Consider the following 54388-nt stretch of genomic DNA (forward strand, 5'->3'; position numbering starts at 1 on the left):
TTCTCACCGATAACTTTCGGATCGATCGAGCCGGTCAGATAGTTGACGCTGCCCGCACTCAGTTCAAAACCTAAAGTACCTCCGACGGTTACTAAATCGACCTTTGTTTTCTTGCCGACCGGCAGTTCCCAATTCTCCGAATAGACCTGCAGCCAAGGCTCGATGTAATCGTGGCTGGTCAGCACATAGACGAAGTTTAACCCCCGCTGCGACCAAGCCCGCGTGCCGAACTGGCAGTGCGGCTTCGCCCCGTCCTCGGTATCTTCGCTTACAGGGAGGTGTTGCGTTACGCCCCAGACGTCGCCCGCAAAATACGATATCTCCTCGGCTCTAAGCGAGGCTGGGGCTGCGAGTATTGCCAGACCCATTACAAATCGGATTGCCGCCTTATGCATTGCTTTGCGCCGCCTTCGCCTTGCGAGCGTTACGCCAACTGAAGAACGAGCCTGCTGCAAGAATAAGCGCGACCACCGCCCATACCGCCATGTCGTTGAAGTTACCGCTGCTGGCCGCTGCGAAACCGAGCAGGCCGGCGAGCGCCAGAATGACCATCGCGACGGCAGGCAGTCCGAACGCGAATGCGCCTCCGAAGAAGTAAAGCAGGCCGACCAGAATACCGACTGAGCCCGCGTCGCTCGTCGCCTTATCTCCCAGCATATGAGATGCGGTGCCGACTGTGCACGACTGCAGCAGCACCAGCAGCCCCAAGAAGATTGAAATAATTCCGATTGCGATTTTCATGTGCCCCGTCTCCGTCGCTCGGCATTCAGTTCAGTTGGTAGAGAGCGGGTGCCGAGCAAACGGCCAGCTCCTTCTTTTTGCTCGGACGACAACTGTCCGTTGTGTGAAATATGGGACTATCAGTCCGTCGATTGTCAAGCATGCGTTGTGGCCTTTTGCACGGCTATGGATGCTCGCGAACTCATCGGCTGGAACCTCCGAAAGCTGCGCGTCGAGCGCGGCCTGTCGCAGGAACGGCTTGCGCTTGAGGCAGCGATCGACCGCTCCTATGTCGGCCGTATCGAACGGGGCGAAGAGAATGTGACGGTTTCCGTATTGGAGGCGTTGTCGCGGGCCTTGAATGTGAAGGTAGGCGTTTTCTTTCAAGAAGCTGGGCCTGACGAACCCCGCCCCGCGCCCATGCGGGCAGGAAGAAAGCCGGGCAAGGCCTGACAAAAAAAGAAGCCGCGAACGAGGCGCGGCTTGCAATCGGCGACATGTCGTTGAACGGAAGGTTCAATACTCGTCCTCCCTCATGATCGTCAGGACGCGTGTGGTTACCGTGGCATCGGCGGGGGCAGTCGACTGGTAATGGAGATCGTTGTCGTAGTAGTCGATCTTAAAGAAGTAGCCCTGACCATTCAGGATCACCCGACCAAAGTCATGCTCGCCGTAGGGGTCGTTTGCAGGGTCAAACTGGTCGAACTGCTGGACCGCATGCAGCAGCTCGGCTCGCAGGCCTTCTTCGAGGGCTTGCACGCTGTTGGTGAGCATAACGCGCCCGCCGCTGTAGGTCCGCCGCAGCCTGTCGTTGAGATCGCGAATGCGGCAGTCTTTCGTTGACGATGGGTTTGCCCCGTCGGCCCCGCTTTGGTTCCCAATATCGCTTGTACGAAGCATTGGCAGTGTGATGATGGAAATCATGATCGCCTTACGCCCTGACATATTGGGGATGCAGCAGGGCGATATCGGTGACGACACGGGTGAAGCTCGGCAACTCCGGCCAGTCTTGCCAGCGAAGGCGAAAACGGTCGTCGGTTGCCTCGACGATGACGGCTTCAAACCAACCCTCCTCGGCCGACTCACGGGCCAGCACGAGGTCGCCAACCAAAAGCTTCGACCAGTCCTCCGGCTGCCGGGCCGGCACTTCGCCCTTGCTCACCTTGGCATAATCCTCGCCAGCGGCGTTGGCTGCGGCGGCTTCAACGCGAGCGGTGGCGGCGGTCAGGTAGTCGTCATCAAGATACGTCGCGAGCTGATCGTAGACCGATCGCTTGACGAAAGGCACGAACGCCTTGCCACTGTCGAACAGCTTTCCACGCGGCAGGCTCTTCGCGATCACTGCAAGCCCTTCATTGCTGACGCCGATCAGCGCCATGTCCATCAGGTCGGCGGCAACCGCAGCGGCATCACCATCGCCTTCCGCGAACCACGACGCATGCGGTTTGCCCTGATCGTCCAAACCAACCATGATCCACTTAGCGTCGGGGCCCTGCGCAGCAGCGGCATCGGCTATGCAATTGTTGTCAGTTGTTGGTGAAGGGCTAGTGCCCAGAATCGAAACGCGTGGCAGCGTGATCGTCGAACGCGGCGTTGAAGGCGAGGTCGAAGGCATTTGCATAGGGTAGCTCCTGAAACGCAAAAGAGCGCCGAATTGGCGCTCATGTTGATCAGTTTCACGTCTGCTGAATAGGTTCATTTGACCGCATCGCCGACGATGAAAACGAAGGCATTATACAAGAAATATCAATCTTGTCAATTAGTTAGCTTTTCCGTCTTCCCAAATCTGGGTGTTGGTTGCGGTCGTGGTGACGAAAGTGACAGGCTGGTAAATTAAGGTATTTACCCCACCTATCGTTCATACCCATCGGTTGGGCTTATCCAGCACTTTCGTCACCACCACCACCACCACCACCAATGGCTAGAGGGGGCGGATGCTAAGGTTGAGAAACGTCATCCCCCTGTTTCGTTTCACGGCCTTGTAGCCAAGTGAGGTGATGTTCCGCTCGAAGCTTGAACGTTGCTGCGCCATGGTAATTCCCTGCTGTTGACACCACGTTCCGTAGCGGACGTAGAGATCTGCCACGAGGCAACTGCCTGACCCTTTAAGGCACTCTTCGTCTACGAAAGCCGGAACCGGGTTCGCCTCTTGCAAAAACCGCTCGGAGGCTGCCTTTACCGCATCAGGAATTTTGAACTTCCATCCACGCTGTACAACCCGATGATAGCCTCGTAGCGCGTGATTTAGGATGCCCGGAAGTTCTTGAGCCCTGATACGGTCAAACAGCGTGCTGTCGATTTCCTTCGGTTTGAACTGACGGGTGAAGGGTATGACATGAAGCCGTCGTTGTAGTCCCTGACTAAGGTCGGTAATCGAGGGAGGATTGTTGCAGAGCATCAACGGCACCGCCCGATTTTCGAACGAGTAGTGACCGCTGAATTTTCGCTCGGCAGTTAGGACCTTCTTCTCGCTGATACGCTTTAAATCGCCGTCTGGAAGACGAGTGCCGGTCTGAACGTCGTCATCGAGGAACAGCAGGCGCCCAAACAAGCTGTTCACTGAAAACTGGTTTCTTGTCAGATCCCGTACACGCATCGCCGCAACTGCATGGTGTCCCAGAAGATCGGCCAACAAGCCAGCCAAGGCGGATTTGCCGTTGCTCCCGACACCTTTCCAGATCAAAATCAGCGCAACAGGCCGTTCTGACTGTAGTATGTAGCCGATCAGCTCGTGCATGTAGGAAATGATCTCGGCGTGCTCTCCGGGGAAAATCTCCTTCATAGCCCGATCGAAGAGCGGACAAGTAGCGTTTGGATCGTATTCGATATCCAGAAAATGACGGAGATAAGATTCGGCATTGTGAGCGCTTAGTTTCGTCGCTCCATATGAAGCAAGCCATAGTTCGCCATTGCGAAGATTCAATGCGGCTGCCGGAGGGGCGGTAAATCGCAAAGGGTCGCCATCGCGCATGACCTTGGCTTTTAGGATATCGACTACCTGATTAATCACAGTAGTTGTAGCCATCCCAGGACGCTGAGGGTTTTGCTGGACCACCTTCAACGTCTTCTGCTTAAGGCTGTCGACGTTTTCAATGATCCACTTTTTCCCGTCATAGCTCCAAAACAGGCCATCATCCAAACGCATGAGGTGTTTGCCACCGTCGAAATACGCTTGCAGGACCGCGTCAGCGTATGCCTCGCCTGGATCAGCATCTCGGTCCACGGGCGAATAAGTCAGGGCACTGTTGACGGTTTTCCCGACCTCATCGTCGTCCAATGGGCTTGAGAAGGCCTTATTAAAGATGTGAGCCAAGGCCAAAAGATCATCTCCGACGATGCCCTTGCGCACCAACCCGCCCAGATGGCTGATCAAGGCGTTGTTGCGGCCCCCCTCTTTGACAAGCGGGGAGGTGGAAGCTGAGTTCTCCTTAAGCTGGACCACTGACGCGAGACGTTCACGAAGCCATGAGGAGTCTGCTACGGATACCTTGTCAGGACTGTAACCATCACGATACTTATACCGCGTCCCGTTTTCATGCACACTTCCGGGGCCGACTACGTAGCCGCCATCGCCGCGGACATCGAGACCTTTACCGAGTTTGCCCACGGAGTTGCGGAGCAAGTTGTTTCCCCCAAAATAATAGTGTTTGCCACGCCCCGTTTCCACGGTAACGGTCGGCAAAAACCCTTCATGCGCTTTCTTCAGCGCCTTCAACGAGACGCGCCCTTCCTTTCCGTCGACGTCGAGGACGATGATTCCCGAAGCGGAACCTGTTGCTATGCCGTAGTTTGCGTCAGGATGTTCGCGGAAGAACTTCTTCAGCTCCTTCTTTTTCTTAATATATTTCCGAGAGCTATAGCCACTGAAGGGCACCTTTGAACGCGGTTGAAGTGGCACGATAGCCGCACCCTTCGAACGCCAATGTTCAGCCCCCCTATATGCTGCGTTCAGTGCGATGTCGGGTATGTTGGGCGTTGATGTAGCAGCGCTTTTCTTTTCCATTGGGTTCCTGCCTGTCACTCGCGCATGAAGAGGCGATCGAAGGCGAGCTCCGCATGAAACGAGCGAGTTGTTGGTTGGGGGAAAGCCGCGGGCATTCAACCCGCGGCGATTACGCGCATTCTTATTTTACGGTGTGTTTTTCAATCAAATCTCGGATGGATTCGACGGGCCACATGACCTTGCCCCGTTGAAATAATCCATTTTGAAGTAAGCTCTGGCCCATTGAGAGGACCAGGGAATGAAGCGCAACCGTTTCACAGACGAACAGATCATCGTCATTTTGAAGGAGCACGAGGCTGGCACGCCCGTCTCGGAGCTTTGCCGCAAGCACGGCGTCAGCGATGCCAGCATCTATAAATGGAAGGCCAAATTCGGCGGCATGGACGTATCCGAAGCCAAGCGGCTGAAGACGCTGGAAGACGAGAACACGAAGCTGAAACGGCTCCTGGCAGATGCGATGCTCGACAATGCGGCCTTGAAAGACCTTTTGGGAAAGAAGTGGTGACGCCCGCAGCAAGGCGGAAAGCTGTCGCTCATCTGATGGATCACCACCAGATGAGCGAACGGCGGGCGTGTAAAGCCATCGGCTTTTGCCGGATGATGATCCGTTACGAAACCAGGCGCAGCGATGACCATGACCTTCGCGAGCGGATGAAGGCGCTGGCGCATGAACGCCGCCGCTTTGGATATCGACGCCTTCATGTGCTGCTCAGGCGTGAGGGTCACCTTGTGAACCACAAGCGGCTCTTCCGGCTCTATCGGGAAGAGAAGCTGACGGTGCGCAAGCGCGGCGGTCGGAAACGAGCGATAGGCACACGAGCACCGATGCTGATCCCGCTTGCCGCCAATGATCGCTGGTCACTGGACTTCGTGTCGGATCAACTCACCGATGGCCGCAGGTTCCGGATTCTGACGGTCGTCGACGATTGCACCAGGGAATGCCTGGCTCTCGTCGCCGACACGTCGCTCTCCGGCCTGCGGGTCGCCCGTGAGCTGGATCGGATCATCGAGGGACGAGGCAAGCCGAAGATGATCGTCAGCGACAATGGCAGTGAGTTCACCAGTAACGCGATCCTGCAATGGACGGATCGGAGCAAGGTGGATTGGCACTACATCGCGCCGGGCAAGCCGATCCAGAACGCCTTCATCGAAAGCTTCAATGGGCGGCTGCGCGACGAGCTCTTGAATGAGACGCTCTTCTCGTCACTGGCCCATGCTCGATCGGCGCTTTCAAACTGGCGCAGCGATTACAACGATCATCGACCACACTCTGGACTCGGCTGGATGACACCTGCCGAGTTCGCTCAGACAATCAACCCGCGACGTGATGCGGTGCTGCGCAGCCGGAATGGCTCCGCACCGCAACCCGCCGCTACCGCCCCCAATACAGCAACCCAAAACCGCTGGAGCAAACTCAAAACTGGATAAAACTTGGGGGCAAGGTCACACACGCTCGTTCTTGGGCCTAATTTTTGAGGAGGCGGAAACCGCCCCTCTCGGATGCCTTTCCACCAGCTAGATTTGCTGATGGGTATAGGTCCAGTTGGCCCAATGATGGATTTCAGGCGAACGAAGCCTGTTTCCGGGAGTTTATTGCTCAACTTGCACCTCACTTTCGGAGCTAACGGGAGCATGCTGCACTCCTTTGATCTGCAACGCACGCCGTTCCTTGTCCGAAATCAAGAGTTAGGTAGCTGGCTAATTACTTTTCCGGCAGAGCTTGGATAATGCTCGCGAGCTTACTCAGAGGTAGTTCGGGGTCTATGGCTTGAAAGAATATCTGTAGAAGTCGCGGACCTGTGGCTATAAATTCGCGAGCTTTCCCCGTACCAAGATTTACTTTGGACCGCTCAAATGCGATGCCCAAGATGCGCTCATAAGAACCTATGAAATCAATTACCCCGCCTCGAATGTAAAGTGCAGACATGGCGCCCGGTTGTACGCGCTTGCCCGCTACGGCCGTGCACTCACATCTTAGTTCCTTCAATAACTCTAGCAAGGTCTCGCGCCGATCGGTTGCGATTGAACTATTTCTCGACGCAAGATTTACGCGGCAAAGTTCCTCAATCTGTGGAATGAGTGCATCCACGTGGTTGATAATCTGTTTCGCGGACTTCTTCTGACCAGATGCAGCAAAAGTCCGCGCTCTTATTTTGCCGGCAAGATATTCATTGCTCACCGCGCGGAGTTCATTCCTGATCGCGTCGATTGCGGCATCAGAGAGAACGTGCGCGAAAGCTTTCGTGGCAGTAAGGTGCCTTTCTACGATCGGCCATGCACTGTCGAAGATTGCGTTCGTCGCCTCGTCACCAAAGCCGAGCCCCCCATAAGGCGGAATTGGAAATGGATCGAGGTAGATAGTCACTCTTCTCGGACTCCGTCGTGTGTTTCCCTGCAAAGGCAAAACTTCTCCCAGCTAGTCATCATTTCTCTTCGCTTTTCGAGCAGGTCGCCCCGACGATAAGCTGCTTCCACTTTGTTTTCGATAGTATGTGCCAGCGCCATTTCAGCAATTTCCCGGGCGAAATTTGTTTCCTCCGCAGACCAATCGCGGAATGACGAGCGGAAACCGTGCGCCGTTACTGGAACCTCCATCCGCTTCAGGATTTCCAGGAAAACCATGTTGGATAGAGGCTTCTCCTCGGACCTTCCCGGGAAAATGAATTGGCTATTGCCGGATATCGTAGCTGCTTCTTCGAGGATTTCAGCAAGCCGATCGGTTATCGGCACTCTGTGTTCTCGCTTTGCCTTCATTCGGTCAGCGGGGATGATCCACAGCTTACCTTTTGCGTCGATCTCCATTTTCTTGGCCAGTAGAGCTTCGCTGGTCCGTGTCGCCGTCAGGATCAGGAATTCAAAGGCGAGCTTGGCGATCAAACTGCTGTTAGTCACACGCAGGGCTTTGATAAAAGCCGGAACGTCGGCAAATGGCATGGCTGCGTGATGGCGGCTGCGCTCCACCTGCTTCGGTAGGCCGCGTGTCACCCCCTCGACCGGGTTGTCGCCGGTTCTATAGCCAGATGCTTTGGCCCAATCGAAGACAGTGGTAAGCCGCTGTCTGACACGTCGAGCCGTTTCTGGTTTGGCCAACCAGATGGGCGACAGCACCCGCAAGATGTCGGGCGTGTCGATGCGGTCGAGCCTCAAGTCGCCAATGAGGGGCACGGCGTATTGGGTGAGAGTGTTAATCCATTGATCCGCGTGCTTGGCGTTCTTCCAAGCCACCTTGTGTTCCTCGTGGACCGTTTCAGCTGCGACCCTGAAGCTTGGCATGACGCGCCGTGCTTCCCTTTTTGCGGCAAGCGGGTCGCCGCCTGCTCGGGCCAGTTTGCGGTATTCCAGCGCTTTCTCTCTCGCCTCGGCAAGCGACACCAAGGAAGTCCCGCCCAAGCCGATGTCTGTGCGCTTGCCGTTTACGAGGATGCGCAGTAGCCACCTTTTTGCCCCGGACTGATCGACAACGAGGTACAACCCGTTGCCGTCGCCGTACTTCCCCGGAGCGGTCAGTTGTTTGATCTTGAGCGCCGACAGCACTTTCTCGCGATGTTGGCCTTTAGCCTTCGGCATAACTATTACCCCACAATTCAGCCAACATCATAAGCTGCATTGCAATGGACATCAATGGACGTCATTGAGTAAATCAAAAAACTATGTCATTGAATTTACATAGTTAAATCAACGTAGCTGCACGATCTTGTCCTTTAACTAGGCGGCCTCTCTGTCCGCCATTTCCCCCTTGTTCTGCTTCCATTACCAATGCGCATTAAGCGCTACCCTTGTCCTGTCTACTGGCGGGTATTGATTTGAAGCGCCGTGACAAAGTCGTTTGGTGCGCAAAGTCGCGTCCCTTCCTCCTCCTGCTGAACAGCGCACTTGTTATTGAGATAAGTCCGTGCTTATGTGTTTGGCATGATCGAGAACGAGATATTCCGAGCCCTGGCTGACCCCACGCGCCGCGCCATCTTCGAGAAGCTTGCTGATGGAAGCATGAATGCCAGCGCTTTGCGGGAAGGTATGGACATAAGCCAGCCGGCCATGTCCCAGCACATTTCGGTGTTGCGGAGTGCCGGGTTGGTGAAGGAGCAGCGGCAAGGTCGGTTCGTAAACTACGAAGTCGACCCGGACGGGCTGGCCCAAATTGCGCAGTGGCTCGCGAAATACCGTGCCTACTGGCCGGCACGCATCGAAGCTCTGAAGATCTTGCTGAAGGATATGGACCAATGAACCGCGAAATCAGCGCCCCGGACGATAACAGCCTTGAGCTGGAATACGAACTCGACGAGGCGCCGCAGAAGGTCTGGCGCGCAATCAGCATCCCGGCGTTTCGCGAGAACTGGCTACCGAAAGAGGCATTGGCCGACCCCGATGGCGCCGTCGTCGTGCCTGGAGAAGAGGTCTGCTACAGGCTGCGCGAAACCGAAGCTCCGTTTCTCGAAAGTACGGTCACATTCCGGATCGCCCCGATTGGTTCGGGCGGCACCCGGCTGCGGATCGTCCACGAACTGCCGAATGTTCGCGGCGGTCGCGTGACCAGGACGGCCGCGAACAGCAACGATACTCTCATGCTCGCCGCCTAGACCGGCGAGCTTCCCCTCAATCTCTGGATAAATGGAGTTCGCCGATGCGCGAAGCGATGCAACTCGTCCCTATGGTCGTCGAGCAGTCGAACGGTGGAGAGCGGTCGTTCGACATCTATTCCCGCCTGCTGCGCGAGCGAATCATCTTTCTCAACGGTGAGGTGAACGACACGGTCTCTGCGCTGGTCTGCGCCCAGATGCTTCTTCTCGAAGCGGAAAACCCGAAGAAGCCCATCCATCTCTATATCAATTCGCCGGGTGGCGTGGTGACCAGCGGTTTCGCCATGTACGACACCATGCGCTACATCCGGGCACCGGTGCATACACTGTGCATGGGGACCGCACGGTCGATGGGTTCGTTTCTGCTGATGGCCGGCACGCCGGGCCAACGGGCCGCCTTGCCCAATGCCAGCATCCTCGTGCACCAGCCATCGGGCGGTTTTCAGGGCCAGGCGTCCGACATGCAGATCCATGCCGAGGAGATCCTTCGCACCAAGCAGCGCATGACGCGCCTCTATGCGGAACATTGCGGACGGACCTACGAGGAGTTCGAACGCGCTATGGACCGGGACCGTTTCATGACCGCAGAAGAAGCATTGGAATGGGGCCTGATCGACACCATCCTGAAGGTTCGCGACGACGGCGAGCCGGCGGCCTCCAGCGGCTTTGCCCTCTAACGGTCTGTCACTGTTCGGCGGGCTACCGGCCGATAACGGATGGTCCGCTGCCGAGCCCCTCGAAGGCGCCCCCCTGCCAAGGGAGTATCCCCGACGTCCGCCTGGCGCTAAGAAATCTTCGCCCGCGCGATCCGTTTCGCCTCTCCGCTTCGTCTTTGGTGCATCCGCAACGAAGGAGAAGCACCATGACCACTGCACCCGTCACTCTCGTCAACGTTCTGAAGGTCGAACCCGGCAAGCAGGAGCAGTTGATCGCGCTGTTGAAGCGCAACATCGACACCGTCATCCGCACGCTCGGCGGCTGGCGGACGAGCCGGCTGATTGCTGCCAGGGATGGCACCAGCGTCATCATCTATTCGGAATGGGAGACGCCCGCGGCCGTCGAAGCGATGCGCGCCGATGTCAGGATGAAGGCCTATTTCCCACAGATCCTCGAACTGGCGAGCCTCGAATCGGTCATCGGTGAGGTGGTCCTCAGCGATCACAGCTGATGTCGAACGGCTGTGCGTTGCCGGAGCCGGTTTCGATCGGTCAGGCAGCGGACATTTTCTTCAGTCCACGCTATCGTCCGAACCGGCCCCTGGAGATATCCCGATGGAACTCGATGTCATGAATACGGAAGACTTCGAGGATCGCTTGAGGGATCTCCGGCCGCGGCTGCACCGCTATTGCGCGCGCATGACCGGCTCGGCCGTGGATGGTGAGGACGTGCTGCAGGACACGCTGATCAAGGCCGTGCAGGCGCGGGCGGATGGCGTGGTGGTGGACAATCTCGAAGGCTGGCTGCTGCGCATCGCCCACAACACCAGTCTGGATTTTCTGCGCCGGCGGTCCAGGCACAAGATCGTCCCCCTGCTCGATGACATGGAAGATGCGCCGCTGCCCGAGGCGGACATCGTTGCGATCGGCTTTCAAACTTTCCTGCAACTGCCGGAACTTCAACGCTGCGCGGTGATCCTGAAGGATGTGCTTGGTCATTCGATCGAGGAAATCGCCGCTATCGCCGAGTGTACGCCGGCGGCGGCCAAATCGGCGCTGCAGCGCGCCAGGGTGGCGCTCAGGTTCCTGACCGAACGCCCGGAGGATATGCGGCTGCCGCTGATGTCCGACGCGAACCGGCACAAATTGGCAAGTTTCGTGCGCTTCTTTCAGGGCGGCGACTTCGATGCCATCCGCGCCATGCTGGCCGACGATGTAAAACTTGAGCTGGTCAACAGGCTGAAGCTGGAGGGTCGCGAGGGCATCAGCCGCTATTTCACCGGCTATGCGCAGGAGACAAAGTGGCGTTTCGCGCTCGGCGCAATCGAAGGGCGGCCGGCCATGCTGGTTTTCGACAGTGCCGGCCCCATGGAAAAACCGGCGCATTTCGTCGTTCTCGATTGGCGTCGGGACGAGATCGCCGCGATCCGCGATTTTCTCTTCGCCCCCTATGTGCTTGAAACCGTTGATTGGGTTCGCCTGGCTTGAACTGCGAGAGAGCGGCTCTTTGCCGATCGAGGGTCCGTTCTCCGTCAAATGTTGACGGTTCCGCGCTATTCTTGGACTTTCGCTGGTATCGGCAGCCGTTGGGTTTCGGCAGGTTTCCCTGGCCGGTGTGGCACCGGCTTCGAGCATCGCGGGGGACCGGTTGCGTTCTGGGGAGAGGCAGCATGAGTTTGGCGAGCGACGCGCGCTTCTGGGACCGGACGTCGCGGCGATACGCCAAGGGAACGATCGCGGACCCGGCCGCCTATGAACACACGCTCGACCGCACCCGCGCCTTGCTTCTGCCCGATGACCGCGTGCTCGAACTCGGTTGCGGCACGGGAACGACGGCGTTTCGGCTGGCGGGCGATGTGCGCGACTACCTTGCAACCGATTTTTCGACCGAGATGATCGCCATTGCCCGGGAGAGGTACGCCGTCGACCTGGTTCCGAACCTCGCCTTTCGCAGCGCGACGGCCGAAACGCTTGCGGCCGAACGTGGGCAGTTCGATGCGGTGCTGGGCTTCAACTACCTGCATCTCGTGCGCGATCTGCCCGCCACGCTCGACAACATCCATACCCTGCTTGCCTCCAGGGGAGTGTTCATCTCCAAGACGCCCTGCGTCGGCGACATGAACCCGCTCGTCCAGCTCCTGCTCTTGCCGGCGATGCGGGCCGTCGGACTGGCGCCCTATGCGGCAACTTTCAGCGCAGCAGAACTCAGCCGGCACATCGTCGCCGCCGGCTTCGAGCTTCTGTCGGCGGAAAATCACGCATCGGCGAGCAACGACAACCGCCCCTACATCGTCGCCCGGAAGCGCTGAGGTGTTAGACCAGAGCAGCCGCGCTGCCCTGGTCTCGACGCGTTCCAGACACGCGCTGCCGCGAGGGCTGAGTGGTCTTGCCGAGCCGCCGGTTGTTGACGTTCAACGCCTGCGCGACAGGATCGATACCAGCGCCAGGCCGCCGATCACGGAGACGTGCTCCAGCGCGACGGTCATGTCGCGGAAGGTCTCTTCGCCTTCCTTCAGCCAGAAAGGATGGGCGATCGGGATCGTCAGCACCGTGAAGACGGCGAGCGCCCCGGCGGCAAGCCAGACCCAACGGTTGAGGATGATCAGCAGAGAGGCGCCGATCTGCAGGATTAACGTCATCGAATTGAACAGCCATCCCGGCGTCAGGCCGAAGCCTTCCATGATCGCGACGTTGGCGTTGAAGTCGAAGAGCTTGGCAAGGCCGCTCGACCAGAAGACGAGCGTTAGCAGCACGCGGGCGAGAATGCCGAAGGCGCGCGAATCGAGAATGCTTGCGATAGGGCCTGACATGGATCATCCCTGCCTTGCGGTGAGAAAGGCGACCCTGCGCGCGCTCGCGATCGCCGTTGTCTGTGCGATGGCGGCCAGGCCAGCGAGCCAGCAGGCGGCGCTCGATGCTGCGCCGCCGCCGGGCTCGGCGATGCCCGCAGATGCCGTTCCAGTCCCGGGATTGTCAGTCCTTATCTGGTTTTCCAATGCCACGTCGGCCCCCATTTCCGATTGAACCGACGGGGTTTGTAGAAGCTCAACCAGGCTTGAGGTCAAGAAAACGGCCATGTGACAAATTGGCTGGCGCTGGCGGCGGTCGGGCGACGAATAGTTAGCTCTTGCGCTAAGTATTGACGTGTGATACTTAGCCTTATGGAACAGTATTCAGACCGATTGGACGTGATCTTTCAGGCGCTCGCCGATCCCACCCGCCGTGCGGTGCTTGCGCGGCTCGGCGGCGGTCCGGCGAGCATCAGCGATCTCGCCAGACCCTTCGACATGGCCCTGCCGTCCTTCATGAAGCACATCCACTACCTTGAAGGCAGTGGGCTCATCCGCACGCACAAGGAGGGCAGGGTCCGCACCTGCGCCATCGAGAAGGCGCAGTTCGCCGCGGTAGAGAGCTGGCTTTCGGCGCAGCGCGCGCTCTGGGAAGGCCGCGCCGACCGGCTGGAAAAATTCGTCACTGAACACGAGGAGGAATGACCATGATCCGCTCTCCCGATCCTGAACTCGACCTGACGATGGCGCGCATCATCAAGGCGCCGCGCGCGACGGTCTGGCGCGCCTGGAGCGATCCCTCTCGGCTTGAGCAATGGTGGGTTCCTGAGCCGGCAAGATGCAAGGTGATCGACATGGATCTCAGGCCCGGCGGCAGTTTCGTGACGCGGATCAGCGAAGGCGGCGGCGCATTCCTGCCGCATATCGACGCCTGTTTCCTCGCGGTCGACGAACTCTCGCGCATCGTCTTCACCGACACGCTCGTTGCCGGTTGGCGGCCGGCGGAAAACGCCTTCATGACGGCGATCATCACCCTCAGCGACCATCCAGCCGGCACCGAATACGCTGCCCATGTAATGCATCGGAGCGGCGCGGGCCGGAAGATGCACGAGGAGATGGGTTTTCACGACGGCTGGGGAACGGTTGCCGGGCAACTGGCCCGGTTCGTCGAGCAAACTCACTGAGGAGACGATCCCATGCGCAATATCGTGCTGCAGATGATGACGACACTGAATGGCCGCCTCGACGATCCGCTTGCCTGGATGGGGACGGTGGTCGACGAACAATACCGGGCGATCGACCGTCTCTACGCCGGCTACGACACGGTTCTGGTCGGCCGCACCACCTATGAGGAGATGGTCGGCTACTGGCCGGGCGCGCTGAAGGACGAGGCGGGCGGCGAGACCAATCGGGTGATGGCAGGGCGTATGCACGACTATCGCAAGATCGTGTTCTCCCGCACCGAAGATCAGGCGATCAGCCGCTGGCACAATGCCGAGCGGGCGGTGGTTCCTGATGATGCGGCGCTCTCGCGCTACCTGACCGACCTGAAGGCTGAGCCCGGCCGGGATATCCATCTGTCCGGCGGCGCGAGCCTGGCGCAGACGGTGATCGGCCTCGGCCTCGTCGATCGCTACCACTTCTTCGTCTACCCGGTCGTATCGCCGGGCGAACCATGGTTCGCCCGGCTTCGCGACAAGAACGAGCTGCAGCTGATCGGCAGCGAGCACTACGACAACGGCGTCGTTGGGCTCCACTACGCGACGGTACGCGACGCAAAGTCGGCGCGACCGAAAAGCTTCTCGGAGCTCATTGCCTAAGAGCAATTCCAGGAAAAGTGCGAAGCGGTTTTCCGTCCGGAATTGCGCCAGCCAAGCGAGGGATTCCCAGGAAAAGTGCGAAGCGGTTTTCCGTCCGGAATTGCGCGGCTTTTGGGATCACTCCCCGGCTTGCAGGGTGGTGAACAGCCGGTCGTAGGTCGGCGCCAGAAGGCGTAGGCTTGCGGCCGCCTCGGCATCCCTGCGCAGGACCAGCGGATACTGCAGCGCGCCGATCAGCCGTGCCTGTTCGCCGGCGATGGCGGCGGATTTGGCAAGGCCTGCCCGCGCCAGGCAGGACGCCGCATCGCCGGCGCGGCGGGCACCGACACGAACGGCGAAGTGCACGAGGTGAGCCCGCAGGTTCTTGTCGCAATGGTCTTCGATCAGAGCGGCGAGCGCTTCGGCTGCGTCGGCATTGCCAAGGCTGCCCGTCGGCACCAGCCGGTCCGTGGTCATCGAGAGCCAGTGGATCGCGGCCGGCACCGAGGCGCGGATTGCCTCGACCTCGCTCACGTCGGCGACACGAGAGAATCCCCATCGCATGGTGTAGGGGTCGCCGTAGCTCAGCGTCTCGGCGCCCCAGGCCGTCATGAAATCGTGGAGCGGCAGGGAGGCGTAGGGATATCCTTGCGGGTCGTGCATCAGCACGCGCGTCTCGTCGATCGCGAGGACCACGACGTAGTGATCGGCCTCGATCGGTCCCGTCATGCCGGGCTGGTGCCTCAGATGCCCCATCTCCACCGGGCCGACCCAGACGGGACCATCCTTCAGTGCCGAGCGCAGGCGGGAAAGCGCGTCCTCGGGCTCGCCGCCGCTGCTGACCTGCGACGTCCAGCCGAGCGCCTTCAGCGCGCCGTCGAACCCGGCCTCCGGATCCCAGCCGTAGGGGTCGAAGAACGGCAGGGTACCGCCGACGATCTGCATGCCGAAGGGGCTACCGGTGGCAAGCTCAATGGTCGAGGTCGAGGGCGCGGCTTCGCCGAACATCATTGCAAATGAGTTGGCGTAGCAATAGGGGCCGGAGCCCACATAGGAAAAGTGCTGCATCGGTTGGTCCTTGAGTGATTGGAGCGTGCGGGGATTGGGTTAGCGCACGATGGGGTAGGCGACATCGAAGCGGGTACCGCCGCTGCCGGGATAGATTTCGTAAGGGCTGCCGAAGCAGCTGAGATCGTCGCTTTGCTCGAACCAGGCTTCGATCGCGTCATAGACGCGGAGCACGGCCGGAAAGGTTTCGAACGGTTCGGCCACGGCCAGGAACGCTTCGCGTCCCGCCGGCTGAAGGCGGATGCGCAGATCACCAGTGGGTTCGAGGCTGCCGTCATAGCCGATCGCCACCTCGACGAGACCCTTGCCGTCGTGATTGACCGGCTCGTGGAAATGCAGCGTCATCTGCCCATCGTCGCTCTTGCCCGATTGCGCAAGATAGCCGCGGATCTCCGCTTCGGCGCTTTCGGTGAAGGCCTCGAGCGCATCCACCGTCACATGGTGCTGGCGATAGACGATTTTCGAAGGCGCGACGTCGCGCACGGCAACGGCCCTGACCAGCGGATCGTCGCCGCCGCTCGATTGCCGGATGATTGCCTCCACCAGCTCGCGCTGATCCTCGAGTCGTTTGCTCTGCACCTCCAGCCAGGCGCGCAGCTCCGTGAGGCGAACGTCGGGCTGAAGATCTATCAGCCGTGCGATCCGGGCGATCGGCAGGCCCAGCTGCCGCAGCCGGGCAATCAGCCTGGCGCGGCTTGCCTGCGTGGCGGCGTAATAGCGGTAACCGGTCGCGGGATCGACACGGGCAGGCACCAGCAGGCCCTGCTCGGCATAGAGCCTGAGTGCTTTCGGCGACAATCGTGTGGCGGCGCCGAAGCGGCCTGCGAGGAAGTAGGAATCGGTCATGAAGGTAGTCTGGGGCCAGCCCCAGGGGCGAGGTCAAGGGGCATGCTGCCGCCTTTCCTGTCGAAGACCTCCCGGAGCAGGCGACCGCTCCGGGAGGGGCAAGGCTATCGATTTTCGCGCCGGTTGAGAGACGCCAGCGCCAGCAGCGTGATCGTCGCCATGCCGAGGCAATAGCCGACGAGCGGCCAGGCCGTATCACCGCCAAGCAGGAGAACGGCGCCGGTGCCAATAAGGCTGACGATCAGGCTCTGGATCGAGAAGTAGAGCGCGACCGCCGTCCCGGCGATGGCATCGAAGGCCTTGAGCGCTCCGTTGGCGGTGACCGAGGCGCTCATGACGATGCCGAAGGCGATCACCCACATTGGCAGCACGAAGCTCTGGAACGACGGCACCGCCGAGGCTTCGCCCGCGCCAAGCAGCAGCCCGCCGAGGATGATCAAGGCCATGCCGCGGGCCAGGCAACCGGAGGTCCCGTAGCGGGTGACGAAGCCCCTGGCGAAGCGCGTGGCGATGATCATCACGACGGCGGCGGTGGCGAATGCCAGGCTGAAGCCCAGCTGCGAATAGCCGGCGCGATCGATAAGCAGGCGTGGCGCCGTGGAGAAGAACACGAAAAACGCGCCCATCGCCGTGCTGAAGCCAAGCGTATAGGTCCAGAAGGCGCTACTTGCGAGCATGGGTCTGAAGCTCGGCTTTGACGGTGCTGCGGCGTCGGGCCGGGTTTCCGACCACTGCGGCAAGGCCTGGCCGAGTGCTGCAAGGCCAAGCATGGCAAGCGTCAGGAAGATCGCCCGCCATCCGAAAGCGCCTGATATCAGCGCGCCGGCGATCGGCCCGAGCGCCGGCACGAAGGAGAGCATGGCGCTGAAGAGGCCATAGATGGTCACACCCTCCGGACGTGCGCCATAAACGTCGCGCACGGTCGCGAAGGTCGCGACCAGTGCGGCCGAGGCGCCGGCCGCCTGGACAAGCCGCAAGGCGACGAAGACCGGTGCCGAGGTGGTTGCGGCCAGTCCCAGCGAGGCCAGCGCAAACAGCGTCGCGCCACCGAGAAGAACGGGACGGCGGCCGACGCGGTCGGACAGCGGGCCGAACAGCAGCTGACCCAGCCCCAAAAGCAGCATGTAGAGGCTGAGCGTGAGCTGGACGACTGCGGGCGACGTGCCGAGGATCGCCGGCATGTCGGGCACGACGGGCAGGTAAATGTCCATGGCGAGCGACGCCAGGATATCGAAGGGCGCCATCAGCAAAAGGGCTGCCGGCAGCGAATAGGACCAGGTGAGGGAATTACGATCGGGCATGATGAAACATCCGCGCAAATGAAAACCATTCGGCGGCGATCTGCCACTTCATCAAATCTTCTGAATGTGAGCCGACAGACGCCGCAACAACTTATTCAACCGTTGTTGCGGCTTACCTGGTTGCTGACGGGTCGGTCCTCATCTGCGGCTCCTATGGCGGCTCTCCAGCGATACCGCCAAGCCAGCCGAAATCTCATGCCGGCATGTCCTATCATCGGGATTTCCGGACGGCAACTCCTGGCTCAGCTATCAGCCTCGGCCGCGCCCGGCATCACCGCCAGCCGGTTCTCGACGCTGGTGACGCCGATCACCGATGCTGCGGCATCGCCGGCGCAGGCGATATCGGATGCCTGCGCCACATGACCGGAAAGCACCACGATCCCGCCGAGCGCCATCACCGAGATCTCGCGCGTATCGATCATCGCCGCATACTGGATGTAGCGCAGCACCTTGTCGGCGAGCGCATCGTCGATGAGATGCGGATCGTCGTCTTTGTGCGCGTAAATGGACTTCTCTGTCGGCATGGCTCGTTCCTCATGCTGTTTCGGAACGCCTGCGGCCGGGGAATGTTCCCCTCCCTGTGCCCGCTGCTCGCGCGCTTGCGGCGCGGGTGCGAACAACGTTATTGCTGGCAGGACCATTCCAGGAGCGGAAAGAGGAAAGCATCTGCGGTCTTCCGCCCGTCTCCCGCTCTACCTCATGAGAACAGACCCCGAAGAACTTGGATCGATCCGCTCCAAGGTCATCGCGATCCAGGGCCCGCGCATGTCCGACATCTTCCAGAACGTCCTGCCCATCTTCATCCTGATCCTTGCCGGCTGGTTGCTGGTGCGCCTGGGTTACCTGAAACCGGCCGTCGGCGAAGCCTTGGGCGATTTTGTCTTTCGCGTCGCCGTGCCCATCCTGCTGTTTCGCACGATTGCGGAAGCGGATTTCAAGGACGGTTCGCCCTGGCCGCTCTGGGTCGCCTATTTCTCGGGCGTCGCGGTGACCTGGACGTTGGGACACGTGGCGGCGACGCTCGTCTTCGGGCGGGATGCGCGCATGGGCGTTCTCGCTGGCGTCTCCTCCGCCTTCGCCAACACGGTCTTCATCGGCCTGCCGCTGGTGTCGCGAATCGTCGGCGAGGAGGGCATCGTTGCGATCTCGATCCTGCTTTCGGTGCATCTGCCAGTCATGATGATAGCGGGCACGCTCTTGATGGAGCGTGCGGAGCGGCGCGCCGGCGGCAAGCCGGGGCAAAGCCCGCTGCAGCTCTTGGCCGGTGTCGCCCGCAATCTGGTGCGCAACCCGCTGGTGATCGGCCTTGCCTGCGGCGCCGCCTTCCACCTTATCGGCCAGCCGCTTGGCGGTCCGGTCAAGACCGTCGTCGATCAACTGGCGTCGATGGCGGCACCCGCAGCGCTGATCTCGATCGGCATGGCGCTGGATAAATACGGCCTTGCCGGCAATCTCGGGCTCGCTTCGATGACGAGCGTCTTGAAGCTCGCCGTCATGCCCGCGGTCGTCTATGCGAGCTGCCACTTGCTCGGCCTCAACGACAACTGGACGACGGCGCTGGTGCTGACGTCGGCCGTGCCGACGGGTGTCAATGCCTGGCTGATCGCCAACCATTTCAATGTCGGCCATGGGCTGGCGTCCTCGACGATCACGCTGACGACCGCGCTCGGCGTCATCAGCGTTTCGGTCTGGGCCTATCTGCTGATGTGATTACCACTCTCTCCGGCAAACTGTTTCGCCGCAGAGGCTTGGATCCGCCTGAACGTTCCGTGCGCAACATCTCCGCCTATCCCCGAATACGAAAAGGCCCGGCGCGAGCCGGGCCTTTTGCATGGGATCGTTTCCGACCGCTGAACTTATTGAGCCGGTGCCGGCTGACCTTCGGCAGGCTTGGCTTCGGTTGCCGGCGCTTCGGCCGGCTTTGCACCTTCGGCGCCAGCAGCCGGTGCCGCTTCGCCGGCAGCCGGTGCGGCTTCGGCAGAACCGGCAGATGCGTCCGGCAGTGCTGCCGGAGCGTCGGCCTGCTCTCGCAGCCAGGCGATCAGGTTGGCGCGCTCGTCGGGCTTCTTGACGCCGGCAAAGCCCATGGCGGTGCCCGGAACGTGCTTCTTCGGTGCTTCGATGAAGTAGCTGAGGTGGTCGTAGTCCCAGACGACCTTGCCGCCTTCGGCAAACGTCTTCATGCCGGCCGAGTAGCTGAAGCCCTCATGCGAAGCGATCGGACGGTTGACGAGGCCCCAGAGGTTCGGACCGACTTTGTTTGCGCCGCCCTTGTCGGCGGTGTGACAGCTTGCGCATTTCTTGAACACGGCTTCACCGGCAGAAGCGTCGGCCTTGAGCAGCAGCGGCTTGATGTCGACTTCGACTTCCGCGGCACCACCGGCACCTGCTTCAGACGTGCCTTCTTCCGCAACGATCGTAAAGCCTTCCTTCTCGGGAGCTTCGGAATGGAAAATGCCTTCCGATGCAATGGACACGGACATCAGAACGAAGACCGTTCCCAGAAAGGCGCCCACGCCCATGTTCACATATGAATTCATCTGCAAACGCTCCCTTTGCCACCGGCGCAAACAAAAACCCGGCCTATCTTGAAATCGCGCGGAACCTATGTCTTTTGGCTCTGCGTTGCAACAGTGATTATCGGCCCCTAACTGAGACTTATTGACACTTTCGGCGGGGTTTTTGAAGGCCAGATCATGAATCGCGAAAATTCAGTTAAAGTCATCGTGCTCATTCCGGCGCGCATGGCCTCGACACGCCTACCCGGAAAGCCGCTCGCCGATATTTGCGGCCTGCCGATGATCGTTCAGGTCGCGACCCGAGCGCAGGAAGCGGACGTCGGCCGCGTCGTCGTTGCCGTTGACGACCAGCAGGTCTTTGACGTCGTGCGCGAGGCCGGCTTCGAAGCGATAATGACCCGCATCGACCACCAGTCCGGCTCCGACCGGATCTACGAAGCGCTGCAGAAGGCCGATCCGAACGGCGAAGCCGAGATCGTCATCAACGTCCAGGGTGACCTTCCGACGGTCGAACCGGCATCGATCCGCGCGGCGCTGAACCCGCTCGAAAATGCTGCCACCGATATCGCCACGCTGACGGTGGCGATCACCGAGGAGAGCGAGAAGACCAACCCGAACATCGTCAAGGTCGTCGGTTCGCCGCTTTCCGACACGCGCCTGCGTGCGCTCTATTTTACCCGCGCGACCGCGCCTCATGGCGAAGGCCCGCTCTATCATCACATCGGGCTCTATGCCTATCGACGGCAGGCGCTGGAACGCTTCGTCTCGCTTCAGCCCTCCGTGCTCGAACGCCGCGAATCGCTGGAGCAGCTGCGTGCGCTCGAAGCCGGCATGCGCATTGATGTCGAGATCGTCGATTCGGTCCCGCTTGGTGTGGACACGCCGGTGGAGCTGGAAAAGGCCCGCCGCATCCTGTCTGCCCGTACCCGCTGATATCAGAACCTGAGAAGGACGCTACCGTGACCGCCAAGACCAACAGGATTTCCTTCCAGGGCGACTATGGCGCCAATTCCGACATGGCCTGCCGCGACATGTTCCCATCGATGGAGCCGCTGCCCTGCCAGACCTTCGAGGATGCCTTCGTCGCGGTCGAGAACGGCGACGCCGATCTGGCGATGATCCCGATCGAGAACACGATCGCCGGCCGGGTCGCCGACATCCATCACCTCCTGCCGGAATCGCGGCTGCACATCGTCGGCGAATATTTCATGCCGATCCGTTTTCAGCTGATGGTGCTTCCGGGTGTCACGCGTGACGAGATCCGCACCGTGCACAGCCACATCCATGCGCTCGGCCAGTGCCGCAAGATCGTGCGCTCCAACGGCTGGAAGCCGGTCGTCGCCGGCGATACGGCGGGCGCGGCAAAGCTCGTCTCCGAAAAGGGCGACCGCTCGATGGCAGCGCTCGCGCCGCGGCTTGCCGCCGATCTCTATGGCCTCGAAATCATCGCCGAGAACGTCGAGGATACCGAGAGCAACGTCACCCGTTTCGTCGTGCTGTCCAGGGAAGAGCAGCGCATCGCCCGCACCAGCGACGAAGAGCTGATCATCACCACCTTCGTCTTCAATGTCCGCAACATCCCGGCAGCGCTCTACAAGGCCATGGGCGGTTTCGCCACCAACGGCATCAACATGACCAAGCTCGAGAGCTACCAGCTTGGCGGCCGGTTCGTGGCGACGCAGTTCTATGCGGATATCGAAGGCCACCCGGATGATGTCGGCGTGCGCCATGCCATGGACGAGCTTCGCTTCTTCTCCGAAAAGGTCCGCATCCTCGGAACCTATAACGCGCACCCGATGCGCGGCGTTCTCTGAACAGGCCGCTCCGGCGCCAAGCTGTTGAGAAAGGCCTGCGCAGGCGGGCCTCGACCGCCTCCCAAAGTGGTGAGGCGGTCGCTATCGTTAGCACGCTGCTTGGCCCCTCAGCTCCGCCTGAAGGCCGCGAATGCGCCTGATTTCTGACCAAAATGAAGCCTGCGGTTGTGGTCTTCTCGCGCCGCACATATCTGATCCTGCCATCTGGCTAAGGTTTTCAGAGCATCACGTTTAAGTCCTGAGCGTACCGTTCGCGGTGATTTTCCGAGAGAATCATTGGTTTCGCCACGCCCTACGGGGGTGAAAGTGGCAAAAATTCGTTAACCGGCTACGCGTCTGGCGCATGCCTAGTTTGCAATCGTGGCGCTACACAAATTTTAGGCAAATGCCTATTTGACGCTCGTCAAGTAAGGAGTGTTAAAGATGAAGATCCGTCAGAAGATCATGGAATATGCGAAGACCCGCCGTGCGATCCGCGAGCTGAATGCTCTCGACGATCACGCACTGAGCGACATCGGTCTGTCCCGTTCGCAGATCCAGGCCGCCGTTTACGGCCGCTAATTCCGTACCATTCGCGCATCCCGCCGCTTCAGGCTGGCGGGATGCGCGCAGCATACCCTCTCGCTCAAGAATCGTAGAGGCAGACGCGCAGCCGGTGACCATCCGGATCGAGCGCGACGAAAGTCGGACCGAAATCCATTTCGGTCAATTCCTGCGCAATCGGCAGGCCTTTCCCCTTCCAATCCTCGTAACGTGCGCGCACCGCGCTCTCGTCTTCCACCATGAAGGCCAGTTCCGACCGGCTGCCCGATGCCGCCGGCTCTGGCGCGACCGTATGTTCGGCCCAGAGCCCGAGCGTGAAGCCGCCGGGCAGCTCGAAGGACGAGAAGGTCTGGTAGGTGACGCTTGGTTCCTGCGCGAGAAGCGCGCGGTAGAAGGTCACGCTTGCGAGCGGGTCCTTGACGTAGAGAACGATGAGATTTGCCTTGGCCATGCTGTTCCTCCTTGTTGCGGAAGGTGCAGGCTAGGGCTGGCCGCTGCCAGTTTCTGTCAGCATCGGCGCACCAACACCCGTCAGGAGCCGACCGTCTCTCGCTTCGATGCCGCCATGTTCTGGCTCGCGCGCCAATCCTTCATCAGCACCTGCCGGCGGCGGGGATAGCGCGCCTCCGTCACCGTCATCTTCTGCATGCGGTCGGCGCGAAAGTGCCGGAAGTCCAGGCGCAGCTCGCACCAGGCCATGACCATGCGCACGTTCTCAAAGAAGCCGAGGGCAAAGGGCCAGACGGTGCGCTGCGTCGCGCTGCCGTCATTGTCGACGTAGTCGAGCTCCACCTTGCGCTCGTTGCGGATTGCGCGCCTAAGCGCGGCGATGTCGATGCCGTTGGTGGCCGGCGGGCTCGGGCCGACGAGCAGGGTCGAACTGTCGAGCTCGTCGCGAAGTTCGGCGGGCAGCACCGCGGCAATCTTGGCGAGCGCATTGGCGGCAGCGCCGGCGAGATCATCGTCAGTACGCTTGGAGACCCAGCGCGAGCCGAGCACCAAGGCTTCGATCTCCTCGGCGGAAAACATCATCGGTGGCAGCATGAAGCCGGGCTTGAGCACATAGCCGAGCCCCGGCTCGCCCTCGATATCAGCGCCCTGCGCCTGGAGGCTGGCGATATCGCGGTAGAGCGTTCTGAGGCTGACGCCGGTTTCTTCCGCCAGTCGCTGGCCGCTCACCGGCTGGCGGTAGCGCCGGAGCACCTGCAGAAGGTCGAGCAGCCGTTCGGAGCGGGACACGGTCGATCTCCCTGTATCCGTCGCCTTATGTCCGCTCGCCCCAGGCGAGCCAGTCACGCATCAGCTGGTGCGCGATCGCGCCCTTCGGCGGCGGAATATGCGCGTCGCCGGTGTCGGCGACCCCGGTCGACCTTTCGAGCATCGCGATCGTTTCATCGCGCGTGAACCAGCGCACGTCTTCCAGCTCGTGCTCGTCGCGCTTGATGACGGTTGATTTCGCCTCCGCATAGCAGCCGATCATCAGCGTGTGCGGCATCGGCCAGGGCTGCGAGGCATGGTAGCGTACCCGGCCGATATGGATGCCGGACTCCTCGAGCGTTTCCCGCCGCACGGCGTTTTCGATCGTCTCTCCCGGCTCGACGAAGCCGGCAAGGCAAGAATACATGCCCGGCGCGAAATGCGGGCTGCGGCCGAGCAGGCAAAGATCGCGCTCAAGGTCGATCGTCATCATGATGACGACAGGGTCGGTGCGCGGGAAGACCATATGGCCGCAGGCGGTGCAGACCCGGCGATAGCCGCCGGCCTTGCCTTCCATCGGGCCTGCGCAGCGACCGCAGAAGCGGTTGTTGGCATTCCAGGTAATCAAGCTCGAGCCTTGCGCGAACTGGCCGAGCAGTTCCTCCGGCAGCATCTGCTGGCGATAGAGGGTGCGGCCGTCGGCGATCTTGAAGGGCTCGGTGATCGTCTCGTCCGTCAGGCCCGTCGGCACGGCCAGCCGGGGCTCGCCGTTGGCGAGGTAGCCGAGCAGGATCGTCTCGTCGAGAACGGGTTCGAGACCTTCAAGCTCATAAGGCGCAAACAGTGGGTCGATGATCTTCTCGTCATGCTTGACGATCAGCTTCGGTCCGGAGAAGGCCAGGAAATGCGCACCCGGGTGCTTCAGTGCCACCTGGACGCAATCGTCGGCCCGGTGCTCCGACTGGCGATCCAGATGATTCTCTGAGAAGGCGACGAGGGTGCTTGGCTCTGGATGCGGGCTGCGAAGGTCAAAGATCGATTTCGTCATGTTCAGAGGTTTTCCAGAATGCGGGCTGCGAAGGCCTGATGTTCTTTTTCGTCCCACGGCTCCGCCTTGCCGAAGCCCCAGACCGGCCCCGGCCAGTTCGGGTCGCCGTCGCTGCGGGCGATGATATGCACGTGAAGCTGCCGGACGATGTTACCCAATGCGCCGATATTGATTTTCTCGGCGCCCGTGACCTTCTTCAGCGCCGTCGCTGCCATGGTCGTCTCGAAGGTCAGCATCGTCTGGTCGAGCGGGGTGAGGTCGAAGATCTCAGAAATGCCTTCACGCTGAGGAATGAGCACGAGCCAGGGCCAGCGGCGGTCGTTCATCAGCCGCATCTGGCAAAGCCCGATCGAGGCGATCGGAATGCCGTCGCGCTCGAGCCGCTCGTCGAGGGTGAAGGTCGTCAACTGGGTCTCCTCGGCTATTGAGAATGACGGATTCGCCTTGTTTTGCATATCGATATCAGTTTTTTGACGGCTTGGCTTGCATTTGCTTTCGATATTGCCGATATGGAAGCCGGGAGGTTGGTGGTGGACGAGCCACTCGCCAACCGGGTCAGGTCCGGAAGGAAGCAGCCCCAACGAGCTCCGGCACGGGTCATCGTGCCAGCCTCCCACCTTCTCCGTCCTGTCGGGACAAGAGTTCGAACAGCGGCAGGGTCGATGAGCGACGATACGTCCATTTCATCCGTTGAGAAACCAGCCGCCTACCGTGTTCTGGCGCGCAAGTATCGCCCCAAGGATTTCTCCGACCTGATGGTCGGCCAGGAACCGATGGTGCGCACGCTCACCAACGCGTTCGAAACCGGCCGCATCGCCCAAGCCTACATGCTGACCGGGGTGCGCGGGGTCGGCAAGACCACCACCGCCCGCATTCTCGCCCGCGCGCTGAACTATAAGACACCGGATATCGATCGGCCGACCATCGACCTGCGCGTTCCCGGCGAACATTGCCAGGCGATCATGGATGGGCGTCACGTCGACGTCATCGAAATGGACGCGGCGTCACACACCGGCATCGACGATATCCGCGAGATCATCGAACAGGTGCGCTACCGCCCGGTTTCGGCCCGCTACAAAGTCTACATCATCGACGAAGTGCACATGCTCTCGACCCAGGCCTTCAACGGCCTGCTGAAGACGCTCGAAGAGCCGCCAGAGCATGTGAAATTCATCTTCGCGACCACCGAAATCCGCAAAGTGCCGATCACGGTTCTGTCGCGCTGCCAGCGCTTCGACCTGCGCCGCATCAGCGCGTCCGATCTCGTCGGCCTGTTTTCGACGATCCTCGGCAAGGAAGGCGTATCCTTCGATCCGGAAGCGCTTGCGATGGTGGCCCGCGCTGCCGAAGGCTCGGCGCGCGACGGTCTGTCGCTGCTCGACCAGGCGATTGCCCATGGCGGCGGCGCTGTGGAAGTCGAAACCGTGCGTTCGATGCTCGGCCTTGCCGACCGAGCCCGCATCGTCGACCTCTTCGAGCACGTCGTCAAAGGCGATGTCGCCGCGGCCCTCAAGGAATTCACCGCACAATACGAGGCCGGCGCCAATCCGACGGTCGTATTGACCGACCTTGCCGATTTCACCCATCTCGTCACCCGGATGAAATACGTACCGGAGGCGGTCAACGACCAGTCCTTGAGCGAGATCGAGCGCACCCGCGGCGCCGTCTTTGCCGAGAGCGTCGCGGTTACGGCGCTCTCGCGCATCTGGCAGATGCTCCTGAAGGGCATTCCGGAAGCCGAAAGCTCGTCGCGCCCGGCGGGTGCCGCCGAAATGGTGCTGATCCGCCTGGCGCATGCGGCACATCTGCCGGCGCCTGAAGAGGCCGCGCGGCGCTTGCTGGAACTTTCCGGCAATGAAGGCGGCGGCGCTCGCCCTGGCCCTTCAGGTGGCAACGGCGGCGGCGCACAGGCCCAGGCTTCCGTGTCCGTGTCGGCGCAGGCATCGCAGCCGATGCCGGTGCAGCGCCCGACGAGCAATGGTGCGACCATGCTGCGCGCCGTCCCGGACGTGGCGCCCCAGGCGGTTGCCGTTGGCCGCATCGAAGAACGCCCGGTGGCGGCGCCTGCGGCCAAGCCGCAGCCGTCGGTGCCGGTCAATTCGATCGCCGACATCGCCGATCTCTGCGCCAAGAACCGCGACATCAAGCTGAAGACGCTGGTGCGCGGCTTTCTGCGGCTCGTGCGGATCGAGCCCGGACGTCTCGACGTCAACGTCTCGGATGACGCGCCGAAGACGCTGCTTGGCGAAGTGGCCGTCAAGCTCAAGGAATGGACCGGCATCCACTGGATCGTCAGCTACAGCCGCGAGGCCGGTGAGCCGACGCTGATCGAGGCGGAACAGCGGGCGCAGGAGCAGCGCGTCAACGACGCGCGCCAGGACCCCGATGTCGCCGCCATTCTCGCCCGGTTCCCGGGCGCCAAGATCACCGACGTGCGCATTCGCGCCGTTGAAGAAGAGGCCGAGAGCCAGGCTCCGGCCACAGCCGAATCCGCCGACGGCGATATCGTCCCTGGCGACGACATCGAATAGTCCCGTCTGCGAGCAGAAACAGAAAGACAGGAGACGACGATGCGCGACATCATGGGGATGATGGGCAAGGTCAAGGAAATGCAGGCCAAGATGGAAAAGATGCAGGCGGAAATCGCCGCGCTCGAAGTCGACGGCACCTCCGGCGGTGGCCTCGTCACCGTTCGCCTCGACGGCAAGGGCACCCTCAAGAGCCTGAAGATCGATCCCTCGCTGTTCAAGGAAGACGACGTCGAGATCCTCGAAGACCTGATCGTCGCCGCCCACAAGGACGCCAAGGACAAGGCCGAAGCTGTGCAGGCGGAAAAGACCCGCGAACTGACTGCCGGCCTGCCGATCCCGCCCGGCATGAAGCTGCCCTTCTGATCGTCTCCGGGCAGTAGGTTCGGGAAGCAGGGCGGTCTGCCGCCCGCAGCATTTGCGCGCCGGCGGTGGTAGCCGCCGGGTACCGCGTCGACACCCGCCGCTTCGCGTGCGGGCGTTTCGAAGGCGATTCCGTTTCGGCGCGATATGGGCTAAAAGCGCCGCATGGCAAAACGAGTCACCGGCCCTGAAATCGAAAAACTCATCCAGCTCCTGGCGAAAGTGCCGGGGCTCGGACCGCGTTCGGCGCGCCGCGCCGCCCTGCATCTCGTCAAGAAGAAGGACCAGTTGCTGGGTCCGCTCGCCGACGCGATGGGCGAAGCGCACCGCAAGGTCCGCATCTGTTCCTGCTGCGGCAATGTCGATACGATCGATCCCTGCACCGTTTGTTCGGACGAGCGTCGCGACCACGCCGTGCTCATCGTTGTCGAGGACGTGTCCGATCTCTGGGCACTGGAACGCGCCGGCGCTATGAACGCCGCCTATCATGTGCTCGGCGGCACGCTCTCGCCGCTCGACGGCGTCGGCCCCGACGATCTCAACATCAAGGGTCTCGTCCAGCGCGTCGCCAATGGCGGCGTCCGCGAGCTGATCATCGCCGTCAATGCCACCGTCGAGGGCCAGACGACGGCGCACTACATCACCGACCAGCTCGAAGGCATGGAGGTGAAGATCACCCGGCTTGCCCATGGCGTGCCGGTCGGCGGCGAGCTCGACTACCTCGACGAAGGCACCTTGGCGGCTGCCCTTCGCGCCCGCACGTCGATCTGAGCGTCATTTCGGACGCTGCAATCCAACCGATGGGGAAGCCTTATGCTGAGACTTCTTTCACTGACGACCTTGCTGCTCTGTGGCTGGCTGGGGCTCGCGCAAGCCTCGACCAAAGCCGACGTCGAGGCGCAGTTTCGTACCTGGCTGCAGAATGATCTCTGGCCGGAGGCGAAGAAGGCCGGCATTTCCGCCGGATCCTTCAAGGCGGCCTTTTCCGACGTGAAGCTCAACTGGGACCTGCCGGATCTGGCGCCGCCCGGCTTCCCGAAGCCGAAGGAACAGAAGCAGAGCCAGGCGGAGTTTTCCTCGCCCGGAAACTACTTCTCGGAAAAGCGTCTGCAGGGGCTCGCCGCCACCGGCCGCAGCCTGGCTTCCACCCATGCGTCGACCCTGAAGAAGATCGAGCGCACCTATGGCGTGCCGGGCTCGGTGATCGTTGCCATCTGGGGCCGCGAATCCGGCTTCGGCCGCGCCAAGATCCCCTATCCGGTGGTCGATGTGCTCGCGACCAAGGCGTTTATGTCGACGCGGCCAGACCTGTTTCGCCGCGAGCTGATCGCGGCACTGCACATTCTCGACAGCGGCGATGTCGACGAGGCGGCGATGCGCGGCTCCTGGGCCGGCGCTATGGGTCAGCCGCAGTTCATGCCGTCGAGCTTCCTGCAATATGCCGTCGATTTCGATGGCGACGGCCGCCGCGACATCTGGAATTCGGTGCCAGACAGCCTGGCGTCGATCGCCAATTATCTGGTCAAGAAGGGCTGGCAGCGCGAGCGTGACTGGGGCTTCGAAGTATCGATTCCCGAAGCCGTCTCCTGTGCGCAGGAAGGGCCGGACCTCGCCCAGCCCCTGTCGAGTTGGGCGAACAAGGGGATCGTCAGGATTTCCGGCAACGCCTTTCCGTCGCACGAATTGTCCGCATCTTCGATGATGCTGGTGCCCGCTGGTCGCCATGGGCCGGAGTTTATCGTCACGCCGAATTTCTACGTGCTCAAGGAATACAACAACTCCGACCTCTACGCGCTCTTCATCGGCAACCTCGCCGACCGCATTGCGACAGGCGGCGGCGCGTTCCGCGGCACGTGGGGCGACGTCGGCAACATGCTGCGCTCGGACGTTCTGAAGATGCAGAAGGCGCTGGTTGCCAAGGGCTACGACGTCGGCAAGGTCGATGGTCTCCCCGGCTACAAGACGCGCCGTTCGCTCGGCGACTGGCAGGCAAAGAGCGGCCTTGCCGCCACCTGCTTCCCCGATGCTTCGCTGAAGGCGAAGCTGCGGTAGAGCCAATTGCAGCCGGAGGCGCTGGTGCGCCGACTGCCGAAAAGAAAAGGCCCCGTCACCGGGGCCTTTTTCGTTGCATGGTCGAGATCGGCGCGAGGGCCGGCACAAGCTAGTGCATGTCCACATTCACCTGGCGCTTGTAGCGCTCGTAATGGGTCGGCACGATCGTCTGGCGCTCGATCATCCGGTGCACGCGCGGTGGTGCTTTGCCGCTATGCAGCGCCGTCAGCCTGTCGCCGACGGCCGCGTCCGCCTGGGTGCGCCGCTGGTTGTGACGCACATATTCGACCCAGGTCGGCACGTGGTAGGTCTCCGTCCAGGTGGTCGGGTTTTCAAGGTCGCGCATCAGCGCCCAGTGTCCGGCGCCGTCACGGATGCGGATACGCCGCCGTTCCGCCATGGTGGTCAGGAACTCCGGGATGTCGTCGTCGGCGATTTCGTAGTCGATCATGATGACGATCGGGCCGCTGCGCGGTTTCAGGTCCAGTTCGAGCGGCGGCTCGTTGAAGCGGTTCAGCGGATCGAGGTTGAGCGAGGTGAATTCCGGCAAGGGCAGGCGGAAGCCGACCACGACGCCGGCGAACATCAGCAGACAGGAGCCCATCAACGCGTTGGCCGCGCCATATTGCTCGGCGGCCGTACCCCAGAGCCAGCTGCCGCCGGCAATGCCGCCGAAGGTCATGGTCTGGTAGAGCGAAAGGGCCCGGCCAACCACCCAGCGCGGCGTCGACAGCTGCACCGTGGTGTTGAACAGCGACAGCGCCAGCACCCAACAGGCGCCGGAGATGAGCAGCACGAGACAGCTCAGCCAGGCATAGGTGCTCCAGGCCGTGATCGCGGCGCTGGCGGCAAATCCGGTGAAGGCGATGCGCACGATCGCTTCGCTCGAAAGCTTCTCGCGCAGGCGGGCGGAGAGCAGCGCCCCGCCGATCGCGCCAAGGCCGAAGGCGCCGAGCATCAGACCGTAGGTGAGCGGCCCACCCTGAACGAGGTCGCGGGCGACGAGCGGCAGAAGAGCGAGGATGGCGCTTGCCGAAAGGCCGAAGAGGAAGCCGCGCAAGAGAACCTTGCCGATGTTCGGCGACATTGCGACGTAGCGCAGGCCAGCCGAAATGGCGCGCCCCAGCGTCTCGCGCGGCAACGTGCTCGTCGGCACCTCGCGACGCCAGCGCACCAGCGCAAAAAGGATGGCGAAATAGCTGAGCGTATTGGCGAAGAAGGCAGCCGCCGCACCGAGTGCCGCGACGATGGCGCCGCCGATCGCCGGGCCGACGCTTCGGGTGATGTTGAAGCCCATGCTGTTGAGCGCGACCGCTGCCGGCAGGTCTTCGCGCGGAACCATGTCGCCGACCGACGCCTGCCAGGATGGGTTGTTGAGCGCCGTGCCGCAGCCGATGAGGAAGGTGAAGAGCAGGAGCAGCCAGGGCGTGATCAGCCCGACATAGGCACAGATCGTCAAGAGCGCCGAGACGAAGAGCATGAAACACTGCGCCACCAGCATGATCCGCCGCCGGTCGAAATTGTCGGCAAGCGCGCCAGAGACAAGCGAGAAAAGCATGATCGGCAGCGAGGTCGAAGCCTGCACCAGCGCCACCATGTTCGCCGACGAGGAAATGGAGGTCATCAGCCAGGCGGCCCCGACCGATTGAATAAGGCCGCCGAAATTGGAGGCGAGGCTCGCGATCCATATCGTGCGGAAGATGTCGTGCTTGAAGGGGGCAAGCGGCGAAATACGGGTTGGCACCTCGTCTTCTCTCTTCGTTTCTTGATTGTCGTCTCGAAGCGGTTCGTCTCCTGTTATAGGCCCGACAACGCGAAGTGCCACCCGCTGAAACTGACCTTGTTGGCGAAGATGCTCGCCGGCGGTTCGTCCGGCCATTTGCGTCGGACGGCCCAATGCCTTGCAATTTGTGGCGATGGGGCGTATATGAGCCTCAAATTCTTGATCGGTAGATGAAGAGTGGGCCCGTCAGGACCCGCTCTTTTTTATTAGCCGGTCCGATGAGGAGATGATCGTTTGTCCGATACGACAACGGCTGAAAATGCAAATGAACCCCGCCTGATCACCGAAACCGGTCTCGACCAACGCGTCGCCGACATCATCGAGCCGGTGATCGTGCCGATGGGCTACCAGCTCGTGCGCGTGCGCATGTCGGGCCAGAACGGCATGACGCTGCAGATCATGGCAGAGCGCACCGACGGCACCATGACCGTCGAGGACTGCGAAGAGATCTCCAAGGCCATTTCGCCGGTGCTCGATGTGGAAGATCCGATCGACAAGGCGTATCATCTCGAAGTGTCGTCGCCGGGCATCGACCGCCCGATGGTGCGCAAGTCCGACTTCTTCCGCTGGCAGGGTCACCTGCTGAAATGCGAGACGTCGGTTCTGGTCGATGGCCGCAAGCGGTTCCGCGGCAAGATCGTTTCTGTCGATGACGACGGTTTCCGGCTTGAGCGCGACCAGGTGGCCTATGGCGAGGAGCCCGTCGTCGTGATCCCGTTCACCACGCTTTCCGAAGCGCGGCTGATCCTGACCGACGATCTGATCCGCGATGCGCTGACGGCCGACAAGAAGGCCAAGGCTGCGCGTGCCGCGAACGAGAATTTCGAAGACGAAGATTCACCTATTGAGGAATAAGTCGGGCGGAGCTTGAAAGCCCCCTGCAACCCAACGGAGACAAGACATGGCAGTCAGTGCTAACCGGCTCGAGCTTCTGCAGATCGCGGATGCTGTCGCGCGTGAAAAGGTGATCGACCGCGAGATCGTTCTGGCCGCGATGGCCGACGCGATCCAGAAGGCCGCCCGCTCGCGCTATGGGTCGGAATCGAACATCCGCGCCGACATCAACTCCAAGACTGGCGAAATCCGCCTGCAGCGTCTTCTGGAAGTGGTCGAGAAGGCTGACGACTACTCCACGCAGATCCCGCTCGAGCTTGCTCGCGATCGCAATCCGGACGCCAAGCTCGGTGACTTCATCGCCGACCCGCTGCCGCCGATGGATTTTGGCCGCATCGCCGCCCAGTCGGCCAAGCAGGTCATCGTGCAGAAGGTGCGTGAGGCCGAGCGCGACCGTCAGTTCGACGAGTTCAAGGATCGCGTCGGCGAAATCGTCAACGGCACGGTCAAGCGCGTCGAATACGGCAACGTCATCGTCGACCTCGGCCGTGGCGAAGGCATCATCCGTCGCGACGAGATGATCCCGCGCGAAAACATGCGCTACGGTGATCGCGTCCGCTCCTTCGTCTACGACGTTCGCCGCGAACAGCGCGGCCCGCAGATCTTCCTGTCGCGTACCCATCCGCAGTTCATGGTGAAGCTCTTCACCATGGAAGTGCCTGAAATTTACGACGGCATCATCCAGATCAAGTCGGTTGCCCGCGACCCGGGTTCGCGCGCCAAGATCGCGGTCGTCTCCAACGATAGCTCGATCGATCCGGTCGGCGCCTGCGTCGGTATGCGCGGTTCGCGCGTTCAGGCCGTCGTCGGCGAGTTGCAGGGCGAAAAGATCGACATCATTCCGTGGTCGCAGGATCCGGCGTCGTTCATCGTCAACGCGCTGCAGCCGGCGGAAGTCGCCAAGGTCGTTCTCGACGAAGACGCCGAGCGCATCGAAGTGGTCGTTCCCGACGAGCAGCTGTCGCTCGCCATCGGCCGACGCGGCCAGAACGTTCGCCTCGCTTCGCAGCTGACCGGCTGGGATATCGACATCCTGACCGAGCAGGAAGAGAGCGAGCGCCGCCAGAAGGAATTCACCGAGCGCACCAACCTCTTCATGGATGCGCTCGACGTCGACGAAATGGTCGGTCAGGTGCTGGCTTCGGAAGGCTTTGCCGCCGTTGAGGAGCTTGCCTATGTCGATCTCGACGAAATTGCGTCGATCGACGGTTTCGACGACGAGACCGCCAACGAAATCCAGACCCGCGCTCGCGAGTACCTGGACCGGATCGAGGCGGAAATGGATGCCAAGCGCCGCGAACTCGGCGTTGCCGACGAACTGCGCTCAATCGACGGCCTGACGAGCCAGATGCTCGTTGCGCTGGGCGAAGAAGGCATCAAGACGGTCGAGGACTTTGCTGGTTGCGCCGCTGACGATCTCGTCGGCTGGAGCGAACGCAAGGACGGCGAGACCAAGCGTTTCGAAGGCACCTTCTCGAAGTTCGACGTCTCGCGCGCCGAAGCCGAAGCCATGATCGTTCAGGCCCGCCTCGCAGCCGGCTGGATCACGCAAGAGGACCTGGCAAGCGAAGAGGTCGAAGGTGAAGAGCCGATCGACGTTGCCGAAGGCGCCGAGCAGGACGCTTAAGGACGATGATCGCCTCTGATCATGCCGACAGCCTGCCTTCGGACGCCCTGCCCACGGATGGGGGGCCGAAGGATCGCAGCGGCGGCACGCGGACCTGCATCGTCACTCGTGAAAGCGGTTCGCCAGACGAGTTGATCCGCTTCGTGGCTGGGCCAGACGGTCGCGTCGTTCCCGATCTGAAGCGTCAGCTTCCGGGGCGCGGCTGCTGGGTCAAGGCCGAGCGGGCGCTGATTGAGAAGGCGGTGGCGAAGAAGTTCTTCGCCCGCGCCCTGAAGGCGGACGTCAAGGCCGACGCGACGCTCGCCGACGATGTCGACCGGCTGCTCGCCGAGCAACTGGCCGGAATGATGAACATGGCGCGCAAGGCGGCCCAGTTCATCTCCGGCGCAACGAAGACGGAGCAGGCCGTCAGGGGACTGGCGGCACTCGCCGTGTTTCATGCGTCCGACGCTGCGGCCGACGGCGTGCGCAAGATAGACCAGGCCCGCAAGGCGATGAGCTTTGTGGCCGACGATGAAATGGAAATACCTTCGTTCCGTCCCTTCACCGGGGCGGAAATGGAGGGCCTTTTAGGAAGTAATGCTTTTATCCATGCCGCAGCGCTTGCAGGGCAGGCGGGTGAAGGTGTAGTGAAGCGCGCAATCATGCTCGAAAAGTACCGAGGATCCGTCCCGGTCCGGGCCGACGGCGGCGCTGGCAAGCCACAGCAATGACCCGCGTCACCGGCACAGTCTGGCATCGCGTACATTGTTTGAGACAATTTGGAAGACAGGGTCAGGTGATACGCATCCGGCCCTGATCGCTAGGAACGGAACGGAATGACCGACAACAACGACGACAAGACAGGCAGCGCAGCGGGCAAGAAGACGCTGACCCTGAAGCCCCACGGGGTTTCGCAGGGGACCGTGCGTCAGGACATGGGCCGTGGCCGCACCAAGGCGGTCGTGGTCGAAACCAAGAAACGCCCCTTCCACCGCCCCAAGGACGAGCGTCCGATCACACCGGTTGCTGCAGCTCCCGCTGCGCGCCCGGCCGATCAGCGCCCGGCTCAGCCGCAGCCTTCGGGTCGCCCGGCACCGCAGCCGCAGCAGCATTCGACGCGTCAGGAAGCCAACCAGGCCAATCGTCCGCGCGTCGGTGTCGTTCTGAATCAGCTATCCGCCGGTGAGATCGATGCGCGCCGCCGTGCTCTGGCCGAAGCCCAGATCCGGGACGCCGAAGAAGCGGTCATCCGCGCTGAGAACGAAGCACGCCGCAAGCGTGAGGAAGAAGCCCGTCTCCAGCAGGAGAAGGAAGAAGCCGCACGCCGCGCTGCCGAGGAAGCAGCCCGCGCGGCGGCCGAGCCCGAAGCCAAAGCCGAAGTTAAGGCCGCAGAGGTTGTTGAAGAGCGCCCCGTGGCTGCTCGCGCACCGGCTTCCACCGAGCGTCGCGTTGACAGCCGCCCGCAGGCCGGACGGCCCGCCGACCAGGCAGGTGGACTTCCGACCCCGGCTCCGGCCGGCGCACTGCGCGGCCGTAAGGTCGACAACGAAAAGGATGACGATCGTGGTCCGCGTCCCGGCGCAGGTCCGGCGCGCGGCAAGGTCGTGCGTCCCGAGCCTGCCAAGGTTCCGGCCCGCCCGAAGGGCGACGACGGTCGCCGCCAGGGCAAGCTGACACTGACCACCGCTGCCGACGAGGATAGCGGCCAGCGCGCCCGTTCGCTGTCGGCCATGCGTCGCCGCCAGGAGAAGTTCAAGCGCAGCCAGATGCAGGAAACCCGCGAGAAGATTTCGCGCGAAGTCATCCTGCCCGAGACCATCACCATTCAGGAGCTGTCGCAGCGCATGTCTGAGCGCGCCGTTGACGTCATCAAGTTCCTGATGAAGGAAGGTCAGATGATGAAGCCCGGCGATCTGATCGATGCCGACCTGGCCGAACTCATCGCCGGCGAATTCGGCCACACGGTCAAGCGCGTTTCGGAATCCGACGTCGAAGAGGGCATCTTCAACGTTTCGGACACGGACGAAGAAATGGAACCGCGTCCGCCGATCGTCACGATCATGGGGCACGTCGACCACGGCAAGACCTCGCTGCTCGATGCGATCCGCCACGCCAACGTGGTGGCCGGCGAAGCCGGTGGCATCACCCAGCACATCGGCGCCTACCAGGTCGAGCAGAACGGCAACAAGATCACCTTCATCGACACCCCCGGCCACGCGGCGTTCACCGCCATGCGTGCTCGCGGTGCCCAGGCGACCGACATCGCGATCCTGGTGGTTGCGGCTGACGACAGCGTGATGCCGCAGACGATCGAATCGATCAACCACGCCAAGGCGGCCGGTGTTCCGATCATCGTGGCGATCAACAAGGTCGACAAGCCGTCGGCAAATCCGCAGAAGGTTCGCACCGAGCTGCTGCAGCACGAAGTCTTCGTCGAATCCATGGGCGGTGAAGTCCTCGACGTGGAAGTGTCCGCCAAGAACGGCACCAACCTCGACAAGCTGCTCGAAGCGATCCTGCTTCAGGCAGAAATCCTCGACCTGCGCGCCAATCCGAATCGGACGGCCGAAGGTACGGTCGTGGAAGCCGAGCTTGACCGCGGTCGCGGTGCGGTTGCCACCGTCCTCGTACAGAAGGGCACGTTGCGTCCGGGCCAGATCATCGTCGCCGGTGATCAGTGGGGCCGTGTGCGCGCGCTCGTCAACGACAAGGGCGAACACGTCAAGGAAGCCGGTCCGTCCATGCCGGTCGAGGTTCTCGGCCTGTCCGGTACGCCGGCAGCCGGCGACAAGTTCGCCGTCGTCGAGAACGAAAGCCGTGCTCGCGAGATCTCCGAGTACCGCCAGCGTCTCGCCCGCGAGAAGCAGGTTGCCCGTCAGTCCGGCTCGCGCGGTTCGCTCGAGCAGATGATGACCCAGCTCCAGACCTCCGGCCTCAAGGAGTTCCCGCTGGTCATCAAGGGCGACGTGCAGGGTTCGATCGAAGCGATCGCCGGTGCTCTCGACAAGCTCGGAACCGACGAAGTGCGTGCGCGCATCGTGCATTCGGGTGCCGGCGGTATCACCGAGTCCGATATCTCGCTCGCCGAGGCATCGAACGCCGCGATCATCGGCTTCAACGTCCGCGCCAACTCGCAGGCCCGTTCGGCCGCCGAGCGTGCCGGCATCGAAATCCGCTACTACAACATCATCTACGATCTGGTAGATGACGTGAAGGCGGCGATGTCGGGCCTGCTCTCGCCGGAGCGTCGCGAAACCTTCCTCGGCAACGCCGAGATCCTGGAGGTGTTCAACATCACCAAGGTCGGCAAGGTCGCGGGTTGCCGCGTCACCGAAGGCAAGGTCGAGCGTGGCGTCGGTGTCCGTCTGGTTCGCGACAACGTCGTTATCCACGAAGGCAAGCTCAAGACCCTCAAGCGCTTCAAGGACGAAGTCTCGGAAGTCAATGTCGGTCAGGAATGCGGCATGGCCTTCGAGAACTACGAAGACATCCGCGCCGGCGATACGATCGAGTGCTTCCGCGTCGAGCATATCACCCGGACGCTCTAATGGGCCTGAAAGCCCGGCAAATCTGCACAACGGCGGCCCTGGCCGCTGTTGTGTCGTTTTGGTGGACGCCGGCCTTCGCGGAAGTCTGCGACAAGATCTATCCCGAATGGGATGGTCAGAAATTCTCGGTTCTCAACGAGGTGGCCGCTTTTCTGACCAATTGGGTCGGCCTGGCGGCGCTTTTCTGTCTCGTTACCGGTTCAGCGGTTTTGCGCCTTCGGGCGCTGCTTTGGGTCGGGAGCCTTCTCGGCAGCCTCCTCCTCCTGGTGGCCATCACGTCCTGGGGAGATGCCGAGCACCAGTTATGGCAGTCGGCCATCAATGAGGGTTGCGCACATCCGCAGTTCGAACTGATCCAACTGCTGTCCGCGCTCGTGTTGACGGCTACGGGTGTCTTTCTGGGACTGCGTCGAAGAAAGCGGGCGCAGGCAATCAGAGCTACCCGTGCCTGAGGCACGGAAGGTATATTACGCTGAAGAGTAAAACGGTTTGCCGCCCCGAGCGGGCGCAATACCTTGGAAAGCAACGACCATGAGCAAAGCCACATCCTCTGCCCCCTCCCAGCGCATGCTGCGCGTCGGCGAACAGGTGCGCGCTGCCATCACCCAGGTTCTGCAACGCGGCGAGGTCCGCGATCCGGTGATCGAGAAGACCGTCATCGCGATTTCGGAGGTGCGCATGTCACCAGATCTGAAGATCGCCACGGCCTATGTCACGCCGCTTGGCGTGCCCAACCATGCCGAGGTCATCGACGCGCTCAACCGCAATGCCAAGTACATTCGCGGCCGCCTCGGTCCGCAGCTCCGGCAGATGAAATACATGCCCGACGTTCGTTTCCGCGACGATACGAGCTTCGACAATTACAAGAAGATCGACGAGCTCTTGCGTTCGCCGGAAGTCAGCCGCGATCTCGACCAGACCAGCGAAGACGAAGAATAGTAGATTTCATGTCCAAACCGCGTAAGCCCAAGGGCCGCCCGATCTCGGGCTGGCTGATCCTCGACAAGCCGCTCGACTTCGGCTCCACCGAAGCCGTCTCGAAGATCAAGTGGCTGTTCAAGGCCCAGAAGGCCGGCCATGCCGGCACGCTCGATCCGCTGGCCTCCGGCATGTTGCCGATCGCGCTTGGCGATGCGACGAAGACCGTTCCTTACGTCATGGACGGCCGCAAGATCTACGAATTCACCGTCGCCTGGGGCGAGGAACGCTCCACCGACGATCTCGAAGGCGAAGCAACCCATTCCTCGGCCGAACGGCCGAACGAAGAGGCAATCCGCGCGCTTCTGCCGAAATACACCGGCGTCATCAGCCAGGTGCCGCCGCAGTTCTCGGCGATCAAGATCGATGGCGAGCGCGCCTATGATCTCGCCCGCGACGGCGAGACGGTCGAAATCCCGGCCCGCGAGGTCGAGGTCCACCGGCTGACTCTGCTGGGTGCCGCACCCAACCTGGCCCACTTCGAAATCGAATGCGGCAAGGGCACTTATGTGCGCTCGCTCGCCCGCGACATGGGCCGCGACCTCGGCTGTTTCGGCCACATCGCGTCGCTGCGACGCACCTTCGTCGCGCCCTTCGGCGAAGAGGACATGGTGCCGCTTTCTGACCTGGTGGCGTTGGAAAAGATCGAGGACGACCAGGAACGTCTGGCGGCACTCGACGCCTATCTGATCGAGACCGGCGAGGCGCTTTCCAGCCTGCCGCACGTGCCTGTCAATGACGACCAGGCGCACCGTCTCAGGATGGGCAATCCCATTATCCTGCGCGGCCGCGACGCACCGCTGGCGACGCCCGAGGCCTATGCCACGGCGCGCGGCAAGCTGGTCGCGATCGGTGAGATCGCCGAGGGCGAATTCCGCCCCAAGCGCGTCTTCGCCGGAAGCTAAGCACCCGGAACCATTTGCCTTTGCTTTATCCTTGACGCATGATCCCGGCATGGGTTCCCAGTCCATCCGAGGTGATTCCGTTTCCGTATCGCGTTTCGTTGCCGTTTGGCGGTTGCGCCGCTTGCGGCGGCGTGCGCCGAAGGCGTTGATGCCACCGGCAGGGAACCGCAAGGGATGTTGCAGGTGACCGGTGTGACGGAGGAAGGAAAGCGCAGGGCAAGCGATGGCCTGGCGGCGATGGTTGATCGCGCCCGTCATCGGCTGACCCGCCCGTTCAGTTTCTATCTGACGTCGCTGCTGCTGGTCGCCATCGTTCCGGCCTTCATCTTTTCGCTGGTCGTGCTGAAGCGCAGCGTCGACGCGCAGGAACAGGTCATCACCTCGCTGCTGCAGGCCTCGACCGGATCGGTGACGCGCATCGTCGAGCGCGATATCGAGGGCATGTTGACGACGCTGAAGGTGCTGTCGACCTCGCGGGCGATCGAGGACGACAATTTGCAAGCCTTCTACGAGAGAGCCTCGACGGCGCTCGCGCAGACGGATTCCTACCTGATCGTCATCGATCGCAAGCACGAGCAGCGGCTTAACACCCGCGTCCCCTTCGGCACTCAGCTTGGCAAGGGGTCGGATGCGGACTCCATCGAGCGCGCCTTCACCAATAGCGGCGCGCCGCTCGTCTCCAACGTCTTCTTCGGCAAGACCGCCGGAAAATGGGTGTTCAACGTTTATCTGCCGGCAAAACTCTCGACCGGTGAGGAGTATCTGCTGGCGTTGACGCAAAACGCTGAGAACATGGCCAAGGCCGTCAACCGCGATACGCTGTCGCCTGGTTGGAACGCGGCCCTCGTCGACGGCGCGGGAAAGGTCATCATCTCCTCGGACGCGTCGGTCAAGGCCGGGGAGCCGTTCTTCCTCGACAAGGTTCCGGCGATCAGCATCGGCGTTCGCAACATCAAGGAGAACGGCACGGAGTACCGGGTGGCGACCGAATTCTCGGTGATCACCGGCTGGCGGATCATCGCCTGGGCGCCGCGGGCGATCGTCGATGCGCCGGCCGTCTGGTCGTTCCTGTGGCTTTCGCTCGGCGGCATCATCTTTGCCGGCATCGCGATCGCCGGTTCGCTGGCAATCGCGCGGCTGTTGTCGCAGGGCGTCAAGCTCGTGGCGCAGGATGCCCGCCGCCTTGGCGCCGGCGAGCGGATCGAGCCGCGCCCGCATATGATCGCCGAGGTCGAACAGGTCTCGGCAGCTCTGGCCCGTGCGGCGGCCGCGCGCACCAAGGCGGAGAGCGAAATCCGTTTCTTGATGCGCGAGGTGGCGCACCGCTCGAAGAACCAGCTGACGGTGATCCAGTCCATGCTGAACCAGTCGGTCTATTCGGCCGAGAGTGCCGCTGATTTCGCCGACAGTTTCCGCAAGCGCATCGCCGGGCTCGCCCGCTCCACCGACCTTATGATCGCCAACGCCGCCCAAGGGGTCGATTTCCGGGAACTGGCCCAGAACCAGCTGCAGCCATTCACGCCTGACGATCCGAGGCGGGTGATCCTGTCCGGCCCGCCCTTGCGGCTCGAGACCCAGATCGCCCAGACGCTCGGCATGGCGCTGCACGAGCTCGCGACCAATGCGACCAAATATGGCGCGCTCGCCAACACCTCAGGCGTCGTCAAGCTGAGCTGGTCGCTGGAGGATGAGGGCATTGCCATACGCTGGCGGGAGGAGGGGGCCGATCTCGCGGGCAAGCCCTCTGATCCGATCCGCAAGGGGTTTGGCACGCTCGTGCTCGAACGCATGCTCGGCATGGCCCTGAATGCGGGGCTCGAGCGGATGATGCATGCCGACGGCATCGAGTGGCGGATCACCGTGCCGCGACCGGCCGAAGGGGATGACGCGCCATGACCTGCCGCCGTCACTTTTTGTCCCTCGATCGGGGCCGAACTCCTCCCGATCGCGGCCGAATGAAATCGCCGCCGATGCACCCGTTCCCGACCGGCAATTGAGGCCTTCCGCCGGCCCTCCCGGGCGCCGGTCCATGACCCTTTCCTTTTTCATCCAATTCGTTTATAGGCACGCCAGCAAAAGGCGCATGCCCGTTGCATTCACGGCCGCAGCTGGACGACATCCCGGCTGACGGCGTCCCGAAATCCTCGAAATCGAAAGGATCATCCGATGTCGATTGCTGCAGAGCGTAAGGCTCAGCTCATCAAGGAATTTGCAACCGTTGAAGGCGACACCGGTTCTCCGGAAGTCCAGGTTGCTATCCTGACGGAACGGATCAACAACCTGACCGAACACTTCAAGGGCCACAAGAAGGATAACCATTCCCGCCGTGGTCTGCTCGCGATGGTTTCCAGCCGTCGTTCGCTCCTCGACTATCTGAAGAAGAAAGACGAAGCGCGCTACACCAAGCTGATCGGTGCCCTGGGCATCCGTCGCTAAGCGACTTATCCGGCGGGTCTTTGCGGCCCGCCGGCTTTTTTATGGAGCGTTGAACGCTCGACGATTAAACTCTCCAGCCGCATAGGAACGTGGCTAAACGAGAGAATCCAGCGAGCCGGATGGGCCGGTATCGCGGATCAACCGATGGCCCGTCATGGGGCAGGATTGCAGGATGCTTCGGCCCCTGCTTGCCGGAAACGCCGCTGAAAGCGGATGGTCGGGCAAAGCGGAAAACAGCCGATTAAAGCGTGAAGCCTCCCGTTGTCTTGCCCGTGATGCGCCATTTCATGCGGCCCTTCGACCGCCCGCGCTGTAACAGCCGCGGAGAGGTCCGCCGCACACGAAGGACAGAACATGTTCGATACCCACAAGGTTGAAATCGAATGGGCTGGGCGTCCGCTCAAGCTCGAAACCGGCAAGATCGCCCGTCAGGCTGACGGCGCCGTTCTCGCCACCTACGGCGAAACCGTCGTTCTCGCCACCGTCGTTTCGGCCAAGTCGCCGAAGCCGGGCCAGGACTTCTTCCCGCTGACCGTCAACTACCAGGAAAAGACCTACGCCGCCGGCAAGATCCCGGGTGGCTACTTCAAGCGCGAAGGTCGTCCGAGCGAAAACGAAACGCTCGTCTCGCGCCTGATCGACCGTCCGATCCGTCCGCTCTTCCCCGATGGCTACAAGAACGACACCCAGGTCATCGTCACGGTCATGCAGCATGACCTCGAAAACAACCCCGACGTCCTGTCGATGGTCGCCGCTTCTGCAGCGCTGACGCTGTCGGGCATCCCCTTCATGGGCCCGATCGGTGGCGCGCGCGTCGGCTACATCAACGGCCAGTACGTTCTGAACCCGCATCTCGACGAGATGGACGAATCGACCCTCGACCTCGTCGTCGCCGGCACCCAGGAAGCGGTGCTGATGGTCGAATCCGAAGCCAAGGAACTGCCGGAAGACGTTATGCTCGGCGCCGTCGTCTTCGGTCAGAAGGGCTTCCAGCCGGTCATCGACGCCATCATCAAGCTCGCTGAAGTCGCTGCCAAGGAGCCGCGCGAATTCGAAGCCGAAGATCATTCCGCTCTCGAAAACGCCATGCTCTCGCTTGCCGAAGACGAGCTGCGCAACGCCTACAAGATCACCGAGAAGGCTGCCCGTTACGCTGCCGTCGACGCCGTCAAGGCCAAGGTGAAGGCACACTTCCTGCCCGAGGGCATCGAGAACCCGGCCCATTCGGCCGAAGAAATCGGCGCCGTCTTCAAGCACCTGCAGGCCAAGATCGTTCGCTGGAACATCCTCGACACCAAGAGCCGCATCGACGGCCGCGATCTGGAAACCGTTCGCCCGATCGTGTCGGAAGTCGGCGTTCTGCCGCGCACCCACGGTTCGGCGCTGTTCACCCGCGGCGAAACGCAGGCGATCGTCGTTGCCACGCTCGGCACCGGCGAAGACGAACAGTACGTCGACAGCCTGACCGGCATGTACAAAGAACGCTTCATGCTGCACTACAACTTCCCGCCCTTCTCGGTCGGCGAAACCGGCCGCATGGGCTCCCCGGGCCGCCGCGAAATCGGTCACGGCAAGCTCGCCTGGCGCGCTATCCGCCCGATGCTCCCGGAAGCCGAGCAGTTCCCCTACACGCTGCGCGTCGTTTCCGAGATCACCGAGTCCAACGGCTCGTCCTCGATGGCCACCGTCTGCGGCACCTCGCTCGCTCTCATGGACGCCGGCGTTCCGCTCGCAAAGCCGGTTGCCGGTATCGCCATGGGCCTGATCAAGGAAGATGAGCGCTTCGCCGTTCTCTCCGACATTCTCGGCGACGAAGACCACCTCGGCGACATGGACTTCAAGGTTGCCGGTACCGACGCCGGCATCACCTCGCTCCAGATGGACATCAAGATCGAGGGCATCACCGAAGAGATCATGGGCATCGCGCTCAACCAGGCCAAGGGCGGCCGTCTCCACATCCTCGGCGAAATGGCCAAGGCCATTTCCGAAAGCCGTGGCCAGCTCGGCGAGTTCGCCCCGCGCATCGAAGTCATGAACATTCCGGTCGACAAGATCCGCGAAGTCATCGGTTCGGGCGGCAAGGTCATCCGCGAAATCGTCGAAAAGACCGGCGCCAAGATCAACATCGAAGACGACGGCACCGTGAAGATCGCCTCCTCGTCCGGCAAGGAAATCGAAGCGGCCCGCAAGTGGATCCACTCGATCGTTGCCGAACCGGAAGTCGGCCAGGTCTACGAAGGTACCGTTGTGAAGACCGCCGACTTCGGCGCCTTCGTCAACTTCTTCGGCGCCCGTGACGGTCTCGTCCACATCTCGCAGCTCGCCTCCGAGCGCGTCGCCAAGACGACCGACGTCGTCAAGGAAGGCGACAAGGTTTGGGTCAAGCTCATGGGCTTCGACGAGCGCGGCAAGGTTCGCCTGTCGATGAAGGTCGTTGACCAGGCCACCGGCAAGGAAATCGTTGCCGAAAAGTCTGAAAAGAAGGGCGACGGCGAAGCCGCTGAATAAGCGCGCTTCACCCGAATGCATTCGGGGCGCGGGGCGGATCGCTCCGCGCCCCTTTCTTGTAGGAAGATGACGGATAGACCGATGAGCCGAGATTCGTTGAAGACCCTGTTTTACCCGTTCGACAGCGGCGTGATCGACCCGCCGGGCGAGGGCGAGCGCGTGCTGTTCCTCGGCGCCGAGGCGGGCTACAGGCTGCCGCAGGGCTTCGAGGCGTCGATCTCGGCGGTGCAGCCGCTGCGGCCGCTCTATCGCGCCCTGGAAGCCGCCCGCGCCGACGTGGCGCCTGAAATCACCGGCGAGGACTACGACGTCACGCTGATCCTCTGCGGCAAGCACAAGGGCGAGAACGAAGACCGGATCGCCGAGGCGCTGAAGCGCACGCGCGAGGGCGGTCTGATCGTCGTTGCCGGCGGCAAGGAAGACGGCATCCAGTCGCTGAAGAAGCGCATCGCCAAGTTCGAATGGGACGGCGACCATCTGCCGAAGTATCACGGCGTCGCCTTCTGGTTCACTCGCCCGGAAGATGTCACCGACGCAGTACAAAAGCTTGCCAAGGTGCCGGTACGCGTCGACGGTCTGTTCGAGGCCTCGCCCGGCATGTTCTCGCACGACCGCATCGATGCGGGCTCCGAGCTGCTGGCGTCGCGTCTTCCGAACGATTTCCATGGCCACGCCGCCGATTTCGGCGCTGGCTGGGGCTATCTCGCAGCCAAGCTTGCTGAAGCTTCACCGGGTACCAAGGGGGTCGATCTCTTCGAGGCCGATCACGAGGCGCTCGAGGCGGCCCGCGTCAACATGATGGCGAACGCGCCGCGCATGCCGGCCCGTTTCTACTGGTTCGACCTGACGAGCGAAGAGCCGCGCGACAAGTACGACCTCATCGTCATGAACCCGCCCTTCCATGAAGGCCACGCGGCTGAGCCGTCGCTCGGCGTCGCCATCATCAAGACGGCGCTGAAGGCGCTGAAGCAGGGTGGCAAGCTGATGATGGTCGCCAATCGTGGCCTTCCCTACGAGCAGGTGCTGGCGGAAAATTCCAAGGAATACGGCGAGACCTGCCGCAACGCCCGATTCAAGGTGCTCTGGGCCAAGCGCTGAGACGCCGCAGGACGCATTTTGCGCCATCCGAGAATGGAAAAAGCCGGGCAGATGACTCGGCTTTTTTGCATCTGGCTGCAAGTCAGACTTAGCCCGTTGCCTTCGTCGCAGATCCGGCTCACCATGTGCCCGGTTTTACTGCCGGAGGATGAGTTCCATGACGTCGGGAGTGAACAGGCCGCCCTTGAGCGAGGATGCGGCCGAAGCTATTGCCAAGGACATCAAGCAGGGCGAGGGACATGGCGCGACCTCCGAGGTGCCCATGTCGTTCTTGCAGAGCCTCTATCGCTCGCCGCTTGACCCGGCACGCCGGACCCATACGGGCTTCGTCGTGCTGGCGGTCATCGTGGCTCTGCTCGTGCTGTTCGTCCTGATTTGAGCTTGCCGGCAAAAGGCAGGCGGACCGGCGCGCGCCTCAGCCGCGCCTTCTCGCGACGACCAATAGCCCCGCAAGGACGGCGCAGAGCAGGCCGAGTGACAACGGCAACCCGTGGTGTCCCGTCACTTGCATGACAAGTCCCGTTGCTGGCGAGCCAACCATGCCGCCAAGGCCCCAGGCGAAGGCAAAGGCGGCGTTGCCGGCGATCAGGGTCAGGCCGCTGAACCGCTCGCCGAGCTGGATCAGCGACAGAGTATAGATCCCGAACGTCACCCCGCCCCAGACGAAAACAAGCGGCCAGATGAGCCAGCTTTCGAACGGCCATGGCAGCAGCAGGCAGCCGGCCAGGGAGGAAAGCACGCAGAACAGCATCGTCTGCGTCGATCCCCTGCGTTCGGAGAGGCGCCCGAGCAGGATCTGCAACGACGCGTTGCCGGCAATGAAGCAGGTCATGAGCGGCGCGACGCGCTCCTCATTGCTGCCAAGCGCTGCGCCATAGACCGCAAGCAGCGAAAGCAGGGTCTGCTCGAAGGCCGCAGCCGTTGCGACCGCAAACAGCAGCAAAGGCGCCAGCGCGAAAAACCCGGCGACGGACGTTGCTTCCCCATCCTGCGGCACCGCCGGCAGGCGCGACACGAGGGCAAGCAAGATCAGGCCGCAGGCGACAAAGGCCACGATGCCGATCAGGAACGGCGACCAGCCCGCCGTTCCGACCATCCCGAGCGACAGCGGCCCTATGGCGAAACCGGCTGAAACGACCGAGGAATAGAGACCCATGATGCGGCCCCGGCGGGACGCGGGCGCAATGGCCACCAGCCAGGTCTCGCTGATCACGGATAGCGGATTGGCGAAGACGCCCAGCAGAAAGCGAAGCGGCATCCAGGCCCAGACGTCCTCAGTCCACGCAATGGCGGCAAGCGTGCTGGCGGCCAGCACCGAACAGAGGATCGCGAGCCGGGCACCGCCCAGCCGCCGCGAAAGCATCGGGATCAGAGGCGCCGACAGGATGAACCCCAGCGGCGTCATGGCCGCTGACAGGCCGATCAGGGCGGGTGCCGTCCGCTGCCGCTCCAGGATGAAGCTGAGCAGCGGATAGGTGAGCCCCTGCGCCACGGCTAAGACGGTAACGGTGGCGATGATACCCGCCATCGCCGCCCAGGGGGCCTGATCCTCGCGGAACGTCGTGATCACCTCGCCAAGGGTCGGCGCCGGTGGCGGTCGCTGGTCCGATGTCATTGCGCGGCTCATCTCAAAGCACTTGCCAGAAGGGCCTGGCGAGCTCCTCCTCGACTTGACGTCGCGTCAGGCCGATATCGTCGATCAGATGCGGATCGCCCTTGAGCTTTCGATCGAGCTCTAGGTGAAATTGGTTCCGTTCACGCCAGGCGGCGACCATCCGTTTCAGCGTCTCGACAGGGGAATGCGAACGCGTCGGGCTCCTCGGCGTCTCAGGCGCCGCGGCCTGAGGCGATGCAATGGGAGAAAAGGGGGCGTTGTTCATGACAACCTCGCTATCGGCTTTGAGGGTCGGGGGGACCCTCGATCTGAAGGAGGTTGGATTCTGCGGAATAGGATCGGCGCCGTACTTAAGCCCTTCCAAAAAGTTCTCAAAAACTTCCAAACGGGCTATAGATCGCCGCATGCAGGATACACGGTTTGCCTTTGGTCCGTTCGTGCTTGATCCGGGTGCGGGAACGCTCCTGCGGAACGATGATCCGGTTGCGGTCGGGCATCGCGGCGTGAAGCTGCTTGCGGCGCTCGTGGAAAGGCCGGGCGAAATCCTCGCCAAGACCGAGCTGATGGACGCGGCCTGGCCGGGTACGGCCGTCGAGGAAGGCAATCTCACCGTACAGATCGCACAGCTCAGGAAGCTGCTCGGCCGGGCTGCCGACGGCGGCGAGTGGATTTCAACGGTTCCGCGCATCGGCTACCGTTTCATGGGCAGTATCGAGCGGCTGGCAGGCGGGCGAAAGCCGCTGCCGTTGCCGGGCCGGCCTTCGATCGCGGTGCTGCCCTTCGTCAATCTCAGCAACGATCCCGATCAGGATTCCTTCGCGGACGGGCTGACGGAGGATCTGATCACCGATCTCTCCCGGAGCGGTGGTCTGTTCGTCATCGCCCGCAATTCCACCTTTGCCTACAAGGGCAGGGCGATGGATGTACGCGCGATCGCCGAAGACCTCGGCGTGCGCTACCTTCTGGAAGGAAGCGCAAGGCGCGCCTCCGGACGCGTGCGCATCAACGCCCAGCTGGTCGATGCGCTGAGCGGAGAGCACCTCTGGGCCGAACGCTTCGACCGCAACCTGGAAGACATCTTTGCCGTTCAGGACGAGGTGACGGCCAAGATCGTCGAGGCGTTGCTCGGTCGGCTGCGTACCCCGCCGTCACGCAATCGCCCCAGGAGCCTCGAGGCCTATGATCTCTGCGTGCGGGCGCGCAAGCTGATCGACGATTCGCCGCAGACCGCCCGGGAAGCGCATCTGATGCTCACTCGCGCCGTTTCGCTCGACCCTGATTATGCCGAGGCCTATCGCTGGCTCGCCATGAACCACTGGATGGGGTGGGTGCACTGGGGCGAGCCAATCGTACCGACCCGCGGCATCGCCCTGGAATTGGCGCGCAAAGCCGTCGCGATCGATCCCAACGACGCAGGTTGCCGCTGGGTGCTGGCCAATCTGCTTGCCTATGAGCGCAACTTCGCCGAGGCCGACGCGGAATTTGCCAGGGCCATCGAGCTTGACCCGAACGAAGCCGACACCTGGGCGACATTGTCCGACATCACGATCCTGGCAGGCCGGGTCGAGGAAGGGCTGGAGCACATTCGCAAGGCGTTCCGGCTGAACCCCTATCCGGCAAGCTGGTACTATCTGACACTCGGCCAGGCGCAGTATGCGGCCGGAGACTACGAAGCCGCGGTCGAGACGCTGCGCAAGGACGAGACCTACCGCACCAGCTCGCGTCGCTTCCTGGCGGCGAGCCTCGCGCAATTGGGGCGGTTCGACGAGGCACGCGCCGAGGTCGACCTGTTCCTCGTCGCCAACCCGCATTTCACGACCGGTTTCTGGGCGACGACCGAGCCGTTTCGTGACGCAGCGACGCTCGCGCACTTCGTGGACGGATTCCACAAGGCCGGCCTTCCGGACTGATGTTGTCTCAGGCCGTCGGGCCTTGCCGACCTCAAAAAAGAAACCCCGGCGAGGTGTCTCGCCGGGGTTTTCTAGAGAAGCTGGGTCGTCAGTCAGCGGCTTTGCCGCTGCCGTCACTCTGCGTCGGCGGTCCTGAGCGCATCGAGTGCCGGCATCGACGTAATGTTGTAGCCGGAATCGACGTAGTGGATTTCGCCGGTCACGCCGCGCGAAAGGTCCGAAAGAAGGTAGAGGGCCGAGCTGCCGACATCGTCGATCGTGACAGTGCGGCGCAGCGGCGAGTTCTTCTGCTGCCAGGAAAGCATCGCCCGGGCGTCGGAAATGCCGGCGCCGGCAAGCGTGCGGATCGGGCCCGCCGAGATCGCGTTGACGCGAATGCCGCGAACGCCATAGTCGGCGGCGAGATAGCGCACCGACGCCTCGAGCGCTGCCTTGGCGACACCCATGACGTTGTAGTTCGGCATGACGCGCATCGAGCCGCCATAGGTGAGCGTCAGCATCGAGCCGCCCTCATCCATCAGTTCGGCAGCCCGCTTGGCGATCTCGGTGAAGGAGAAGCAGGAGATCACCATCGTGCGGCTGAAGTTGTCGCGCGAGGTGTCGGCGTAGAGGCCCTTCAGCTCGTTCTTGTCCGAAAAGCCGATGGCATGAACGATGAAGTCGAGCTTGCCCCAGCGTTCCTTGATCGCATCGATGACCGCATCGACAGACGCAATGTCTTCGACATCGCAAGGAAGCAGGAAGTCGGAACCGAGCTCGGCCGCCAGCGGCTTGACGCGCTTACCCAGCGCCTCGCCCTGAAAGGTGAAGGCCAGTTCCGCGCCTTGCGCTGCAAGCGCCTTGGAGATGCCCCAGGCAATAGAATGGTTGTTGGCCACACCCATGATGAGGCCACGCTTTCCAGTCATCAGTCCCGTCATGGTGTTATCCGTTGTAGCGCTGGAAGACGAGCGTTGCGTTGGTGCCGCCGAAGCCGAAGGAGTTCGAAAGAACCGTATCGATCTTGGCATTGTCGATGCGCTTACGAACGATCGGAACGCCATCGAATTCCGGGTCGAGTTCGCTGATATGCGCGCTTTCGCCGATGAAGCCCGCCTGCATCATCAACAGGCCGTAGATCGATTCCTGCACGCCGGCCGCACCGAGCGAGTGACCCGTGAGCGACTTGGTCGACTGGATGTGCGGCATCTTGCTGCCGAACACTTCGCGGATCGCGCCGATTTCCTTGCTGTCGCCAACCGGGGTGGAGGTGCCGTGGGTGTTGATGTAGTCGACCTCGCCCTTCACGGTCGAGAGCGCCTGACGCATGCAGCGGATCGCGCCTTCGCCCGACGGAGCCACCATGTCGTAGCCGTCGGAGGTGGCGCCGTAGCCGACGATTTCGGCGTAGATCTTCGCGCCGCGGGCCTTGGCGTGCTCCAGCTCTTCGAGAACGAGAACGCCTGCGCCACCGGCAATGACGAAGCCGTCGCGGTTGGCGTCATAGGCGCGCGAAGCCGTCGCCGGCGTTTCGTTGTACTTCGACGACATGGCGCCCATGGCGTCGAACAGGTTGGACATTGTCCAGTCGAGGTCTTCGTGACCCCCGGCAAACATCACGTCCTGTTTGCCCCACTGGATCATCTCGGCGGCGTTGCCGATGCAATGGGCCGAGGTCGAGCAGGCCGACGAGATCGAATAGTTGACGCCGTGGATCTGGAACCAGGTGGCAAGCGTCGCCGACGCCGTCGAAGACATCGCCTTCGGAACGGCGAACGGGCCGATGCGCTTCGGGCTGACGTTCTTGCGGGTGATGTCGGCCGCTTCAACGATGGTGCGGGTGGACGGTCCGCCCGAGCCCATGATGATGCCGGTACGCTCGTTGCGGGCGATGACGGCTTCTTCCAGACCGGAGTCGGCGATCGCCTGCTTCATCGCCACGTGGTTCCAGGCGCCGCCCTGAGACAGGAAGCGCATGGCACGGCGATCGACGAGTTCGGTCGGATCGAGCGACGGCGCGCCCCAGACCTGGCACTTGAAGCCATTCTCGGCGAAATCGGGAGAAAACGTGATGCCCGACTTGGCATCGCGCAACGACGCCGTAACTTCGTCTGCATTGTTCCCGATCGAGGAAACGATGCCGAGGCCCGTGACAACAACCCGTCTCATGGTACTGACCTTTTCTTTATTTCGTTGGCTGCGGAAAGGCCTGGATTTTACTCGGCCTTATCCTTCGACAGGCCGACGCGGAGGTCGGTTGCCTGATAGATAGTCTCGCCATCGGCTTTCAACCAGCCGTCGGCCGTGCCGAGCACGAGCCGGCCGCGCATGACGCGCTTGAAGTCGATGCCGTACTCGAGAAGCTTGGTATGGGGACGCACCATGCCCTTGAACTTCACTTCGCCGGTGGAAAGCGCCATGCCGCGGCCGGGCTCGCCAAGCCAGCCGAGGTAAAAGCCGGTCAGCTGCCACATACCGTCGAGGCCGAGGCAGCCGGGCATGATCGGGTTGCCCTGGAAGTGGCAGGGAAAATACCAGTCGTCCGGCCGCACGTCGTATTCGGCGCGCAGGTAACCCTTGTCGAAGGCGCCGCCGGTCTCGGAGATTTCGGTGATGCGGTGGACCATCAGCATCGGCGGCAGCGGCAGCTGGGCATTGCCGGGGCCAAACAACTCACCACGGCCGCAGGCCAGGATTTCCTCATAGCTGAAGCTGGATTGTCTGGTCGTCATGAATAGATGTTTCCCCGCGTAACAAATTGTGTTGTCCGACCTGCTTTAGAGCAAGTTCGGCTTGAAATGAAGCGTGGCGACCCGGATCTTGCGGTTTTCCGTCCGGTCTCCATCGCTTCTGATGGCGATTTCACTCCGCCGTCGCTTACAGGATCAATGTGGGCGCGACCAGAGTTAATTGCCAGCATTCCCCGAGTTTGACCGGTTTTTCGGGCTTTGCAACGCCTGTCAGGGCTGGAATCTATTGAAAGGCGAGGACGTAAAAGTTATATCGCGGAGGAAGTATTGTGAATTTCGCCGGGATACATGGAACGACCCTTGATGACGAAAGCAACAGAAGTGAGTTCGGAAGAAAGGCTACGCCACTCAGGCCTGCGTCCGACCCGTCAACGCGTTGCCCTCGCCGATCTGATCTTTGCCAAGGGTGATCGCCACCTGACCGTCGAAGAACTGCACGAAGAGGCCGTCATGGCCGGCGTGCCGGTGTCGCTGGCGACCGTCTACAACACGCTGCACCAGTTTACCGAAGCCGGCATGATCCGCGTGCTGGCGGTGGAAAGCGCCAAGACCTATTTCGACACCAACGTGTCGGACCATCATCACTTCTTCGTCGAGGGCCAGAACGAGGTTCTCGATATTCCGGTCAGCAACATCCACATCGACAACCTGCCGGAACCGCCCGAGGGCATGGAGATCGCCCATGTCGACGTGGTCATTCGTCTGCGCCGTAAAAACGACCGCTGATCCGGCGGCCACCGTCATGGTGGCCGCGATGGCGATCGATCGCCGCTATTCCGTCACCGTCAGATTGGCGCGCATGCCGGCCTCGTAGTGTCCTTTGATGTTGCAAAGGAGCACGTAGCTGCCCGGCGCGAGCTTGGCTTTCAGCTGGCCGTCGGCTCCGGGCTTCAGCTCGGAAACCTCGCCGAGGCTCTTGAGCTGCTTTTCGTCGACCCGATGCTTGGCCGCGATGAGATTGATCTTCTGGTCGGCTGATTTCAGCTTCACCAGCACCATCTCGTGCTCTTCCGTCATGGCGTCGTTGTGCACCAGGAAGACAGTCTCTCCGGCCTTTATCGTCGACTGGTCGAGTGTCAGTGTCATCGGGCCGCCCGCTTCACCACCTTCGACGACCTTGACGGTCGTGGCGGCAAATGCCGGCGAGGCCATGCAAAGAAGGGCGAGTGCGGCAAGCTTGTTGCTGAAGAAACGCATGCTGTATCCCTTTCGCTGAAGCCGCCCGGGTGGCGGCCGACACCGCATCAACTACGATACCGGCGCTGTCCGCCGCCTGTCATAGGCACGCACGTGCGAAAGGCTCACATCACGTCGTCCGGATCGCGGCCCGGCAGCGCCTTGCCGGTCGGCAGCGTCCATCCGAACTTGAGCGCACCGGCACGCACGGCAAAGGCCGAGGCCACGCCGAGCGTTGAGGCGGCCACAAGTGGTAGTCCTACCATCGTCGCCAGCACGTAGGCACTGGCACCGATCAGCGCTGCCGTCACATAGACTTCCGGCCGCAGCAGCACCGAGGGTTCTCCGGCCAGCAGATCGCGAAGCACGCCGCCGAACGTCGCCGTCAGCATGCCGGTAACGAGCGCGACGCTCGGCGACCCCGTCGCTGCATAGCCTTTCGCCGCACCCATCACGCAATAGGCCGACAGCCCGATCGCATCGAGCCAGACGAGGACCCGGTAGCGGGAATCGAAGAGATGGGCGGTGAAGAACAGGAGAACGGCGACCGTCGCGCAGACCAGAAGATAGGTCGGATTGGTGACCCAGAAGACGGGCGTTGCGCCGAGCACGACGTCACGCATCGTGCCGCCGCCGATGCCGGTGACCGAGGCCAGGAACAGATAGCCGATGATGTCGAGTTGCTTGCGCGAGGCCGACAGCGCCCCGGTTGCGGCAAACACGGCCACACCGGCATAGTCGAGGATTTCGAGGATCGGCATGGGCGCTCCGTTTCAGCCCGATTGGCTCCCGCAGATCATTAGCGCACCGTCGGGATGAAGTCAGGAGGCGCGCTGCCGTTTGCTGCACTGGGGCGTGTCATGGTCGTCTAGCGCGGCAGCACCGTCTGAGTGCGGCCGAGCAGGTAATAGGCGACGAGCCCGGTCCATTCCTTGGCGGCCGTCGTCGTCAGCTGCGCGTTCAGTGAGGGCTGGGTGAAATCGAAGCCAAGCCACACCTTGCCGCTGGTGCGGTAGTCGGTCGGCCAGGGCAGGACGTCGATGTCGTTGGCGCGGAACAGCCCGACGGAGCGCGGCATGTGATACGCCGAGGTGACGAGCGCACATTGCGTCAGCCCGTTTGCAGCCAGAAGATCCTTGGTGTAGCGCGCGTTCTCGAGGGTGGTGCGCGAATCTTCCTCGCGGATCACCCGATCGGCCGCAATGCCGAAGATGTCGAAGAACGCCTTCGAGGCCAGCGCATCGCCCTCGTAGGCGCCGCTGATCGAGCCATCGCCGCCGGAGACGAGGATTCGTGCTTCGGGATAGCGCTTGGCGAGGCTCGCTGTCTCGATGAAGCGGTCTGCTGCCTGGTTGAGCTCCGTGCCGCCGCGGCTT

General features: G+C 62.2%; 59 protein-coding genes and 1 other RNA gene (2 of these 60 cut by a window edge). 34 read left to right on the forward strand and 26 right to left on the reverse strand.

Going from position 1 to position 54388, the window contains the following annotated elements; genetic code table 11:
• Positions 1–395: the 5' portion of a hypothetical protein gene (locus tag AC3WVQ_RS19105; RefSeq protein ID WP_492382903.1), read on the reverse strand. Its footprint begins 1021 nt before the window's first position; only the first 395 of its 1416 coding nucleotides appear in the window; it begins with the start codon at positions 393–395; the stop codon falls past the left edge of the window.
• Positions 388–741: a hypothetical protein gene (locus AC3WVQ_RS19110; RefSeq protein ID WP_492382904.1), complete on the reverse strand. Its 354-nt coding sequence runs from the start codon at positions 739–741 to the stop codon at positions 388–390. Before AC3WVQ_RS19110 ends, AC3WVQ_RS19105 begins: the two co-directional genes overlap by 8 nt.
• A gap of 165 nt (positions 742–906) precedes the next feature.
• Between AC3WVQ_RS19110 and AC3WVQ_RS19115 the strand changes: the two genes are divergently transcribed.
• Positions 907–1173, forward strand: a complete 267-nt coding sequence (locus AC3WVQ_RS19115; protein ID WP_492382929.1) for a helix-turn-helix domain-containing protein — start codon at positions 907–909, stop codon at positions 1171–1173.
• Between the two features lie 63 nt (positions 1174–1236).
• On the opposite strand, the gene AC3WVQ_RS19120 is transcribed toward AC3WVQ_RS19115, so the two are convergent.
• The 3 genes from AC3WVQ_RS19120 to AC3WVQ_RS19130 form a co-directional block, all read right to left on the reverse strand.
• Positions 1237–1644, reverse strand: coding sequence for a DUF3768 domain-containing protein (locus AC3WVQ_RS19120; RefSeq protein WP_492382905.1), 408 nt, complete (start codon positions 1642–1644; stop codon positions 1237–1239).
• 7 nt (positions 1645–1651) lie between these two features.
• Positions 1652–2341, reverse strand: a complete 690-nt coding sequence (locus AC3WVQ_RS19125; RefSeq protein ID WP_492382906.1) for a hypothetical protein — start codon at positions 2339–2341, stop codon at positions 1652–1654.
• 300 nt (positions 2342–2641) lie between these two features.
• Positions 2642–4723, reverse strand: a complete 2082-nt coding sequence (locus AC3WVQ_RS19130) for a phage/plasmid primase, P4 family (RefSeq protein WP_492382907.1) — start codon at positions 4721–4723, stop codon at positions 2642–2644.
• 238 nt (positions 4724–4961) lie between these two features.
• Here AC3WVQ_RS19130 and AC3WVQ_RS19135 point away from each other — a divergent pair.
• A protein-coding gene (locus tag AC3WVQ_RS19135; RefSeq protein WP_112773475.1) for an IS3 family transposase occupies positions 4962–6151 on the forward strand; the annotation gives its coding sequence in 2 pieces (ribosomal slippage) (positions 4962–5211 and positions 5211–6151; 1191 coding nt in all).
• Between the two features lie 274 nt (positions 6152–6425).
• Here AC3WVQ_RS19135 and AC3WVQ_RS19140 read toward each other — a convergent pair.
• Both AC3WVQ_RS19140 and AC3WVQ_RS19145 read right to left on the reverse strand, forming a co-directional pair.
• Positions 6426–7088: a hypothetical protein gene (locus AC3WVQ_RS19140; RefSeq protein WP_492382908.1), complete on the reverse strand. Its 663-nt coding sequence runs from the start codon at positions 7086–7088 to the stop codon at positions 6426–6428.
• Complete coding sequence (locus AC3WVQ_RS19145) at positions 7085–8290, reverse strand: tyrosine-type recombinase/integrase (protein WP_492382909.1); 1206 nt, start codon at positions 8288–8290, stop codon at positions 7085–7087. Before AC3WVQ_RS19145 ends, AC3WVQ_RS19140 begins: the two co-directional genes overlap by 4 nt.
• Positions 8291–8632: 342 nt before the next feature.
• Here AC3WVQ_RS19145 and AC3WVQ_RS19150 point away from each other — a divergent pair, with 342 nt between their 5' ends.
• The 6 genes from AC3WVQ_RS19150 (at position 8633) to AC3WVQ_RS19175 (ending at position 12265) form a co-directional block, all read left to right on the forward strand.
• Positions 8633–8947, forward strand: a complete 315-nt coding sequence (locus AC3WVQ_RS19150; RefSeq protein WP_034804822.1) for an ArsR/SmtB family transcription factor — start codon at positions 8633–8635, stop codon at positions 8945–8947.
• Positions 8944–9300 (forward strand): SRPBCC family protein, encoded by a 357-nt coding sequence (locus tag AC3WVQ_RS19155; protein WP_090296171.1) that lies wholly within the window; start codon positions 8944–8946, stop codon positions 9298–9300. Before AC3WVQ_RS19150 ends, AC3WVQ_RS19155 begins: the two co-directional genes overlap by 4 nt.
• 44 nt (positions 9301–9344) lie before the next feature.
• Positions 9345–9977, forward strand: a complete 633-nt coding sequence (locus AC3WVQ_RS19160; protein ID WP_034804815.1) for an ATP-dependent Clp protease proteolytic subunit — start codon at positions 9345–9347, stop codon at positions 9975–9977.
• A 185-nt stretch (positions 9978–10162) separates the two neighbouring features.
• Positions 10163–10468 (forward strand): putative quinol monooxygenase, encoded by a 306-nt coding sequence (locus AC3WVQ_RS19165; RefSeq protein WP_060580552.1) that lies wholly within the window; start codon positions 10163–10165, stop codon positions 10466–10468.
• A 118-nt stretch (positions 10469–10586) separates the two neighbouring features.
• Positions 10587–11444 carry a sigma-70 family RNA polymerase sigma factor gene (locus AC3WVQ_RS19170; RefSeq protein WP_492382930.1) on the forward strand — a complete coding sequence of 286 codons (858 nt, stop codon included), beginning with the start codon at positions 10587–10589 and terminating at the stop codon, positions 11442–11444.
• Between the two features lie 182 nt (positions 11445–11626).
• Positions 11627–12265 (forward strand): class I SAM-dependent methyltransferase, encoded by a 639-nt coding sequence (locus AC3WVQ_RS19175; RefSeq protein ID WP_110818574.1) that lies wholly within the window; start codon positions 11627–11629, stop codon positions 12263–12265.
• A gap of 102 nt (positions 12266–12367) precedes the next feature.
• On the opposite strand, the gene AC3WVQ_RS19180 is transcribed toward AC3WVQ_RS19175, so the two are convergent.
• A complete protein-coding gene (locus tag AC3WVQ_RS19180) occupies positions 12368–12766 on the reverse strand; it encodes a DoxX family protein (RefSeq protein WP_110818573.1) in 399 nt (132 codons plus the stop codon).
• A gap of 351 nt (positions 12767–13117) precedes the next feature.
• On the opposite strand from AC3WVQ_RS19180, the gene AC3WVQ_RS19185 reads away from it, so the two are divergent.
• Genes AC3WVQ_RS19185 through AC3WVQ_RS19195 form a run of 3 tightly spaced genes read left to right on the forward strand, consistent with a single transcriptional unit; the run spans position 13118 to position 14565 of the window.
• Entirely contained in the window at positions 13118–13450 is a 333-nt protein-coding gene (locus tag AC3WVQ_RS19185; RefSeq protein ID WP_090296182.1) for an ArsR/SmtB family transcription factor, read from the forward strand.
• A 2-nt stretch (positions 13451–13452) separates the two neighbouring features.
• Positions 13453–13929, forward strand: a complete 477-nt coding sequence (locus tag AC3WVQ_RS19190; protein ID WP_090296408.1) for an SRPBCC family protein — start codon at positions 13453–13455, stop codon at positions 13927–13929.
• Positions 13930–13941: 12 nt separating this feature from the next.
• Positions 13942–14565 carry a dihydrofolate reductase family protein gene (locus tag AC3WVQ_RS19195; RefSeq protein WP_090296185.1) on the forward strand — a complete coding sequence of 208 codons (624 nt, stop codon included), beginning with the start codon at positions 13942–13944 and terminating at the stop codon, positions 14563–14565.
• Between the two features lie 117 nt (positions 14566–14682).
• Here the strand turns inward: AC3WVQ_RS19195 and AC3WVQ_RS19200 are convergent, their stop codons facing one another.
• The 4 genes from AC3WVQ_RS19200 to AC3WVQ_RS19215 all read right to left on the reverse strand — a co-directional run bounded on the left by AC3WVQ_RS19200 (position 14683) and on the right by AC3WVQ_RS19215 (position 18283).
• Complete coding sequence (locus AC3WVQ_RS19200) at positions 14683–15612, reverse strand: YobF C-terminal domain-containing protein (protein ID WP_060519497.1); 930 nt, start codon at positions 15610–15612, stop codon at positions 14683–14685.
• 39 nt (positions 15613–15651) lie between these two features.
• Positions 15652–16458, reverse strand: a complete 807-nt coding sequence (locus tag AC3WVQ_RS19205) for a MerR family transcriptional regulator (protein WP_090296191.1) — start codon at positions 16456–16458, stop codon at positions 15652–15654.
• A 104-nt stretch (positions 16459–16562) separates the two neighbouring features.
• Positions 16563–17759 (reverse strand): CmlA/FloR family chloramphenicol efflux MFS transporter, encoded by a 1197-nt coding sequence (gene cml / locus AC3WVQ_RS19210; RefSeq protein ID WP_090296193.1) that lies wholly within the window; start codon positions 17757–17759, stop codon positions 16563–16565.
• A gap of 242 nt (positions 17760–18001) precedes the next feature.
• Entirely contained in the window at positions 18002–18283 is a 282-nt protein-coding gene (locus AC3WVQ_RS19215) for a BON domain-containing protein (RefSeq protein ID WP_029742346.1), read from the reverse strand.
• Positions 18284–18524: 241 nt separating this feature from the next.
• On the opposite strand from AC3WVQ_RS19215, the gene AC3WVQ_RS19220 reads away from it, so the two are divergent.
• Complete coding sequence (locus AC3WVQ_RS19220; RefSeq protein ID WP_060609576.1) at positions 18525–19469, forward strand: AEC family transporter; 945 nt, start codon at positions 18525–18527, stop codon at positions 19467–19469.
• A 146-nt stretch (positions 19470–19615) separates the two neighbouring features.
• Here the strand turns inward: AC3WVQ_RS19220 and AC3WVQ_RS19225 are convergent, their stop codons facing one another.
• A complete protein-coding gene (locus tag AC3WVQ_RS19225) occupies positions 19616–20299 on the reverse strand; it encodes a c-type cytochrome (protein WP_029742348.1) in 684 nt (227 codons plus the stop codon).
• A gap of 156 nt (positions 20300–20455) precedes the next feature.
• Here AC3WVQ_RS19225 and AC3WVQ_RS19230 point away from each other — a divergent pair, with 156 nt between their 5' ends.
• From AC3WVQ_RS19230 to AC3WVQ_RS19240, 3 genes are all read left to right on the forward strand, one after another.
• The gene (locus AC3WVQ_RS19230; RefSeq protein WP_090296196.1) at positions 20456–21211 is read left to right on the forward strand and encodes a 3-deoxy-manno-octulosonate cytidylyltransferase; all 756 of its coding nucleotides are present in this window, start codon (positions 20456–20458) and stop codon (positions 21209–21211) included.
• Positions 21212–21237: 26 nt separating this feature from the next.
• Positions 21238–22092 (forward strand): prephenate dehydratase, encoded by an 855-nt coding sequence (locus AC3WVQ_RS19235; protein WP_029742350.1) that lies wholly within the window; start codon positions 21238–21240, stop codon positions 22090–22092.
• A gap of 423 nt (positions 22093–22515) precedes the next feature.
• The gene (locus AC3WVQ_RS19240; RefSeq protein ID WP_064817013.1) at positions 22516–22653 is read left to right on the forward strand and encodes a DUF1127 domain-containing protein; all 138 of its coding nucleotides are present in this window, start codon (positions 22516–22518) and stop codon (positions 22651–22653) included.
• A gap of 64 nt (positions 22654–22717) precedes the next feature.
• On the opposite strand, the gene AC3WVQ_RS19245 is transcribed toward AC3WVQ_RS19240, so the two are convergent.
• The 4 genes from AC3WVQ_RS19245 to AC3WVQ_RS19260 all read right to left on the reverse strand — a co-directional run bounded on the left by AC3WVQ_RS19245 (position 22718) and on the right by AC3WVQ_RS19260 (position 25335).
• Positions 22718–23086, reverse strand: coding sequence for a VOC family protein (locus tag AC3WVQ_RS19245; protein ID WP_034804768.1), 369 nt, complete (start codon positions 23084–23086; stop codon positions 22718–22720).
• Between the two features lie 80 nt (positions 23087–23166).
• Positions 23167–23874, reverse strand: coding sequence for a helix-turn-helix transcriptional regulator (locus tag AC3WVQ_RS19250; protein ID WP_110818572.1), 708 nt, complete (start codon positions 23872–23874; stop codon positions 23167–23169).
• Between the two features lie 25 nt (positions 23875–23899).
• Positions 23900–24880, reverse strand: a complete 981-nt coding sequence (nudC, locus tag AC3WVQ_RS19255) for an NAD(+) diphosphatase (RefSeq protein ID WP_034804765.1) — start codon at positions 24878–24880, stop codon at positions 23900–23902.
• Positions 24881–24882: 2 nt separating this feature from the next.
• Positions 24883–25335 carry an HIT domain-containing protein gene (locus AC3WVQ_RS19260; protein WP_162731791.1) on the reverse strand — a complete coding sequence of 151 codons (453 nt, stop codon included), beginning with the start codon at positions 25333–25335 and terminating at the stop codon, positions 24883–24885.
• 64 nt (positions 25336–25399) lie between these two features.
• Here AC3WVQ_RS19260 and ffs point away from each other — a divergent pair.
• The 5 genes from ffs (at position 25400) to AC3WVQ_RS19285 (ending at position 29823) form a co-directional block, all read left to right on the forward strand.
• Positions 25400–25497: signal recognition particle sRNA small type (ffs, locus tag AC3WVQ_RS19265), an RNA gene on the forward strand.
• Between the two features lie 45 nt (positions 25498–25542).
• Positions 25543–27411, forward strand: a complete 1869-nt coding sequence (locus AC3WVQ_RS19270; RefSeq protein ID WP_090296201.1) for a DNA polymerase III subunit gamma/tau — start codon at positions 25543–25545, stop codon at positions 27409–27411.
• 39 nt (positions 27412–27450) lie between these two features.
• Complete coding sequence (locus tag AC3WVQ_RS19275) at positions 27451–27774, forward strand: YbaB/EbfC family nucleoid-associated protein (RefSeq protein WP_029742357.1); 324 nt, start codon at positions 27451–27453, stop codon at positions 27772–27774.
• Positions 27775–27936: 162 nt separating this feature from the next.
• Complete coding sequence (gene recR, locus AC3WVQ_RS19280; protein WP_110818571.1) at positions 27937–28542, forward strand: recombination mediator RecR; 606 nt, start codon at positions 27937–27939, stop codon at positions 28540–28542.
• Between the two features lie 42 nt (positions 28543–28584).
• The gene (locus AC3WVQ_RS19285) at positions 28585–29823 is read left to right on the forward strand and encodes a lytic murein transglycosylase (RefSeq protein ID WP_090296204.1); all 1239 of its coding nucleotides are present in this window, start codon (positions 28585–28587) and stop codon (positions 29821–29823) included.
• A gap of 109 nt (positions 29824–29932) precedes the next feature.
• On the opposite strand, the gene AC3WVQ_RS19290 is transcribed toward AC3WVQ_RS19285, so the two are convergent.
• A complete protein-coding gene (locus AC3WVQ_RS19290; RefSeq protein ID WP_029742360.1) occupies positions 29933–31567 on the reverse strand; it encodes an MFS transporter in 1635 nt (544 codons plus the stop codon).
• 273 nt (positions 31568–31840) lie between these two features.
• On the opposite strand from AC3WVQ_RS19290, the gene rimP reads away from it, so the two are divergent.
• The 12 genes from rimP (at position 31841) to AC3WVQ_RS19350 (ending at position 45961) form a co-directional block, all read left to right on the forward strand.
• Entirely contained in the window at positions 31841–32461 is a 621-nt protein-coding gene (gene rimP, locus AC3WVQ_RS19295; protein ID WP_029742361.1) for a ribosome maturation factor RimP, read from the forward strand.
• 46 nt (positions 32462–32507) lie between these two features.
• Positions 32508–34127 carry a transcription termination factor NusA gene (gene nusA, locus AC3WVQ_RS19300; RefSeq protein ID WP_029742362.1) on the forward strand — a complete coding sequence of 540 codons (1620 nt, stop codon included), beginning with the start codon at positions 32508–32510 and terminating at the stop codon, positions 34125–34127.
• Positions 34128–34132: 5 nt separating this feature from the next.
• On the forward strand, positions 34133–34840 hold the full coding sequence (locus AC3WVQ_RS19305; RefSeq protein ID WP_090296207.1) for an RNA-binding protein: 708 nt from the start codon (positions 34133–34135) through the stop codon (positions 34838–34840).
• 105 nt (positions 34841–34945) lie between these two features.
• Complete coding sequence (gene infB / locus AC3WVQ_RS19310) at positions 34946–37657, forward strand: translation initiation factor IF-2 (protein ID WP_034804758.1); 2712 nt, start codon at positions 34946–34948, stop codon at positions 37655–37657.
• The gene (locus AC3WVQ_RS19315; RefSeq protein ID WP_110818570.1) at positions 37657–38109 is read left to right on the forward strand and encodes a hypothetical protein; all 453 of its coding nucleotides are present in this window, start codon (positions 37657–37659) and stop codon (positions 38107–38109) included. Before infB ends, AC3WVQ_RS19315 begins: the two co-directional genes overlap by 1 nt.
• 79 nt (positions 38110–38188) lie before the next feature.
• The gene (gene rbfA / locus AC3WVQ_RS19320) at positions 38189–38596 is read left to right on the forward strand and encodes a 30S ribosome-binding factor RbfA (protein WP_029742366.1); all 408 of its coding nucleotides are present in this window, start codon (positions 38189–38191) and stop codon (positions 38594–38596) included.
• Between the two features lie 8 nt (positions 38597–38604).
• Complete coding sequence (gene truB, locus AC3WVQ_RS19325; RefSeq protein ID WP_090296212.1) at positions 38605–39540, forward strand: tRNA pseudouridine(55) synthase TruB; 936 nt, start codon at positions 38605–38607, stop codon at positions 39538–39540.
• A gap of 183 nt (positions 39541–39723) precedes the next feature.
• Positions 39724–41436 (forward strand): sensor histidine kinase, encoded by a 1713-nt coding sequence (locus AC3WVQ_RS19330; RefSeq protein ID WP_492382910.1) that lies wholly within the window; start codon positions 39724–39726, stop codon positions 41434–41436.
• A 270-nt stretch (positions 41437–41706) separates the two neighbouring features.
• Positions 41707–41976 (forward strand): 30S ribosomal protein S15, encoded by a 270-nt coding sequence (gene rpsO, locus AC3WVQ_RS19335; RefSeq protein ID WP_029742369.1) that lies wholly within the window; start codon positions 41707–41709, stop codon positions 41974–41976.
• A 354-nt stretch (positions 41977–42330) separates the two neighbouring features.
• Positions 42331–44484: a polyribonucleotide nucleotidyltransferase gene (gene pnp, locus AC3WVQ_RS19340; RefSeq protein ID WP_029742370.1), complete on the forward strand. Its 2154-nt coding sequence runs from the start codon at positions 42331–42333 to the stop codon at positions 44482–44484.
• Between the two features lie 81 nt (positions 44485–44565).
• The gene (locus tag AC3WVQ_RS19345) at positions 44566–45582 is read left to right on the forward strand and encodes a class I SAM-dependent methyltransferase (protein WP_060580570.1); all 1017 of its coding nucleotides are present in this window, start codon (positions 44566–44568) and stop codon (positions 45580–45582) included.
• 157 nt (positions 45583–45739) lie between these two features.
• Positions 45740–45961, forward strand: a complete 222-nt coding sequence (locus AC3WVQ_RS19350) for a hypothetical protein (RefSeq protein WP_029742372.1) — start codon at positions 45740–45742, stop codon at positions 45959–45961.
• 36 nt (positions 45962–45997) lie between these two features.
• On the opposite strand, the gene AC3WVQ_RS19355 is transcribed toward AC3WVQ_RS19350, so the two are convergent.
• The gene (locus AC3WVQ_RS19355) at positions 45998–47197 is read right to left on the reverse strand and encodes an MFS transporter (RefSeq protein ID WP_492382911.1); all 1200 of its coding nucleotides are present in this window, start codon (positions 47195–47197) and stop codon (positions 45998–46000) included.
• A 13-nt stretch (positions 47198–47210) separates the two neighbouring features.
• Entirely contained in the window at positions 47211–47462 is a 252-nt protein-coding gene (locus tag AC3WVQ_RS19360; protein ID WP_060519868.1) for a DUF1127 domain-containing protein, read from the reverse strand.
• A 139-nt stretch (positions 47463–47601) separates the two neighbouring features.
• On the opposite strand from AC3WVQ_RS19360, the gene AC3WVQ_RS19365 reads away from it, so the two are divergent.
• Positions 47602–49107, forward strand: coding sequence for a winged helix-turn-helix domain-containing tetratricopeptide repeat protein (locus AC3WVQ_RS19365; RefSeq protein ID WP_060519517.1), 1506 nt, complete (start codon positions 47602–47604; stop codon positions 49105–49107).
• Positions 49108–49220: 113 nt separating this feature from the next.
• Here AC3WVQ_RS19365 and fabI read toward each other — a convergent pair whose 3' ends face one another.
• From fabI to fabA, 3 genes are read right to left on the reverse strand one after another with little or no spacing between them, the layout of a single operon-like run.
• Entirely contained in the window at positions 49221–50027 is an 807-nt protein-coding gene (gene fabI, locus AC3WVQ_RS19370; protein WP_029742377.1) for an enoyl-ACP reductase FabI, read from the reverse strand.
• A gap of 4 nt (positions 50028–50031) precedes the next feature.
• The gene (fabB, locus tag AC3WVQ_RS19375) at positions 50032–51255 is read right to left on the reverse strand and encodes a beta-ketoacyl-ACP synthase I (RefSeq protein ID WP_029742378.1); all 1224 of its coding nucleotides are present in this window, start codon (positions 51253–51255) and stop codon (positions 50032–50034) included.
• Positions 51256–51302: 47 nt separating this feature from the next.
• Entirely contained in the window at positions 51303–51818 is a 516-nt protein-coding gene (fabA, locus tag AC3WVQ_RS19380; RefSeq protein ID WP_029742379.1) for a 3-hydroxyacyl-[acyl-carrier-protein] dehydratase FabA, read from the reverse strand.
• A 321-nt stretch (positions 51819–52139) separates the two neighbouring features.
• Between fabA and irrA the strand changes: the two genes are divergently transcribed.
• Positions 52140–52562, forward strand: coding sequence for an iron response transcriptional regulator IrrA (gene irrA, locus AC3WVQ_RS19385; RefSeq protein WP_029742380.1), 423 nt, complete (start codon positions 52140–52142; stop codon positions 52560–52562).
• A 45-nt stretch (positions 52563–52607) separates the two neighbouring features.
• On the opposite strand, the gene AC3WVQ_RS19390 is transcribed toward irrA, so the two are convergent.
• From AC3WVQ_RS19390 to AC3WVQ_RS19400, 3 genes are all read right to left on the reverse strand, one after another.
• Positions 52608–53033, reverse strand: a complete 426-nt coding sequence (locus tag AC3WVQ_RS19390; RefSeq protein ID WP_034804743.1) for a plastocyanin/azurin family copper-binding protein — start codon at positions 53031–53033, stop codon at positions 52608–52610.
• A 104-nt stretch (positions 53034–53137) separates the two neighbouring features.
• Positions 53138–53773, reverse strand: a complete 636-nt coding sequence (locus tag AC3WVQ_RS19395) for a trimeric intracellular cation channel family protein (RefSeq protein WP_029742382.1) — start codon at positions 53771–53773, stop codon at positions 53138–53140.
• Between the two features lie 107 nt (positions 53774–53880).
• Positions 53881–54388, reverse strand: the 3' portion of a protein-coding gene (locus tag AC3WVQ_RS19400) for a YdcF family protein (protein ID WP_110818569.1). 278 nt of this gene lie beyond the right edge of the window; 508 of the gene's 786 nt are visible here — the last part of the coding sequence; its start codon lies off the right edge, out of view; it ends in the stop codon at positions 53881–53883.

Source organism: Ensifer sp. EB106-05-01-XG146 (genome assembly GCF_058791875.1).

Bases quoted from the DNA above. Each gene is read 5' to 3' on its own strand.
- AC3WVQ_RS19110 (WP_492382904.1), bottom strand. From the start codon at position 741: ATGAAAATCGCAATCGGAATTATTTCAATCTTCTTGGGGCTGCTGGTG.
- AC3WVQ_RS19115 (WP_492382929.1), top strand. From the start codon at position 907: ATGGATGCTCGCGAACTCATCGGCTGGAACCTCCGAAAGCTGCGCGTC.
- AC3WVQ_RS19120 (WP_492382905.1), bottom strand. From the start codon at position 1,644: ATGATTTCCATCATCACACTGCCAATGCTTCGTACAAGCGATATTGGG.
- AC3WVQ_RS19125 (WP_492382906.1), bottom strand. From the start codon at position 2,341: ATGCAAATGCCTTCGACCTCGCCTTCAACGCCGCGTTCGACGATCACG.
- AC3WVQ_RS19130 (WP_492382907.1), bottom strand. From the start codon at position 4,723: ATGGAAAAGAAAAGCGCTGCTACATCAACGCCCAACATACCCGACATC.
- AC3WVQ_RS19145 (WP_492382909.1), bottom strand. From the start codon at position 8,290: ATGCCGAAGGCTAAAGGCCAACATCGCGAGAAAGTGCTGTCGGCGCTC.
- AC3WVQ_RS19150 (WP_034804822.1), top strand. From the start codon at position 8,633: ATGATCGAGAACGAGATATTCCGAGCCCTGGCTGACCCCACGCGCCGC.
- AC3WVQ_RS19155 (WP_090296171.1), top strand. From the start codon at position 8,944: ATGAACCGCGAAATCAGCGCCCCGGACGATAACAGCCTTGAGCTGGAA.
- AC3WVQ_RS19160 (WP_034804815.1), top strand. From the start codon at position 9,345: ATGCGCGAAGCGATGCAACTCGTCCCTATGGTCGTCGAGCAGTCGAAC.
- AC3WVQ_RS19165 (WP_060580552.1), top strand. From the start codon at position 10,163: ATGACCACTGCACCCGTCACTCTCGTCAACGTTCTGAAGGTCGAACCC.
- AC3WVQ_RS19170 (WP_492382930.1), top strand. From the start codon at position 10,587: ATGAATACGGAAGACTTCGAGGATCGCTTGAGGGATCTCCGGCCGCGG.
- AC3WVQ_RS19175 (WP_110818574.1), top strand. From the start codon at position 11,627: ATGAGTTTGGCGAGCGACGCGCGCTTCTGGGACCGGACGTCGCGGCGA.
- AC3WVQ_RS19180 (WP_110818573.1), bottom strand. From the start codon at position 12,766: ATGTCAGGCCCTATCGCAAGCATTCTCGATTCGCGCGCCTTCGGCATT.
- AC3WVQ_RS19185 (WP_090296182.1), top strand. From the start codon at position 13,118: ATGGAACAGTATTCAGACCGATTGGACGTGATCTTTCAGGCGCTCGCC.
- AC3WVQ_RS19190 (WP_090296408.1), top strand. From the start codon at position 13,453: ATGATCCGCTCTCCCGATCCTGAACTCGACCTGACGATGGCGCGCATC.
- AC3WVQ_RS19195 (WP_090296185.1), top strand. From the start codon at position 13,942: ATGCGCAATATCGTGCTGCAGATGATGACGACACTGAATGGCCGCCTC.
- AC3WVQ_RS19200 (WP_060519497.1), bottom strand. From the start codon at position 15,612: ATGCAGCACTTTTCCTATGTGGGCTCCGGCCCCTATTGCTACGCCAAC.
- AC3WVQ_RS19205 (WP_090296191.1), bottom strand. From the start codon at position 16,458: ATGACCGATTCCTACTTCCTCGCAGGCCGCTTCGGCGCCGCCACACGA.
- cml (WP_090296193.1), bottom strand. From the start codon at position 17,759: ATGCCCGATCGTAATTCCCTCACCTGGTCCTATTCGCTGCCGGCAGCC.
- AC3WVQ_RS19215 (WP_029742346.1), bottom strand. From the start codon at position 18,283: ATGCCGACAGAGAAGTCCATTTACGCGCACAAAGACGACGATCCGCAT.
- AC3WVQ_RS19220 (WP_060609576.1), top strand. From the start codon at position 18,525: ATGTCCGACATCTTCCAGAACGTCCTGCCCATCTTCATCCTGATCCTT.
- AC3WVQ_RS19225 (WP_029742348.1), bottom strand. From the start codon at position 20,299: ATGAATTCATATGTGAACATGGGCGTGGGCGCCTTTCTGGGAACGGTC.
- AC3WVQ_RS19230 (WP_090296196.1), top strand. From the start codon at position 20,456: ATGAATCGCGAAAATTCAGTTAAAGTCATCGTGCTCATTCCGGCGCGC.
- AC3WVQ_RS19240 (WP_064817013.1), top strand. From the start codon at position 22,516: ATGAAGATCCGTCAGAAGATCATGGAATATGCGAAGACCCGCCGTGCG.
- AC3WVQ_RS19245 (WP_034804768.1), bottom strand. From the start codon at position 23,086: ATGGCCAAGGCAAATCTCATCGTTCTCTACGTCAAGGACCCGCTCGCA.
- nudC (WP_034804765.1), bottom strand. From the start codon at position 24,880: ATGACGAAATCGATCTTTGACCTTCGCAGCCCGCATCCAGAGCCAAGC.
- AC3WVQ_RS19260 (WP_162731791.1), bottom strand. From the start codon at position 25,335: ATGCAAAACAAGGCGAATCCGTCATTCTCAATAGCCGAGGAGACCCAG.
- AC3WVQ_RS19270 (WP_090296201.1), top strand. From the start codon at position 25,543: ATGAGCGACGATACGTCCATTTCATCCGTTGAGAAACCAGCCGCCTAC.
- AC3WVQ_RS19275 (WP_029742357.1), top strand. From the start codon at position 27,451: ATGCGCGACATCATGGGGATGATGGGCAAGGTCAAGGAAATGCAGGCC.
- recR (WP_110818571.1), top strand. From the start codon at position 27,937: ATGGCAAAACGAGTCACCGGCCCTGAAATCGAAAAACTCATCCAGCTC.
- AC3WVQ_RS19285 (WP_090296204.1), top strand. From the start codon at position 28,585: ATGCTGAGACTTCTTTCACTGACGACCTTGCTGCTCTGTGGCTGGCTG.
- nusA (WP_029742362.1), top strand. From the start codon at position 32,508: ATGGCAGTCAGTGCTAACCGGCTCGAGCTTCTGCAGATCGCGGATGCT.
- AC3WVQ_RS19305 (WP_090296207.1), top strand. From the start codon at position 34,133: ATGATCGCCTCTGATCATGCCGACAGCCTGCCTTCGGACGCCCTGCCC.
- infB (WP_034804758.1), top strand. From the start codon at position 34,946: ATGACCGACAACAACGACGACAAGACAGGCAGCGCAGCGGGCAAGAAG.
- AC3WVQ_RS19315 (WP_110818570.1), top strand. From the start codon at position 37,657: ATGGGCCTGAAAGCCCGGCAAATCTGCACAACGGCGGCCCTGGCCGCT.
- rbfA (WP_029742366.1), top strand. From the start codon at position 38,189: ATGAGCAAAGCCACATCCTCTGCCCCCTCCCAGCGCATGCTGCGCGTC.
- truB (WP_090296212.1), top strand. From the start codon at position 38,605: ATGTCCAAACCGCGTAAGCCCAAGGGCCGCCCGATCTCGGGCTGGCTG.
- rpsO (WP_029742369.1), top strand. From the start codon at position 41,707: ATGTCGATTGCTGCAGAGCGTAAGGCTCAGCTCATCAAGGAATTTGCA.
- pnp (WP_029742370.1), top strand. From the start codon at position 42,331: ATGTTCGATACCCACAAGGTTGAAATCGAATGGGCTGGGCGTCCGCTC.
- AC3WVQ_RS19345 (WP_060580570.1), top strand. From the start codon at position 44,566: ATGAGCCGAGATTCGTTGAAGACCCTGTTTTACCCGTTCGACAGCGGC.
- AC3WVQ_RS19350 (WP_029742372.1), top strand. From the start codon at position 45,740: ATGACGTCGGGAGTGAACAGGCCGCCCTTGAGCGAGGATGCGGCCGAA.
- AC3WVQ_RS19355 (WP_492382911.1), bottom strand. From the start codon at position 47,197: ATGACATCGGACCAGCGACCGCCACCGGCGCCGACCCTTGGCGAGGTG.
- AC3WVQ_RS19360 (WP_060519868.1), bottom strand. From the start codon at position 47,462: ATGAACAACGCCCCCTTTTCTCCCATTGCATCGCCTCAGGCCGCGGCG.
- AC3WVQ_RS19365 (WP_060519517.1), top strand. From the start codon at position 47,602: ATGCAGGATACACGGTTTGCCTTTGGTCCGTTCGTGCTTGATCCGGGT.
- fabI (WP_029742377.1), bottom strand. From the start codon at position 50,027: ATGACGGGACTGATGACTGGAAAGCGTGGCCTCATCATGGGTGTGGCC.
- fabB (WP_029742378.1), bottom strand. From the start codon at position 51,255: ATGAGACGGGTTGTTGTCACGGGCCTCGGCATCGTTTCCTCGATCGGG.
- fabA (WP_029742379.1), bottom strand. From the start codon at position 51,818: ATGACGACCAGACAATCCAGCTTCAGCTATGAGGAAATCCTGGCCTGC.
- irrA (WP_029742380.1), top strand. From the start codon at position 52,140: ATGACGAAAGCAACAGAAGTGAGTTCGGAAGAAAGGCTACGCCACTCA.
- AC3WVQ_RS19390 (WP_034804743.1), bottom strand. From the start codon at position 53,033: ATGCGTTTCTTCAGCAACAAGCTTGCCGCACTCGCCCTTCTTTGCATG.
- AC3WVQ_RS19395 (WP_029742382.1), bottom strand. From the start codon at position 53,773: ATGCCGATCCTCGAAATCCTCGACTATGCCGGTGTGGCCGTGTTTGCC.